Annotated in this window: 49 protein-coding genes (1 of these 49 cut by a window edge); 27 read left to right on the forward strand and 22 right to left on the reverse strand. The window is 74.2% G+C overall.

Annotated features, from left to right (window positions below):
* Positions 1-321 precede the first annotated feature (321 nt).
* Positions 322-1311, forward strand: coding sequence for an alpha/beta hydrolase (locus ABZ318_RS05815; protein ID WP_356901252.1), 990 nt, complete (start codon positions 322-324; stop codon positions 1309-1311).
* Complete coding sequence (locus tag ABZ318_RS05820) at positions 1308-2504, forward strand: acyltransferase (RefSeq protein WP_356901253.1); 1197 nt, start codon at positions 1308-1310, stop codon at positions 2502-2504. Before ABZ318_RS05815 ends, ABZ318_RS05820 begins: the two co-directional genes overlap by 4 nt.
* A 14-nt stretch (positions 2505-2518) precedes the next feature.
* Here the strand turns inward: ABZ318_RS05820 and ABZ318_RS05825 are convergent, their stop codons facing one another.
* Positions 2519-3544, reverse strand: coding sequence for an aldo/keto reductase (locus ABZ318_RS05825; RefSeq protein WP_356901254.1), 1026 nt, complete (start codon positions 3542-3544; stop codon positions 2519-2521).
* Complete coding sequence (locus ABZ318_RS05830; RefSeq protein ID WP_356901255.1) at positions 3541-3960, reverse strand: MerR family transcriptional regulator; 420 nt, start codon at positions 3958-3960, stop codon at positions 3541-3543. The genes ABZ318_RS05825 and ABZ318_RS05830 overlap by 4 nt, the downstream gene beginning before the upstream one ends.
* Before the next feature lie 52 nt (positions 3961-4012).
* Here ABZ318_RS05830 and ABZ318_RS05835 point away from each other — a divergent pair, with 52 nt between their 5' ends.
* Positions 4013-4843: a serine hydrolase domain-containing protein gene (locus tag ABZ318_RS05835; protein ID WP_356901256.1), complete on the forward strand. Its 831-nt coding sequence runs from the start codon at positions 4013-4015 to the stop codon at positions 4841-4843.
* Positions 4844-4853: 10 nt separating this feature from the next.
* On the opposite strand, the gene ABZ318_RS05840 is transcribed toward ABZ318_RS05835, so the two are convergent.
* The 5 genes from ABZ318_RS05840 to ABZ318_RS05860 all read right to left on the reverse strand — a co-directional run bounded on the left by ABZ318_RS05840 (position 4854) and on the right by ABZ318_RS05860 (position 10787).
* Positions 4854-5447 (reverse strand): hypothetical protein, encoded by a 594-nt coding sequence (locus ABZ318_RS05840; RefSeq protein WP_356901257.1) that lies wholly within the window; start codon positions 5445-5447, stop codon positions 4854-4856.
* A 260-nt stretch (positions 5448-5707) separates the two neighbouring features.
* Positions 5708-7201 carry an ATP-binding protein gene (locus tag ABZ318_RS05845; RefSeq protein WP_356901258.1) on the reverse strand — a complete coding sequence of 498 codons (1494 nt, stop codon included), beginning with the start codon at positions 7199-7201 and terminating at the stop codon, positions 5708-5710.
* An 8-nt stretch (positions 7202-7209) separates the two neighbouring features.
* Complete coding sequence (locus ABZ318_RS05850; protein ID WP_356901259.1) at positions 7210-7893, reverse strand: response regulator transcription factor; 684 nt, start codon at positions 7891-7893, stop codon at positions 7210-7212.
* Positions 7894-7992: 99 nt separating this feature from the next.
* Positions 7993-9603, reverse strand: coding sequence for a murein biosynthesis integral membrane protein MurJ (gene murJ, locus ABZ318_RS05855; protein ID WP_356901260.1), 1611 nt, complete (start codon positions 9601-9603; stop codon positions 7993-7995).
* The gene (locus ABZ318_RS05860; RefSeq protein WP_356901261.1) at positions 9600-10787 is read right to left on the reverse strand and encodes a peptidoglycan bridge formation glycyltransferase FemA/FemB family protein; all 1188 of its coding nucleotides are present in this window, start codon (positions 10785-10787) and stop codon (positions 9600-9602) included. Before ABZ318_RS05860 ends, murJ begins: the two co-directional genes overlap by 4 nt.
* A gap of 207 nt (positions 10788-10994) precedes the next feature.
* Here ABZ318_RS05860 and ABZ318_RS05865 point away from each other — a divergent pair, with 207 nt between their 5' ends.
* The gene (locus ABZ318_RS05865) at positions 10995-12173 is read left to right on the forward strand and encodes an Ig-like domain-containing protein (protein ID WP_356901262.1); all 1179 of its coding nucleotides are present in this window, start codon (positions 10995-10997) and stop codon (positions 12171-12173) included.
* A 4-nt stretch (positions 12174-12177) separates the two neighbouring features.
* On the opposite strand, the gene ABZ318_RS05870 is transcribed toward ABZ318_RS05865, so the two are convergent.
* A complete protein-coding gene (locus ABZ318_RS05870) occupies positions 12178-12846 on the reverse strand; it encodes a pirin family protein (protein WP_356901263.1) in 669 nt (222 codons plus the stop codon).
* Positions 12847-12917: 71 nt separating this feature from the next.
* On the opposite strand from ABZ318_RS05870, the gene fasR reads away from it, so the two are divergent.
* The 5 genes from fasR (at position 12918) to fabF (ending at position 17822) form a co-directional block, all read left to right on the forward strand.
* Positions 12918-14099: a fatty acid biosynthesis transcriptional regulator FasR gene (gene fasR, locus ABZ318_RS05875; RefSeq protein ID WP_356901264.1), complete on the forward strand. Its 1182-nt coding sequence runs from the start codon at positions 12918-12920 to the stop codon at positions 14097-14099.
* 89 nt (positions 14100-14188) lie between these two features.
* Entirely contained in the window at positions 14189-15106 is a 918-nt protein-coding gene (locus tag ABZ318_RS05880) for an ACP S-malonyltransferase (RefSeq protein WP_356901265.1), read from the forward strand.
* An 18-nt stretch (positions 15107-15124) separates the two neighbouring features.
* Complete coding sequence (locus tag ABZ318_RS05885; RefSeq protein ID WP_356901266.1) at positions 15125-16156, forward strand: ketoacyl-ACP synthase III; 1032 nt, start codon at positions 15125-15127, stop codon at positions 16154-16156.
* Positions 16157-16216: 60 nt separating this feature from the next.
* Positions 16217-16465: an acyl carrier protein gene (locus ABZ318_RS05890; protein ID WP_356901267.1), complete on the forward strand. Its 249-nt coding sequence runs from the start codon at positions 16217-16219 to the stop codon at positions 16463-16465.
* A gap of 94 nt (positions 16466-16559) precedes the next feature.
* Positions 16560-17822: a beta-ketoacyl-ACP synthase II gene (gene fabF, locus ABZ318_RS05895; RefSeq protein WP_356901268.1), complete on the forward strand. Its 1263-nt coding sequence runs from the start codon at positions 16560-16562 to the stop codon at positions 17820-17822.
* 305 nt (positions 17823-18127) lie between these two features.
* On the opposite strand, the gene ABZ318_RS05900 is transcribed toward fabF, so the two are convergent.
* The gene (locus ABZ318_RS05900; protein WP_356901269.1) at positions 18128-18622 is read right to left on the reverse strand and encodes a DUF3145 domain-containing protein; all 495 of its coding nucleotides are present in this window, start codon (positions 18620-18622) and stop codon (positions 18128-18130) included.
* 258 nt (positions 18623-18880) lie between these two features.
* On the opposite strand from ABZ318_RS05900, the gene ABZ318_RS05905 reads away from it, so the two are divergent.
* Positions 18881-19771 carry an SGNH/GDSL hydrolase family protein gene (locus ABZ318_RS05905; protein ID WP_356901270.1) on the forward strand — a complete coding sequence of 297 codons (891 nt, stop codon included), beginning with the start codon at positions 18881-18883 and terminating at the stop codon, positions 19769-19771.
* Between the two features lie 60 nt (positions 19772-19831).
* On the opposite strand, the gene ABZ318_RS05910 is transcribed toward ABZ318_RS05905, so the two are convergent.
* Positions 19832-22279 carry a glycoside hydrolase family 3 C-terminal domain-containing protein gene (locus ABZ318_RS05910; protein ID WP_356901271.1) on the reverse strand — a complete coding sequence of 816 codons (2448 nt, stop codon included), beginning with the start codon at positions 22277-22279 and terminating at the stop codon, positions 19832-19834.
* Between the two features lie 162 nt (positions 22280-22441).
* Between ABZ318_RS05910 and ABZ318_RS05915 the strand changes: the two genes are divergently transcribed.
* Complete coding sequence (locus tag ABZ318_RS05915) at positions 22442-23017, forward strand: TetR/AcrR family transcriptional regulator (RefSeq protein ID WP_356901272.1); 576 nt, start codon at positions 22442-22444, stop codon at positions 23015-23017.
* Here ABZ318_RS05915 and ABZ318_RS05920 read toward each other — a convergent pair.
* Positions 23014-23811 (reverse strand): NAD(P)-dependent oxidoreductase, encoded by a 798-nt coding sequence (locus ABZ318_RS05920; protein WP_356901273.1) that lies wholly within the window; start codon positions 23809-23811, stop codon positions 23014-23016. The two genes, ABZ318_RS05915 and ABZ318_RS05920, sit on opposite strands and share 4 nt — an antisense overlap.
* Before the next feature lie 58 nt (positions 23812-23869).
* Here ABZ318_RS05920 and ABZ318_RS05925 point away from each other — a divergent pair, with 58 nt between their 5' ends.
* Together ABZ318_RS05925 and ABZ318_RS05930 are read left to right on the forward strand one after the other, a co-directional pair.
* Positions 23870-24778 (forward strand): LysR family transcriptional regulator, encoded by a 909-nt coding sequence (locus tag ABZ318_RS05925; RefSeq protein ID WP_356901274.1) that lies wholly within the window; start codon positions 23870-23872, stop codon positions 24776-24778.
* A gap of 32 nt (positions 24779-24810) precedes the next feature.
* On the forward strand, positions 24811-25524 hold the full coding sequence (locus ABZ318_RS05930) for a carbon-nitrogen hydrolase family protein (protein WP_356901275.1): 714 nt from the start codon (positions 24811-24813) through the stop codon (positions 25522-25524).
* An 82-nt stretch (positions 25525-25606) separates the two neighbouring features.
* Here ABZ318_RS05930 and ABZ318_RS05935 read toward each other — a convergent pair whose 3' ends face one another.
* The gene (locus tag ABZ318_RS05935) at positions 25607-27796 is read right to left on the reverse strand and encodes a M4 family metallopeptidase (RefSeq protein ID WP_356901276.1); all 2190 of its coding nucleotides are present in this window, start codon (positions 27794-27796) and stop codon (positions 25607-25609) included.
* A gap of 137 nt (positions 27797-27933) precedes the next feature.
* On the opposite strand from ABZ318_RS05935, the gene ABZ318_RS05940 reads away from it, so the two are divergent.
* On the forward strand, positions 27934-28896 hold the full coding sequence (locus ABZ318_RS05940; protein WP_356901277.1) for a LysR family transcriptional regulator: 963 nt from the start codon (positions 27934-27936) through the stop codon (positions 28894-28896).
* Between the two features lie 21 nt (positions 28897-28917).
* Here the strand turns inward: ABZ318_RS05940 and ABZ318_RS05945 are convergent, their stop codons facing one another.
* From ABZ318_RS05945 to ABZ318_RS05965, 5 genes are all read right to left on the reverse strand, one after another.
* Entirely contained in the window at positions 28918-29736 is an 819-nt protein-coding gene (locus ABZ318_RS05945) for a pectate lyase (RefSeq protein ID WP_356901278.1), read from the reverse strand.
* An 11-nt stretch (positions 29737-29747) separates the two neighbouring features.
* Positions 29748-30581 (reverse strand): EI24 domain-containing protein, encoded by an 834-nt coding sequence (locus tag ABZ318_RS05950; RefSeq protein WP_356901279.1) that lies wholly within the window; start codon positions 30579-30581, stop codon positions 29748-29750.
* Positions 30582-30623: 42 nt separating this feature from the next.
* Positions 30624-32300 (reverse strand): protein kinase, encoded by a 1677-nt coding sequence (locus tag ABZ318_RS05955; protein WP_356901280.1) that lies wholly within the window; start codon positions 32298-32300, stop codon positions 30624-30626.
* Positions 32301-32409: 109 nt separating this feature from the next.
* Complete coding sequence (locus tag ABZ318_RS05960; RefSeq protein ID WP_086831271.1) at positions 32410-32832, reverse strand: organic hydroperoxide resistance protein; 423 nt, start codon at positions 32830-32832, stop codon at positions 32410-32412.
* 65 nt (positions 32833-32897) lie between these two features.
* Positions 32898-33917 (reverse strand): NADP-dependent oxidoreductase, encoded by a 1020-nt coding sequence (locus tag ABZ318_RS05965; RefSeq protein ID WP_093876255.1) that lies wholly within the window; start codon positions 33915-33917, stop codon positions 32898-32900.
* A gap of 104 nt (positions 33918-34021) precedes the next feature.
* On the opposite strand from ABZ318_RS05965, the gene ABZ318_RS05970 reads away from it, so the two are divergent.
* A complete protein-coding gene (locus ABZ318_RS05970) occupies positions 34022-34456 on the forward strand; it encodes a MarR family transcriptional regulator (RefSeq protein WP_356901281.1) in 435 nt (144 codons plus the stop codon).
* Between the two features lie 65 nt (positions 34457-34521).
* Here ABZ318_RS05970 and ABZ318_RS05975 read toward each other — a convergent pair whose 3' ends face one another.
* Positions 34522-35724, reverse strand: a complete 1203-nt coding sequence (locus tag ABZ318_RS05975; RefSeq protein WP_356901282.1) for a hypothetical protein — start codon at positions 35722-35724, stop codon at positions 34522-34524.
* A gap of 286 nt (positions 35725-36010) precedes the next feature.
* On the opposite strand from ABZ318_RS05975, the gene ABZ318_RS05980 reads away from it, so the two are divergent.
* From ABZ318_RS05980 to ABZ318_RS05995, 4 genes are all read left to right on the forward strand, one after another.
* Positions 36011-37126, forward strand: coding sequence for a rod shape-determining protein (locus ABZ318_RS05980; RefSeq protein ID WP_356901283.1), 1116 nt, complete (start codon positions 36011-36013; stop codon positions 37124-37126).
* 38 nt (positions 37127-37164) lie between these two features.
* The gene (locus tag ABZ318_RS05985; protein WP_356901284.1) at positions 37165-38709 is read left to right on the forward strand and encodes a GAF domain-containing protein; all 1545 of its coding nucleotides are present in this window, start codon (positions 37165-37167) and stop codon (positions 38707-38709) included.
* An 83-nt stretch (positions 38710-38792) separates the two neighbouring features.
* Positions 38793-40028 carry an MFS transporter gene (locus ABZ318_RS05990; RefSeq protein WP_356901285.1) on the forward strand — a complete coding sequence of 412 codons (1236 nt, stop codon included), beginning with the start codon at positions 38793-38795 and terminating at the stop codon, positions 40026-40028.
* Between the two features lie 305 nt (positions 40029-40333).
* Complete coding sequence (locus ABZ318_RS05995) at positions 40334-41788, forward strand: acyl-CoA synthetase (protein WP_356901286.1); 1455 nt, start codon at positions 40334-40336, stop codon at positions 41786-41788.
* 454 nt (positions 41789-42242) lie between these two features.
* Here ABZ318_RS05995 and ABZ318_RS06000 read toward each other — a convergent pair whose 3' ends face one another.
* From ABZ318_RS06000 to ABZ318_RS06010, 3 genes are read right to left on the reverse strand one after another with little or no spacing between them, the layout of a single operon-like run.
* Positions 42243-43508, reverse strand: a complete 1266-nt coding sequence (locus ABZ318_RS06000) for an MFS transporter (protein WP_356901287.1) — start codon at positions 43506-43508, stop codon at positions 42243-42245.
* Positions 43505-43957, reverse strand: coding sequence for a GNAT family N-acetyltransferase (locus ABZ318_RS06005; protein ID WP_356901288.1), 453 nt, complete (start codon positions 43955-43957; stop codon positions 43505-43507). The genes ABZ318_RS06000 and ABZ318_RS06005 overlap by 4 nt, the downstream gene beginning before the upstream one ends.
* A 46-nt stretch (positions 43958-44003) precedes the next feature.
* A complete protein-coding gene (locus ABZ318_RS06010) occupies positions 44004-47330 on the reverse strand; it encodes a BTAD domain-containing putative transcriptional regulator (RefSeq protein WP_356901289.1) in 3327 nt (1108 codons plus the stop codon).
* A 165-nt stretch (positions 47331-47495) separates the two neighbouring features.
* On the opposite strand from ABZ318_RS06010, the gene ABZ318_RS06015 reads away from it, so the two are divergent.
* From ABZ318_RS06015 to ABZ318_RS06025, 3 genes are all read left to right on the forward strand, one after another.
* Entirely contained in the window at positions 47496-48263 is a 768-nt protein-coding gene (locus ABZ318_RS06015) for an SDR family oxidoreductase (RefSeq protein ID WP_356901290.1), read from the forward strand.
* Between the two features lie 108 nt (positions 48264-48371).
* Positions 48372-49073: an NAD(P)H oxidoreductase gene (locus ABZ318_RS06020; protein ID WP_356901291.1), complete on the forward strand. Its 702-nt coding sequence runs from the start codon at positions 48372-48374 to the stop codon at positions 49071-49073.
* Positions 49070-50551 (forward strand): MFS transporter, encoded by a 1482-nt coding sequence (locus ABZ318_RS06025; RefSeq protein WP_356901292.1) that lies wholly within the window; start codon positions 49070-49072, stop codon positions 50549-50551. The genes ABZ318_RS06020 and ABZ318_RS06025 overlap by 4 nt, the downstream gene beginning before the upstream one ends.
* Before the next feature lie 195 nt (positions 50552-50746).
* On the opposite strand, the gene ABZ318_RS06030 is transcribed toward ABZ318_RS06025, so the two are convergent.
* The gene (locus ABZ318_RS06030; protein WP_356901293.1) at positions 50747-52018 is read right to left on the reverse strand and encodes a wax ester/triacylglycerol synthase domain-containing protein; all 1272 of its coding nucleotides are present in this window, start codon (positions 52016-52018) and stop codon (positions 50747-50749) included.
* Between the two features lie 72 nt (positions 52019-52090).
* Here ABZ318_RS06030 and ABZ318_RS06035 point away from each other — a divergent pair, with 72 nt between their 5' ends.
* The 5 genes from ABZ318_RS06035 to ABZ318_RS06055 form a co-directional block, all read left to right on the forward strand.
* Positions 52091-53425 (forward strand): cytochrome P450, encoded by a 1335-nt coding sequence (locus ABZ318_RS06035; RefSeq protein ID WP_356901294.1) that lies wholly within the window; start codon positions 52091-52093, stop codon positions 53423-53425.
* Entirely contained in the window at positions 53422-54057 is a 636-nt protein-coding gene (locus ABZ318_RS06040) for an NUDIX domain-containing protein (RefSeq protein ID WP_356901295.1), read from the forward strand. Before ABZ318_RS06035 ends, ABZ318_RS06040 begins: the two co-directional genes overlap by 4 nt.
* 360 nt (positions 54058-54417) lie before the next feature.
* Positions 54418-56016, forward strand: coding sequence for a prenyltransferase/squalene oxidase repeat-containing protein (locus ABZ318_RS06045; protein ID WP_356901296.1), 1599 nt, complete (start codon positions 54418-54420; stop codon positions 56014-56016).
* An 18-nt stretch (positions 56017-56034) separates the two neighbouring features.
* A complete protein-coding gene (locus ABZ318_RS06050; RefSeq protein WP_356901297.1) occupies positions 56035-56265 on the forward strand; it encodes an acyl carrier protein in 231 nt (76 codons plus the stop codon).
* Positions 56265-56614, forward strand: partial view of a beta-ketoacyl-[acyl-carrier-protein] synthase family protein gene (locus ABZ318_RS06055; protein WP_356901298.1) — the 5' end (the start) only. The gene runs 898 nt beyond the window's last position; the window shows 350 of its 1248 coding nt (coding positions 1-350); it begins with the start codon at positions 56265-56267; the stop codon falls past the right edge of the window. Before ABZ318_RS06050 ends, ABZ318_RS06055 begins: the two co-directional genes overlap by 1 nt.

The raw sequence follows: 56614 nt of genomic DNA on the forward strand, positions 1-56614 counted from the left end.
CGTCTGGTGCCGTGCATCGCAAGGCGGAGGAGGGAGGCAGTGGGGTCTCCCCTGTTCGAGCGAAGCCGAGAACTTGGGGAAGGAGCGTTGTCGACCGACGACAACGCGGCGAGGCGCGGTGCCAGACGTCGCGAGCCCGGCCTGATCGGCAAGACACCCCCTAGCGCCCGGGGGAAAACCCCACCCTCCGCCGGGGGTTCGCCGCTCCTCCGCCCCCTACCCCGGTATCACCGCGGAGTTGGCTCCCCGGTGTGACGTGCCGTCACCCGCCTTCTTCCTACCTTCCTCTCGCCAACGACGAGAGCTAGGGAGGGCGGGCCGATGCGCCGCTTCACGAGGAGCCTGATCACCGCCGCGGTGGTGACCGGCGTGGTCGCCGGGACGGCCGGCTGGGCGTCCGGGAACACCCAGGAGGCCGTGACCGGGGCCCCGGCCGGGGCAGCGGCGTGGCGGGCCGCGGGGCTGCCCGACCCGGAGCGGATGGGCCCGGCCGAGGTCGCGCGGTTCTTCGCCGGGCTGGGTCCCGTACAGGAAGAAGAGCTCGTCCGGACGCACCCGACGGTCGTCGGGAACCTCGACGGGGCACCCCTGGAGCTGCGGTACGAGGCCAACGCCCGCTCCGCGCACGGGGAGTTCGGCGGGGCGCGGATCCTCGCCCACGATCCGCGCGGCCGGGGGCAGGTGGCGCTGGTCTACGGGGACCTGGCGCGGGCCGAGCACGTGGCCGTGATCGTGCCCGGCTCCGACGTCGACGCCGATCACGTGCGGCCGCTCGCGGACATGGCGACGGCCCTGCGCCGGGCGACCGGCGGCCGTACGGCGGTCGTCGCCTGGGCCGGGTACACGACGCCCGTCGGGGTCGGCCTGGACGCGGCCACCGGCCGGCTCGCCGAGGCCGGGGCCGAGCGGCTGACCCGGTTCACGGACGGGCTCGCCGCCGTGAGGCCCGTCGGCGCGGCCGGGCCGTCCGTCTTCTGCCACAGCTACGGCTCCGTGGTCTGCGGTCTCGCCGCGCACGAGCTGAAGGCCAAGGACCTGGTGGTCTTCGGCTCCCCCGGGATGCGCGCCGAGAACGTCTCCGAGCTCGGCACCTCCGCCCGCGTCTGGGCGGCGAAGGATCCCACCGACTGGATCGACCGGGTCCCGAACGTCGAGTTCGCGGGCCTCGGGCACGGCGCCGACCCCACCGACCCGGCCTTCGGGGCGCGCCTGGTCCCGGCCGGGGACGCCGCCGGGCACGGCGGTTACTTCGCGCCCGGCACCGCCTCCCTCCGTGCGTTCGCCGCGATCGCCGAGGGGGACGTCCGATGAAGACCCTGGTTCGCAGGATCGAGGCCTCCACGCCCGCCCACCGCGACCGGGCGGTCGACGGACTGCGCGCCCTCGCGCTGCTCGCCGTGCCGACCGGGCACTGGCTGCTCGGCGGTTTCACGCTCTCCGACGACGGTGCGATCCACAACGCGAGCCCGCTGGGCACCTTCGCCGGTCTGGCGCCCGTCAGCTGGGTCCTGCAGATGCTGGGGATCTTCTTCCTGGTCGGCGGGTACGCGTCGGTGCTGTCGTACCGGCGGCGGAAGGGCTCCACGCGCGCGTGGCTGGGCGGTCGGCTCGCCCGGCTCGGGCGCCCGGTGCTCGGGGTCACCGCCGTGTGGGCGGCGCTGCTTCCGGTGCTGCACTTCGGTCTCGGGGTGCCCGTGGACACGCTGCGGACGGCGTCCACGCTGGTGATCCAGCCGCTGTGGTTCGTCGGGGTGTACACGGTGGTCACCGCGCTGACCCCGCTGTGCGTGCGGGCGGCCCGCCGCCTCGGGGTGTGGGCCGCGGCGCCGCTGCTCGGCTCGGTCGCCGTCGTCGACTTCCTGCGGTACGGGCCGTACGCCGACGCCGTGCCGTCCTGGCTGAGCGTCCTGAACATCCTGCCCGGCTGGCTGTTCGCGTACCAGCTCGGTGTCTCCTGGGGCGAGGGCCGGGTCACCCGGCGCCACGCGTGGGGGCTGCTGCTCGGCGGCGCCGCGCTCTTCGCCGCCCTGCTGCTGGTCTTCGGCTACCCGGCGTCGATGGTCGGCGTCCCGGGCGAGGCCCGCACCAACTCGCACCCGCCATCGCTGCTCGTCCTCGCCCTCGCCGCCGCGCAGAGCGGTGCGGCGGTCCTGCTCCGGGACCGGCTCGGCGCGCTCCTGAGGCGGCCCGCGCTGTGGGCGCCGGTCGTCGTGGTCAACCTGTCCGCGATGACGATCCTGTGCTGGCACCAGACGGCGATGCTCGCCGCCGCGATCCCCGCCTCGTACGCCGGCGAGGTCGCGGGTCTGGTGGGCGCGCCGGACTCGGTGGGCTGGATCCTCGCCCGGCTGGCCTGGATGCCGGTCTTCGCCGGCCTGCTGGTCCTGATCGGCCGGTACGCGCGGGTCTTCGAGGCCCCGTGGGCGAAGACCGGTCCGGCCCGCCGCACCCTGGCGGGGCTGCTTGCGGCGGGCTTCGCGGTCTTCGCCCTGGGGCTCGCGTGAGCGGGCGGCGGGGCTCAGGCCTCCCGGGCCGCCGACGTGGAGCTCATGTCCGGGTAGCGGTCGCCCGCCACCAGGCCGGCGATCGGTTCGAGGTCGGCGAGTTCGGCGGCGGTGAGGACGATGCGGGTGGCGGCCGCGTTCTCCAGGAGGCGGGAGCGCTTGCGGGTGCCGGGGATCGGGACGACCGTGAGGCCGTGCACGGCGGCGCGCTGCTGCACCCAGGCGAGGGCGATCTGGGCCGGCGTCGCGCCGTGGGCGGCGGCGATCTTCCGGACCGGGTCGAGGAGGGCCGCGTTCCGCTCGGCGTTCTCGCCGGTGAACCGGGGCTGGTACCGGCGGAAGTCGCCGCCCGACAGGTCCTTGGTCGCGTCCGCGAACGCGCCGGTCAGGAAGCCGCGGCCGAGCGGCGAGTACGGCACGAAGGTGACGCCGAGCTCGGCGGCGGCGCCGACGGCGCTGCGCTCCACGTCCCGGGAGAAGAGCGACCACTCCGACTGGAGGGCGGCGATCGGGTGCACCGCGTGGGCCTCGCGCAGTTCGGGCCCGGTGACCTCGCTCAGGCCCAGGTGGCGGACCTTGCCCTCCTGGACGAGTTCGGCCATCGCGCCGACGGACTCGGCGAAGGGGACCTGCGGGTCGCGGCGGTGCATGTAGTAGAGGTCGATGGTCTCGACGCCGAGGCGGCGCAGGCTGTCCTCGGCGGCCTTCTTGATGTAGGCGGGGTCGTTGCGGACGGCCCGGTAGGTCGGGTCGTCGGCGCGGCGCTCTATGGCGAACTTGGTGGCGAGGGTGACCTCGTCGCGGTGGGCGGCGAGGAAGGGCGCGAGGAACTCCTCGTTGGCTCCGCTGCCGTAGATGTCGGCGGTGTCGATCAGGGTGACGCCGGCCTCCAGGGCCGCGTCGAGGGTGTCACGGGCGGCCGCCTCGTCGGTGTCGCCGTAGAACTCGCTGATGCCCATGGCGCCGAAGCCCTGGACGCCGATCTCCGGTCCGTCCTGACCGCCGAGACGTACGGTGTCGATCCTGGTCACGCTGGTCATGAAGGTGTTCCTCCGCATGCGGTCCCGTAATGGCTGATCTTGATGTCGAGCACGGCGAGCGTGTCCTGGAGCTCCGTGATCCGGGCGAGGACGTCGCGCCGGGTGGCCTCCAGGAGCTCCCGCCGGTCGTCCCTGGTGTGGTCGCCCTCGCGCATCAGCTCGGCGTACCTGACCATGTCGGCGACCGGCATCCCGGTCAGCCGCAGCTTGCCGACGAAGGTCAGCCAGCCGAGGTCCTGCTCCGTGAAGCGGCGCTGTCCCGTGTGCGAACGGTCGACCTGCGGCAGCAGCCCGATCCGCTCGTACCAGCGCAGGGTGTGGGCGGTGAGCCCGGTCAGGGCGGCCACCTCACTGATGGTGTAACGGTCCTTCCCCGTAAGCCCGGTGCTGCTCGCGATGCTCTCGGTCACGCTCATGGGACCCACGCTAAAACGTTCGAGTGCACTCGAAGCAAGTAGGCTCGGCCCCATGCACAGCAGCTTGCCGAGCCTGGCGTCGATCGAGAACTGGCCCGTCCCCACCGCGGCCGCCGCCGTCGTCCGCGCGGACGGCACCCTGGCCGGGTCCCACGGCCCCACCGGGCAGCGCTTCCCGCTCGCCTCCGTCACCAAGCCGCTCGCGGCGTACGCCGTCCTCGTCGCGTACGAGGAGGGGGCGATCGACCTCGACGAGCCGGCCGGGCCCGAGGGCGCGACCGTCCGCCACCTCCTCGCCCACACCTCGGGGCTCGCCTTCGACGAGAACCGGGTCATGGCCGCGCCGGGCACCCGCCGGATCTACTCCAACACCGGCTTCGAGGCCCTCGGCGACCACGTCGCCAAGGCCACCGACATCCCCTTCTCCGACTACCTGCACCAGGCGGTCCTGGAGCCCCTCGGCATGGCCTCGACGACCCTGGAGGGCTCGCCCGCGAAGGACGGCGTGTCCACCGTGGACGACCTGGTGCGGTTCGCCGCCGAAGTGCAGGCGCCGCGGCTGCTCGACGCCCGGACCGTCCTGGACGCGATGACCGTCACGTACCCCGGCCTGACCGGCATCCTGCCCGGCTACGGGCACCAGAAGCCGAACGACTGGGGGCTCGGCTTCGAGATCCGCGACGGCAAGTCCCCGCACTGGACGGGCGCGAGCTCCTCGCCGCGCACCTTCGGGCACTTCGGGCAGGCCGGCACCTTCCTGTGGATCGACCCGGACGCGAGGGCCGCGTGCGTGGCCCTCACCGACCGGCCCTTCGGGCCGTGGGCGGTCGAGGCGTGGCCGCCGTTCACGGACGCGGTGCTCGCGGACCTGCGCGGGCGCTGACGGGAGCCCCTCAGGGCGCGCAGCGGATCGCCGGGAGCGTGCCGTCGACACCCACCAGGCTCACGTCGACCATGCCCCCGCCGTCCTCGGCGTACGCGGTCGTGCACACCAGCTGCTGGACGGCCGCCTCCGACAGGCCCTTGACGGGGAACGGCGACAGGAGCCGGACGACCCGGCGGCCCTCCGGGGTCGGATGTTCGAGCTCCTCCACGAACGGCGGCTTCGAGGACGCCGGGAGGTCCGTGGTCAGGCCCGCGGCGGCGTCGACACCGGACGGGCCGGCGAGCAGCGCGGCGAGTGCCTGGGCGGCGGCGACCCGGGTGCCGCGCGGGGCGCGCGCCCACCCGGAGTCCGGCTCCCGGGCCTTGCGGTCCTCGGTCGACTCGGAGTCGCCCGAGGAGAACGTCGTCTCGGGGACCGGCGGCCCGAGCTCACGGACCACCGGGACCGGCCGGCCGTCCGGCCCGAGGAAGTAGAGCACCATGCGGAACTCGGGCGCCGGGGCGACCGCGACGGTCGCGGCGCCGCCGGCCTCGACGACGTCGGTCCCCTGGATGCCGCAGGCGGCGAGCGCGACGGTGCCGAGCAGGACCGCGGCGGCCACCCGGCGGGGCGCGGCCGCACGGCGGGGCGCGGCTGTCTGGCGGGGCGCGGCTGTTTGGCCGCCCGCGGCCGTCCGACCACTCGCAGCCGTCTGACCGCCCGCGGCCGTACGGAGCCCCGCGGCTGTTTGGCGGGGCGCGGCTGTCTGACCGCCCGCGGCCGTACGACCGCCCGCAGCCGTACGGAGCCTCGCAGCCGCCCGCAGCCCCGCGGCCGCCCAGAGCCCCGCGGCCGCCCGGCTGCCCAGGGGCGTCCGGCGCCTCACAGTGGCATCCGTACGGTGAAGACCGCCCCGCCCGCCGGATGGTTGGCGGCGTGGACGGTGCCGCCGTGCAGCCGGACGTTCTCCAGGGTGATCGCGAGGCCGAGGCCGCTGCCCGCCGAGCGGGTCCTGGCCTGGTCCGCCTTGTAGAAGCGGTCGAAGACGTGCGGCAGGACGTCCGGGTGGATGCCCGGCCCCTGGTCCGCGACCTCCGTCACCAGCTCGTCCCCCTCCGCGTACAGCCTGACCGTCACCGGCGCGGCCCCGTGCCGCAGCGCGTTGCCGACGAGGTTGGCGACGACGACGTCGAAACGGCGCGGGTCGAGCCGCGCCCTGATCCCCTCCCCAAGGTACGGGACGACCTGCGCCGGATCGGTCCAGTGCCGGTGCTGGAGGGTCTTGCGGACGCAGTCGGCGGCGTCGACCTCGTCGGTGTGGAGCTCGGCCGCCCGCGCGTCGAAGCGGGAGATCTCCATCAGGTCCTCGACGAGCACGGCGAGCTTCCCGGTCTCGGCGCTGATCAGCCGGACGGCGCGGGCGGTGTCGCTGTCGAGGCTGTCGGCGTCCTCGTCGAGGACCTCGGTGACCGCGAGCATGCCGGCCAGCGGGGTGCGCAGTTCGTGCGAGACGTCGGAGGCGAAGCGGCGGGCGCGGGCCTCGGCGCTGCGGAGTTCCGCGACGGAACGTTCCAGCTCGGCGGCGGACTCGTTGAACGTGCGGGCGAGATCGGCGAGTTCGTCGCTGCCCTTCGCGTGGATACGGGTGTCGAGCCGGCCCCGGCCCATGCTGTGGGCCGCGTGCCGCAGCTCCCGTACGGGGCGGAGCACGCCGCGCGAGGCGATGAGCGCGGGGATCAGCGCCACGGCCAGCGCCGGGAGGGCGCCGTCACGGGCCGCGGTCACCATGGCCTCGATGTTCGCCTCCTCCTCGTCGAGCTCCATGACCGCGTAGAAGACGAGGCCGGTCGGCTGGGCCGTCCCCCGGCTCGCGTGCGTCCGGAACACGGCGGGGACGGCCATCGTCAGGTACGGCGTGCCGTTCTTCACCACCCGCTGGAAGCTGCCGTGCGGGGTGGCCGGACGGGCCTGGGCGCGGGCCCGCAGCTCGGGCGTGATGACGGAGGAGGTGGGACGGTCGGTGGAGGAGACGCGGACCGTGCCGTACTCGGCGTAGACCCGCCAGGGGCGGGGCTTGCCCTGGCGGGCGATGGAGAGGACCACGTCCCGCAGGGAGTCCGGGTTGACGGGCAGGCCGATGACCAGCGGGTCGACCTGGTCGCGGAAGGCGGAGACGGCGGTGTCCTGGGTCTGCTCCAGGATGGCGTTGCGGGCGGCGCGGTAGGTGAGCGCGGCGGTGGTGCCGCAGCCGACGGCCGCGACGAGGAGGAAGGCGAGGACGAGCCGGGTACGGAGGCCGAAGGGGTGGAGGCGGGGGCCGCGGGCCCTGCGACGGGCCCGTCCCTCTTGGCGCTCCGTGCTCGGCTCCGGGCTCACGCAGGCCTTCACAGGGGGCCGAAGCGGTAGCCGAAGCCCCGCAGGGTCTGGATGTACCGGGGCTCGCCCGGGGTGTCCTCGATCTTGTTCCGCAGTCGTCGGACGCAGGCGTCCACCAGCCGGGCGTCCCCGTGGTAGCTGTGCTCCCAGACGTGCTCCAGGAGCTGCTGCCGGCTGAAGACCTGCTCGGGGGCGGCCGTGAGGTGCAGCAGCAGCTTCAGTTCGGAGGGGGCGAGGGCGACGCGCTCGCCCGCCTTGGCGACGGTCAGGCCCGCCCGGTCGATCGCCAGCTCCCCGTGGAACTCGACGGCGGACCGGCCGGCGCCGGGCTCCTCGATGCGCCGCAGCACGGCCCGTATCCGGGCCTCGATGACCTCCGTACGGGCGGGCTTGACGATGTAGTCGTCGGCACCGGCCTCCAGGCCCACGACCACGTCGAAGTCGTCCCCCCGGGCGGTGAGCATGATGATCGGCAGCTGGCTGCTCTCACGGACCCGGCGGCAGACCTGGACGCCGTTCATGCCGGGCAGCATCAGGTCGAGGAGCAGCAGGTCCGGCCGGAACTCGCCGAGCGCGGCGAGACCCGCCTCGCCGGTGGGGGCGGTGCGGACCTCGTGCCCGCGGCGACGGAGGCCGAGCTCGACGCCTTCGCGGACGGAGGGGTCGTCTTCTATGAGGAGCACGCGGGGCATGTCGTGGAGTATCCCAAGGTCGGGCGGGCCCCTTCGGCGGGGCCTCGTTGTGGGGCGGTCGTCCCGCCCGTCGGGGAGGGGCGCCGTCCTGTGGGGGCTTCAGGTGCGGCGGAGGCGGGTCGCGGCCGAGTGGAGGAGGGTCTGGAGTTCCGTCAGGCGGAGGGGGCGGGCGAGGAGGGCGAAGACCGCCAGGATCGTCGCCGCTCCCGCCAGGCCCGCCGCCACCGCGCCCGCCGGCTCCACGGCGTCCGCGACGAACAGCCCGTACCCCGCCGCCGGCACCGCGGCCGCGAGGAGCCGCGCCAGCGCGGGGACCGCGTCGCCCGTGCCCTTCCCCAGCCGTCGGCGCAGCGCGTACGCCGTCGCCGCCCAGCCCGCCCAGAGCGCCAGCGAGTACGCCGCCGCCATGCCCGTGACCGCCCAGCGGACGGGGAGGTACGCGTAGGCGGCGAGCGAGAGCCCCGCGTTCAGGCCGGCGATGACGAGGTTCAGCAGGAACGGGGTGCGGGTGTCGCGCAGGGCGTAGAAGGCGCGGGTGCACACGTACTGGCCGGAGAGGGCGACCAGGCCGGGCGCGAAGGCCATCAGGGTCCAGGCCATGGCGCGCACGTCGTCGCCGGTGGTCGCCCCGTACCGGAAGACGACCGTCATCAGCGGGACGGCGAGCGCGAGGAGCGCGCAGGCGGCGGGGACGATCGCCGCCGCGCTGGTCCGCAGCGCGTAGGAGACGTCCCGCCGGACCCCCGCGAGGTCTCCCTCGGCGGCGGTCCCGCTCATCCGGGGCAGCAGCGCGGTGACGAGGGAGACGGTGATGATGCCGTGCGGGACGGTCCACAGGAGGTAGGCGTTGTTGTACGCGGCGAGGCCTCCGCCGCTGACCGTCGGGTCCGTGCCCGCGGAGGTGGCGAGCCAGGTGGTCACCCAGTACGCGCCCTGGTTGGTGAGGACGAGCAGGACGAGCCAGCCCGCCGAGCGGAGCGGGGCGGCGAGGCCGCTGCCGCGCCAGTCGAAGCGGGGCCGCCAGCGGAAGCCGGCGGCGCGCAGCGAGGGCAGCAGGGCGAGGGCCTGGACGGCGATGCCGGCGGTGGTGCCCCAGCCGAGGAGGGCGGTCTCCCCGGGGGTGAGTCCGCCGCCGGCGACGGCGAGGAAGAGGCCGAAGACGGTGACGGCGACGACGTTGTTGAGGACGGGGGTCCACATCATGGCGCCGAACCGGCCCCGGGCGTTGAGGACCTGTCCGAGCAGGGTGAAGAGTCCGAGGAAGAAGATCTGCGGCAGGCACGTGCGCGCGAAGGTGATGGTCATCTCGCGCTGTGCGCCCGCGTAGTCGGTGTACGTGTCGACGATCGTCGGCGCGGCAAGGACCGCGACCGTCGTGAGCGCGGCCAGGGCGAGGACGCACAGGGTGAGGAGCCGGTCGGTGTAGGCGACGCCGCCGTCCTCGTGCTCCTTGGCGGCCTTGACCAGTTCGGGGACGAAGACGGCGTTGAGCGCTCCGCCGAGGAGCAGCATGTAGACGATGGTGGGGACGGAGTTGCCGACGGCGTACCCGTCGGCGACGTAGCCCGCGCCGAGCGCCGCGGCGACGACGGAGGCCCGCACGAAGCCGGTGGCGCGGGAGACGAGCGAGCCGGCGGCCATGAGGGCGCCGCTGCGGAGGGCGGAAGGTTTCCGCCGGGGCTGCGGCGGCGCGGTGAGCGTCGCCGTCATCGGCGGGCCAGATAGGCCTGGAAGGCGCGGTACAGCGCCCCGTTGGTCGTGCCCTGCATCGGAATCTCCCACTCCCCCAGCGTTTCGACGACCTGTCCGCCCGTGCCGAGCTTCCAGCGGAGGAGGCCGTGGGCGCGGTCGTCCGGATCGAGGGTGGAGGGTACCCCGCGGAGGTCGTAGACGGCGGCGCCGAGGGCGTGGGCGTCGAGCAGCATGCGCCACTGGAGGGCGTTGGAGGGGCGGACCTCGCGGCGGTGGTCGGCGGAGGCGCCGGTCTGGTACCAGACGCGGCCGCCCACCGCGAGCATGGTGTGCGCGGCGAGGACCTCGCCCTCGTGGCGGGCGAGGTAGAGCTTCATGCGGCCCGGCTGCTCGGCGTTGAGGACGGCGTACTGGCGCTCGTAGTACGCGAGGGAGCGGCCGAGCCGGAAGCCGTCGCGTTCCTCCGTGATGCGCAGGAGCCGGTAGAACTCGGGCAGGTCGGCGGCGGAGCCGACGACGACCTCGACGCCGGACTTCCGCGCCTTGCGGACGTTGCGCCGCCACTCCTGGTTGAGGCCGTTCCACAGGTCGTCGGTGGAGCGGCCGGCGAGCGGGACCTGGAAGACGTGCCGGGGCTGGGCGTCGGCGCCGTCCTCGGAGTCGCCGCCGCACTTGCGCCAGCCGCGGGCGCGCAGCCGTTCGGCGACGGCGGTGCCCAGCGGGTCGACCTCGTCGGCGAGGACGTCGGAGAGCCGGCGGCCGGGTCCGGTGGCGGCCTTGACGGTGGCGGCGGTCCACCGGCGGTAGGCGGGCCCGGGTCCCATGCGGACGGCGAAGGCGCCCAGGGAGCGCAGATGGCCGAGGAGCGGGGCGAGCCAGCCGTCCAGGTCGGGGTCGGCCCAGTCGGCGACGGGCCCTTCGGGGAGGTAGGCGAAGTACTTCCGGGTGCCGGGGAAGGGCCGGAGGAGGACGAGCGCGACGCCGGAGAGCTCCGCGCCCTCCCGCCCCCATCCGACGAGCTGGTGGCTCCAGCCCTCCTTCACCTGGGCCCAGGAGGGGAGTTGGAGGAAGCTGGGCCCGTCCGCACCGGAGCGGGAGCCGAGGAAGGCGCGGTACGCCTCGGGGGTCACGGGCCCGAGCCTGACCGGTCCTGCGGGGGCGCGGCGGTCGGTGGGTGCGGCCGTCACGAGCAGCGCTGACACAACGGGAGCCTCCTTGTTCCGCCCCTCGGTGGTCGGGGCGCACAGCAGGCTCACAGCCGAATTCGACGGGTGCGCGCGGTGATTGTGACCGGACGATGACCGTTGTGCCGCAGCCCCGGTCACAGAGGCCTCCGGCGCCCCGGGGAGGTTCGGGAGCGCCCTACAGTCCAGGACATCCCACCCTTTCCTCACCCGCGGAGGTCTTCCGTGCTGCCGATACGCACATCCCGTCCCGCCCTGGCGGCCGTCGCGCTCGTCGTCTCCCTCACCGCCTGCACGGCCCAGGCGGCGGACGGGGGCCCGTCGGGGGCGGGGGCGGGGGCCGGGTCCTCGCAGGCGCCGCCGGCGAAGGTGAAGGTCGTGAAGAAGGAGGCCGGCAGCCCGGTGACCGTGACCGCGACCGGCGGCACGCTCACGGCGGTGAAGGTCGTGGACGCGGAGGGCGGCGGCCTCACGGGGCGTACGGACGCGGGCGGTACGAGCTGGGTGTCGGACCGCAAGGCGGCGCCCGGCACCTCGTACACGGTCGAGGTGACGTCCCGCACGGCCGACGGCAAGGAGTCGACCAGCCGGTCGTCCTTCACCACCCCGGAGCCCGGGAAGGTCAACAAGGTGACCCTGGCGCCCGGCAAGAACACCACGGTCGGCATCGGGCATCCGCTCTCCATCGTCTTCGACCTGCCGGTGACGCGGAAGGCGGACGTGGAGCGGCAGCTGAAGGTCACCACCTCGAACGGCACCGAGGGGTCCTGGGGCTGGGTCAAGGACTACTCGGGCCGGGACCGGGTCGACTGGCGTCCCCGGGAGTACTGGAAGCCCGGCACCAAGGTCACCCTCGAAGCGGACCTCGACGGCACGGACTCGGGCGGCGGCTGGTTCGTACGGGACTACCGCACCGGCTTCACCGTCGGCGCCGCGCAGGTGGTGAAGGTCGACCTCGACACCCACCGGCTGGCCCTGGAGCGGGACGGGCGGACGGTCCGCACGATCCCCGTCTCCGGCGGCACCCCCGGCGGCGACAAGCGGTCCTGGCGGGGCACGGCCGTCCTGATGGCGAAGGAGGGCACCATCAATATGAACTCCGAGACGGTGGGGCTCGGCGACGCGTACAACAAGGACGTCGACTACTCGATGCGGCTGACGTGGTCGGGCATGTACGCGCACGCGGCGCCGTGGAACGCGGCGTACTTCGGGCGCGCGAACCACAGCTCGGGGTGCATCGGGATGAGCGACGCGAACGCGGCCTCGTTCTACGCGTCGGTGAACGTGGGCGATCCCTTCGAGATCAAGGGGCGCGAGACGAAGGGGACGGTGGCGGAGGGCAACGGCTACGGGGCGTGGAACCTGAGCTGGGAGCAGTGGAAGGCGAAGAGCGCGCTCGGCTGAAGGGTCAGCCCGGGGCCTTGCGCCAGTCCCGCATCTCCCAGATCAGGAGCTCCGCGTCGGCCGTGGCGGTCAGGGCGAGCTCACCGGTGTCGGTGAGGCGGGCCGCGTCGCCGGGGGCGAGTTCCTCGTCGCCGAGCGACACCTCGCCCCGCACCACGTGCACGTACGTGAAGTCGGCGGGCGGGAGGGCGAGGCGCGAGCCCGCGCGCGGGCGGTGGACGTGGAGGGTCGCGCCCGCCGCCGGGAGGGCGTAGCCGTCGCCGAGGTCCCGCACCACCTCGTACGTCGGCTCCCCGCCCGGCTCCAGCGGGGCTAGCCACATCTGGATGAAGGTGAGGGGGACGGCGCCGTCGTTGCGTTCCACGTGCCGGACGCCGGCCGCCGAGCCGAGGTGCTGGAGGTCCCCCCGCCGGACGACCGTCGTGTGGCCGGTCGAGTCGTGGTGGGTGAGCTCGCCCTCCACCACCCACGTCACGATCTCGGTGTGGGAGTGGGGGTGCTCGTCGAAGCCGGAGCCGGGCGCGAGCCGCTCCTCGTTGACGGCGAGGAGCGCGCCGAAGCGGAGGTTGTCGGGGTCGTAGTACGGGCCGAAGGAGAGGGCGTGCCGGGTCTCGATCCCGGCCGCCGGGTCGCCCCCGGGGTACCGCTCGGCCGCGCGCTGGATGCGTATCACGGACGTACCGTAGCCCGGCGAAGCGGCCCCGACCCCGCATGCCGGCGTCCCGATAAGGCAGTCTTGTCCCCGTGCCTGAACCCGTGAACGCCTCCCATCCGCACGCCGCGACCCTGAAGCGCCTCGAACAGTCGTCCGGGCGGCTCGCCGCCGGCGCCATCGCCCGCATGGACGAGACGCTGCCGTGGTACCGCGCGATGCCGCCCGAGAACCGGTCGTGGATCGGTCTGGTCGCCCAGGCCGGCATCGCCGCGTTCACCGAGTGGTTCCGGCACCCGGAGACCCCGCAGGCCATCTCCACCGACGTCTTCGGCACGGCGCCCCGGGAGCTGACCCGCGCGATCACCCTGCGGCAGACCGTGGAGATGGTCCGCACCACGATCGAGGTCATGGAGTCGGCGATCGAGGAGGTCGCCGCCCCCGGGGACGAGAGCGTGCTCCGGGAGGCGCTGCTCGTCTACGCGCGCGAGATCGCGTTCGCGACCGCCCAGGTGTACGCGCAGGCCGCCGAGGCCCGGGGCGCCTGGGACGCCCGGCTCGAATCGCTCGTCGTCAACGCGGTGCTCTCCGGCGAGGCGGACGAAGGGGCCGTGTCCCGGGCCGCCGCCCTCGGCTGGAACTCGCCCGACCACGTGTGCGTCGTCCTCGGCACCGCCCCCGACGGGGACAGCGAGCTCACCGTCGAGGCGATCCGCCGGGCCGCCCGGCACGCCAAGCTCCAGGTCCTCACCGGCGTCCTCGGCGACCGGCTCGTCGTCATCGCGGGCGGCAACGACAACCCCCTGGCCGTCGCCAAGGCGCTGATCGGGCCGTACGCGGCGGGGCCGGTCGTCGCCGGTCCCGTGGTCCCCGACCTGCTGGCCGCGACCCGCTCCGCGCAGGCGGCGGCGGCCGGTCTCAAGGCCTGCTCGGCGTGGCAGGACGCGCCCCGGCCGGTCCTGGCGGACGATCTCCTTCCGGAGCGCGCCATCGCTTCCGACCCTTCGGCACGCGAGCAGTTGGTGGAGGAGATCTACAGACCGCTGGAGGAAGCGGGGTCGGCGCTGCTCGAAACCCTCAGTGTCTATCTGGAGCAGGCAAGCAGTCTGGAGGGCGCGGCCCGGATGCTCTTCGTCCACCCGAACACCGTGCGCTACCGGCTTCGACGTGTGACCGACGTCACCGGCTGGTCACCCTCCGATGTTCGTTCCGCGTTCACGCTGCGGATCGCCCTGATCCTGGGACGCTTGGCCGACGGAGATCCGCAGTCCTAGACTTTTGTCGAACACCAACAATTCCCCCGACGGTTCTTCGTCCTTGTCCTCACGGGCGCTCGAAGCCGTCCCCAAGAGAGAGTGTGAGGGTGCTCGTACTCGTCGCTCCCGGCCAAGGCGCCCAGACGCCCGGCTTCCTGACCCCCTGGCTCGAACTCCCCGGCGCCGCCGACCGCATCGCGGCCTGGTCCGACGCGATCGGGCTCGACCTCGCCCACTACGGCACGAAGGCGGACGCGGACGAGATCCGTGACACCGCCGTGGCCCAGCCCCTCCTCGTCGCCGCCGGCCTGCTGTCCGCGGCCGCGCTCGGTGACGTCTCTCCGGGCGTCGTCGCCGGTCACAGCGTCGGCGAGTTCACCGCCGCCGCGTTCGCGGGCGTCCTCGACGACACCGCCGCGCTCCGCCTCGTCCGCACCCGTGGTCTCGCGATGGCCGAGGCCGCCGCGATCACCGCGACGGGCATGTCGGCGCTGCTCGGCGGCGATCCCGAGGTGACCGTCCCGCACCTGGAGAAGCTCGGCCTGACCGCCGCCAACGTGAACGGCGCCGGCCAGATCGTGGCCGCCGGCACCCTGGAGCAGCTGGCCGCCCTGGAGGCGGACAAGCCCGAGGGCGTCCGCCGGGTCGTCGCGCTCAAGGTCGCGGGCGCCTTCCACACGCACCACATGGCCCCGGCCGTGGCGACCCTGGAGGAGGCGGCGAAGGAGCTGTCGCCCGCCGCTCCGGTCACCCGCTACGTCTCCAACAAGGACGGACAGGTCGTCACCGACGGCGCCGAGGTCGTGGCCCGTCTGGTCGGCCAGGTCGCGAACCCGGTCCGCTGGGACCTGTGCATGGAGACCTTCCAGGAGCTCGGCGCGACCGCGCTGATCGAGGTGTGCCCCGGCGGCACCCTGACCGGAATCGCCAAGCGCGCCCTGCCGGGGGTGGCCACGGTCGCCCTCAAGACTCCCGACGACCTGGACGCGGCCCGTACGCTCATCGCCGAGCACGCGGCCGTCTGACAAGGAGTGTCGAGGAACATGTCGAAGATCAAGCCCAGCAAGGGCGCCCCGTACGCACGGATCCTCGGTGTCGGCGGTTACCGTCCCACCCGGGTCGTGCCGAACGAGGTGATCCTCGAGAAGATCGACTCGTCCGACGAGTGGATCCGCTCGCGCTCCGGCATCGCCACCCGCCACTGGGCCTCTCCGGAGGAGACGGTCGCCGCCATGTCGGTGGAGGCCTCGGGCAAGGCCATCGCCGACGCCGGGATCACCCCCGAGCAGATCGGCGCCGTGATCGTCTCCACGGTCTCGCACTTCAAGCAGACCCCTGCCGTCGCCACCGAGATCGCCGACAAGATCGGCGCCGGGAAGCCGGCCGCGTTCGACATCTCCGCCGGCTGCGCGGGCTTCGGCTACGGCCTGACGCTCGCCAAGGGCATGATCGTCGAGGGTTCGGCGGAGTACGTCCTGGTCATCGGTGTCGAGCGGCTCAGCGACCTGACGGATCTGGAGGACCGCGCGACGGCCTTCCTGTTCGGCGACGGCGCCGGCGCCGTGGTCGTCGGCCCCTCCGAGGAGCCGCACATCGGCCCCACGGTCTGGGGTTCCGAGGGCGACAAGTCCGAGACGATCAAGCAGACCGTGCCCTGGAACGAGTTCCAGGTCGGCGACGTCTCGAACCTGCCGCTCAACCAGCAGGGCGAGATCAAGTTCCCCGCCATCACGCAGGAGGGCCAGGCGGTGTTCCGCTGGGCCGTCTTCGAGATGGCGAAGGTCGCCCAGCAGGCCCTGGACGCCGCCGGCATCACGGCGGACGACCTGGACGTCTTCATCCCGCACCAGGCGAACATGCGGATCATCGACTCGATGGTGAAGACCCTGAAGCTGCCGGAGCACGTCACGGTCGCCCGTGACGTGGAGACCACCGGCAACACCTCGGCCGCCTCGATCCCGCTCGCCATGGAGCGGCTCCTGGCGACCGGGAAGGCGAAGAGCGGCGACACCGCGCTCGTCATCGGCTTCGGGGCGGGTCTCGTCTACGCCGCGACGGTCGTTACCCTCCCCTAGGCACACCGGATCTCCCGGAAGCCCCCTTTTACCGAAGTAACCGCAAGAAGGAGCGCCACTATGGCTCACACCCAGGACGAGATCCTCAAGGGCCTCGCCGAGATCGTCAACGAGATCGCCGGTATCCCGGTCGAGGACGTCCAGCTGGACAAGTCCTTCACCGACGACCTGGACGTCGACTCGCTGTCCATGGTCGAGGTCGTCGTCGCCGCCGAAGAGCGCTTCGAGGTGAAGATCCCGGACGAGGACGTCAAGAACCTCAAGACGGTCGGCGACGCCACCGACTACATCCTGAAGCACCAGGCCTGATTCGGCCCCTGCCGACTCGGTCCACGCTGACTCGGTCCGCCACCCGGCGGTGGCGCCGTATTCCGACCATCACACACATGGAGAACGAATTCCTGTGAGCTCGACCAATCGCACCGTGGTCGTCACCGGTATCGGCGCAACCACACCGCTGGGTGGCGACTCCGCGTCGACCTGGGAAGGTCTTCTCGCGGGGCGCTCCGGCGTCAAGCCCCTGGAGGGCGAGCGCTTCGCCGAACTGCCCGTCCAGATCGCGGCGCTCGCCGCGGTCGACCCCGGCGACGTGCTGCCCCGCCCGCTGGCCCGCAAGCTGGACCGCTCGGCGCAGTTCGCGCTGATCGCGGCCCGTGAGGCCTGGGCCGACGCGGGCTACACCGCGCCCGCCGGCGAGGACGGGACGGTCGTGCCCGAGCGGCTCGGCTCCGTCATCGCCTCCGGAATCGGCGGTGTCACCACCCTGCTCGACCAGTACGACGTGCTGAAGGAGAAGGGCGTCCGCCGCGTCTCCCCGCACACCGTGCCCATGCTCATGCCCAACAGCCCCTCCGCGAACGTGGGTCTGGAGGTGAACGCCCGGGCGGGCGTCCACACCCCCGTCTCCGCGTGCGCGTCGGGTGCCGAGGCGATCGGCTACGCCGTCGAGATGATCCGTACCGGCCGTGCCGACGTGGTCGTCGCCGGTGGTACCGAGGCCGCGATCCACCCGCTGCCGATCGCCGCCTTCGCCAACATGATGGCGATGTCCAAGAACAACGACGAGCCGACGAAGGCCTCGCGCCCCTACGACACCGGCCGCGACGGCTTCGTGCTCGGCGAGGGCGCCGGCGTCGTGATCCTCGAGTCCGAGGAGCACGCGAAGGCCCGCGGCGCCCGCATCTACTGCGAGGTGCTCGGCCAGGGCCTGTCGGCCGACAGCCACCACATCGCGCAGCCCGAGCCGACCGGCCGGGGCATCGCCGCCGCGATGCAGAACCTGCTGGACTCCACGGACCTCAAGCCGTCCGAGGTCGTCCACCTCAACGCACACGCCACGTCGACGCCGCAGGGCGACGTCGCCGAGATCAAGGCGCTGCGGAAGGTCCTGGGCGACGACCTGGACCACGTCGCGATCTCCGCGACGAAGTCGATGACCGGTCACCTCCTCGGTGGCGCGGGCGGCATCGAGACCGTCGCGACGGTCCTGGCGCTCCACCACCGCCTGGCCCCGCCGACGATCAACGTCGACGACCTGGACCCGGAGGTCGAGGCCGACATCGTCCGCGGCGAGCCGCGCGAGCTGCCGCAGGGCACGATCGCCGCGATCAACAACAGCTTCGGCTTCGGCGGCCACAACGTGGTCCTGGCGTTCCGGACTGTCTGATCCAGCTCATGACCGAGGCCCACCCCGTGTGCGGGGTGGGCCTCGGTCGTCCGGCACCAGTGCCTCCCGCTCGGCGAGCCTGACCAGGAAGGCCGTCGCCGTCGCCGACGGGCGCGGAGAGGACCCCTTCGGGGCCGTCGCACGTCAGGGCGCACACCAGCGCCGCCGGGCCCGTCGGCCGGGCACGGCCCGCGATCCCCGCTCCCAGGAGGACCGCCGCCGCGCCGAACGCGGCGCCCGGCACACCGCCGCGTCTCTCCCGCCCGGCGCGCCCCCTGCGTGCCCGAGCGGGATCCACCCGCGCGTCAGACGACCTGGTGCAGCCAGCGGACGGGGGCGCCCTCGCCCGCGTACCGGAAGGGTTCCAGCTCGTCGTCCCAGGGCTTTCCGAGCAGCTTGGCGATCTCCGTCTCCAGCTGGGTCTCGCCCTGCACGGAGCGGGCGAGGGCGGCCCGCAGCCGGTCCTCGGGGATCAGGATGTCGCCGTGCATGCCGGTGACGGCGTGGAAGATGCCCAGGTCGGGGGTGGCGCTGTAGCGCTCGCCCTCGGCGGTGGGGCAGGGTTCCGCGGTGACCTCGAAGCGGAGCATCTGCCAGCCGCGGAGCGCGGAGGCGAGTTTGGAGGCGGTGCCGGTCTGGCCCTGCCAGGAGAACTCGGCTCTCCAGGTGCCGGGGGACGCCGGCTGGCGGATCCAGTCGAGCTGGACCCTCGCACCGAGGACACCCGCGACCGCCCATTCGACGTGCGGGCACATCGCGCGCGGTGCGGAGTGAACGTACAGGACTCCACGTGTCGTCACCGGGACCTCCAGTGTGGGACGAGGTTCGCCTTCCCAGCGGCCTCAGTAAACAGCATCAGGAGCAGGACATCGCAAACCATCATAAAAGGGACAGCATGTGACGTGATGTAATTTACCGGAGCCGGTCGGCAAAGGCGCCTCTGGTTCGACGGGGGAAAAGCTACCGTGCCGCACCGTCATCGGTGTGACGTACGGTCGGTCCGGGGGCGGGTGAACACGAAGCTTTCACCCGCCAGGACGCCGAAGGAGGGGCCGGGGATGCGCGGCCGACGCCGATTCCGTACCGCTGTCGCCGCCGCGACGGCCGCGCTGCTGTGCGGCGGGGCGCTCTCCGGCTGCACGGCCGGGGAGCCGGAGAAGGCCCCGGTCAAGGCGTCCGCCCCGAAGCCGAAACCGAGACCGGCGCCCTCGTGGGACGTCTCCCCCGCCTCCGTCGCTGCCGTCGGCGACTCCATGACCCGCGCCTTCGACGCGTGCTCCCTCCTCGCGGACTGCCCCGAGGCGTCCTGGGCGACCGGGACGGACACCGCCGTCAACAGTCTGGCGCTGCGGCTGCTCGGCCCGGAGAAGGTGGCCACCCGCAGCTGGAACCTGGCCAGGACGGGTGCGCGGATGGCGGAGCTCCCCGCGCAGATGGCGGGGGCGGCCGCCGAGAAGCCCGAGTTGGTGACGGTGATGATGGGGGCGAACGACGCCTGCCGGGCCACCCCGGACCTCATGACCCCGGTCGCCGATTTCCGCGCCTCCTTCGAGGCGGCCCTCGCCCGGCTGCGGGCGGGCGCTCCGAAGGCGCAGGTGTACGTGGCGAGCGTGCCGGACCTGAAGCACCTGTGGTCGACGGGGCGGGTGAGCCCGATGGGGCTCCGGGTGTGGAAGATGGGGATCTGCGGCGCGATGCTGGCGAACGCGGAGGACCTGGGTCCGGTGGCCGAGCGGCGGCGGGCGGCGGTGCGGGACCGGGTGGTGGCGTACAACGGGGTCCTGGAGGAGGTCTGCGCGAAGGACGCGCGCTGCCGGTACGACGGCGGGGCGGTCTTCGGGTTCCGCTTCGACGGCGGGCAGTTGAGCCCCTGGGACTGGTTCCATCCGAGCAGGGACGGGCAGGCGCGGCTCGCGGAGCTGGCGTACCGGCGGATCACGAAGGAGTGAGGGGCCCCGGGGCGGTTGTCAGGTGCCGCCCCGGGGCCGGTCGTGGGGTTGCCGGGCGGGTCAGACCTCCAGGGTGGCGGTCAGGCGGCCGTCCGTGAGGGAGTGGGCCGCGACGACCTCGTACGTCCCGGTGACGAGGGTCCAGTCGTGCTTGTCCTCGTCCCAGATCTCGAAGGCGCGGCGGGGCAGCGCGATCCCGGTCTCGACGGTCTCGCCGGGCGCGGCCTCGACGCTCGCGAAGCCGGCGAGCCAGCGGGCGGGGCGTTCCACGGTGTCCGAGGTCGGCGCCAGGTAGATCTGGACGGTCTCGCGGCCCGGCCGGTCGCCGGTGTTGGTGATCCGGACGGTGACCGCCTCGGGGGTCGCGACCAGGGAGTCGTACGACCAGGTGGTGTAGCCGAGGCCGTGGCCGAAGGGGTACGCGGGGGCGGCGCCGGCCTTGTCCCAGGCGCGGTATCCGATGAAGACGCCCTCGGCGTAGTGCAGTTCGCCGTCCGTCGGGGTGACCTCGGTGACGGGGGCGTCGGCGAGGGTGACGGGCCAGGTGGTGGGGAGGCGGCCGCCGGGCTCCTCGGCGCCGGTGAGGACGTCGGCGAGGGCGGCGCCGCCCTCCTGGCCGGGGAACCAGCCGAGCAGGATCGCGGCCACGTCCTCGCGCCAGGGCAGCTCGACCGGGGAGCCGGCGTTGACGACGACGACGGTGTTCGGGTTGGCGGCGGCCACGGCCCGTACGAGGTCGTCCTGGCGGCCGGGGAGAGCGAGGTCCTTGCGGTCGAAGCCCTCGGACTCGACGCGCTCGGTGGTGGCGACGACCACGACGGCGGTGTCGGCGGCGCGGGCGGCCTCGACGGCCTCGGCGATCAGTTCGTCGGGGTCACGGCGGGGACCGAGGTGGACGAAGGAGAACATGACGGCCGGGAGCGGGGCCGCGAACTCCTTGTCGAGGGTGTGCAGCAGGGAGACCTCGACGGTCTCGCCGGCGGTGAGCGCGACCTTGCCGCGCTCGACCGGGGAGCCGAAGAAGGCCTCGAAGGGGTCGGTCTCGGGGCCCATGACCTGGGTGCCGTCGAAGACGGTCTCCCCGGCGACGGTGAGGGTGAAGGCGCCGAGGCCGCGGGTGCCGAAGGCGTGCTCGCCGGACTCGCGCGGGGTGAAGGTGCCGACGACCTCGATGGAGGCGAGGGCCTCGTGGGTGACGCCCTCGGGGAGGTCGTCGCCGATCCACTGCACCTGGCCGTTGGGCAGGGAGCCCTCGCCGATGACGTTCCCGGCGGCGTCGCGGCAGCGGGCGCGGAGGGTGAACCCCGGCGAGACGGAGCCGGCGGGGGCGAGTTCCTCGCTGGGGTCGGCGCCGACGCAGAAGGTCAGGGCGCCTTCGGGGAGGGCGGCGGCGAGGCCGTCGAGCGGGGAGACGACGTGGTCGGGGAAGACCTGGGCGGAGCCGCCGCCGAGGACCCGGGCGTCGCGGGCGGCGGCGCCGGAGAGGGCGACGGTGCGGCCGGGCGCGAGGGGCAGGGCGCCGTTCTCGTTCCGTACGAGGACGAAGCCGCGGCGGGCGATCTCGCGGGCCAGGGCGTCGCCGTCGATGGGGGCGGGGTGTTCGGTGACGACCGGCGGGGCGCCTTCGAGGGCGCCGACGCGGGCGGCGAGCCGCAGGACGTTGCGTACGGCGGTGTCGACGGCGGACTCCTCGACCTCGCCGGCGCGGACGGCGGCGGCGAGGGCCGGGCCGTAGACGGTGTCGGGCCCGGGCATGGCGACGTCGAGGCCGCCGCGGATGTCGCCGGTGGTGGAGCGGGCGGCCATCCAGTCGGAGACGTTGTAGCCGTCGAAGCCCCACTCGCCGCGCAGGACCTCGTTCACGAGCTGGTGGTGCTCGGTCATCGTGACGCCGTTGACCTGGTTGTAGGCGGTCATGATGCCCCAGGGGCGGGCGTTCCTGACGATGGCCTCGAAGGGGGCGAGGTAGAGCTCGCGGAGGGGGCGCGGGGCGATCCTGTTGTCGACGGTGAAGCGGTCGGTCTCGGCGTCGTTGGCGACGAAGTGCTTGACGGTGGTGCCGACGCCGCCGTCCTGGACGCCCTGGACGTAACCGGTGCCGATGGCGCCGGTGAGGTACGGGTCCTCGCTGTAGGCCTCGAAGTGGCGGCCGCCGAGCGGGGTGCGGTGCAGGTTGACCGTGGGCGCGAGGAGGACGTGGACGCCCTTGCGGCGGGCCTCCTGGGCGAGGAGCCGGCCGGCCCGGCGGGCGAGGGCGGGGTCCCAGGCGGCGGCGAGCGCGGTCGGGGACGGGAGCGCGACGGACGGGTCGTCGGCGGTCCAGCGGACGCCGCGGACGCCGATGGGGCCGTCGGACATGACCAGGGACTTCAGACCGATCTCCGGCAGGGCGGGCAGGGACCACATGTCCTGGCCGGCGAGTAGCCGGGTCTTGGCGTCCAGGTCGAGCTTGCCGAGCGCCGCCTCGACGACCGCGTTCCTCACGGTCTCCGCGGTGTTCTCCGCCATGGCCGTACCTCCTCGTTGACGTACCGATGACCCCGATGCCGCTCATCGTGCACCCACCTACCTGTAGATCGGTAGGTTACGTTACCCTTTCGTTACTCATGGGGTGGGGCGAGCGGGTACGGTCCTGTCGGACGGACGAACCTGCGGAAGGGGGCCACGGCGATGGTGCGGGCCAGGAGCGAGGAGCGGCGCGCGGACATCCTGCGCGCCGCCCTCGAAGTGATCGCCGAGCGCGGCTACCGGGGCGCCACCCTCGGCTCCGTCGCCGAGCGCGTCGGGCTGACCCAGCAGGGGCTGCTGCACTACTACCCGACGAAGGAGGCGCTGCTCGTCGCGGTCCTGGAGGAGCGGGACCGCTGGGACACGAGCGGGGGCCGGGACCGCGAGGGCTGGCGGCTGGACCTCCTGGAGTCGCTCGTCGAGTACAACGCGATGCGGCCGGGGATCGTGCAGACCTTCTCCGCGCTGCTCGGCGAGAGCGTCACGGACGGGCATCCGGCCCGGGAGTTCTTCACCGAGCGGTACGCGCAGGTGCGGGCCAACATGGCGGACGTCCTGCGCCTGGAGTTCGGCGAGCGGCTGCCCGGCGGCCTCACCCCGGAGCGGGCCGCGCCCCTGCTCACGGCGGTGATGGACGGCCTCCAGTACCAGTGGCTCCTGGACCCGGCGGCGGTCGACATGCCGGGCGCCTTCCGGGACTTCCTGCGGCTGCTGTACGGCTCCGGGAGCCGCGGTTAGCGGGTGAGCGCCGCCAGGTCCTCGCCGAGCAGGGCCGGGTCCCGGACGAGGAGGTTGTGGACGGCCTCCAGGACGGGCAGCTTCGCCGTGGCCGTCGCCAGGGCGACGTCCTTCGCGGCCAGCGCGACCGGGAAGTGCGAGCCGGTGGCGGTGGCCCGGCCGACGGCGCCGGAGAGGGGGCCCGCGCCGAGGGTGCGCAGCGCGAGGTCGCGGGGCAGGCCGAGGGAGTCGGCCAGCGTGAGGGCCTCGGCGACGAGGGCGACCCCGCCGATGACGGCGTTGATGAGGACGAGCTTGAGGGCGGCGCCCGCGCCGGGGCCACCGCACGGGGTGACCTCCCCGAGCAGCGCCAGGACTCCGGCGACGGGCGCGGTGTCGCCGCCCGCGAGGATCAGCAGTTCGCCGGCGGCCGCCCGGTCGACGCTGCCCATGACGGGCGCGTCGAGGAGGGTGACCCCGGCGGGGAGCCGGGCGGCGAGGGCGGCGACGGTGTCCGGGCCGACGGTCGAGGTGTCGATCCAGTGGGTGCCGGGGCGCAGCGCCGGGATCAGCTCGTCCGCGACGGCGAGGGCGGCGGCCGGGTCCGCGAGCATCGTGACGACGACGTCGGCGTCCCGGACGGCCTCGGCGGGACTCGGGGCGCGGACGGCGCCGTCGGCGACGAGGGCGTCGGCCTTGGCGGCGGTGCGGTTCCAGACGGTCAGGGGGTGTCCGGCGTCGAGGAGGCGGCGGGCCATGGGCAGGCCCATGGAGCCGAGGCCGAGGAAGGCGATCTTCTGGGGCGTGGTGTCCATGCCGTCGACGCTAGGCCCGCCCCCGTCATGCCACAAGCGAATGTCTAGCATGGTCTCCATGCCTGTCTCGCATGGCTTGTACGAGGCCTTCCTCGCGGTCGCCCGCGCGGGTTCCTTCACCGCCGCCGCCCACGTCCTCGGCTACACGCAGTCCGCGGTCTCCCGCCAAGTGCAGTCCCTGGAGGAGGAGATGGGCGCGGAGCTGTTCGAGCGCCTGCCGCGCGGGGTGCGGCTCACCGAGGCGGGCCGGGTGCTGCTGCCTCACGCCGAGGCGGTACGGGACCGGCTGGCCGCGGCCCGGGCCGAACTGGCCTCGCTGCGCACGCTCGACGGCGGGCTGCTGCGGCTCGGGGCCTTCTCCAGCGCCACCGCCTCCCTCGTGCCGCGCGCACAGGCCGCCTTCCGGGAGCGCCACCCGGGGGTCGTGGTCACGCGCGTCGAGGGGCCGTCGGTCAAGCACCTCGGCCTCGTGGTCGCCGGGGAGGAGGACCTGGCGGTGGTCAGCCCGGCAGCCGGCGCTCCCCCGCCGCCCGGAGTGACGCTGCACCGCCTGCTCGACGAGCCGATGCTGGTGGCCCTGGAGCGGGGGCATCCGTACGCGGGGCGGCGGGCCGTGCGGCTCGCGGAGCTGGCCGACGAGGAGTGGATCGTCGGCCACGAGCGCCTGGAGGACACCCTGTTCCGGCCGGCCGTCGCCGCCGGGTTCCGGCCGCGCACGGGGCTGCTCGCGCACGACTGGATCGCCAAGCTGGGGGCGGTGGCGGCGGGCCTCGGCGTCACGCTCGTGCCCGCGCTCGCGGCTGCTTCGGTGCGCCGGGACGTCGCTCTCGTCACGATCCACCCGGAGGACGTCCCGTACCGCCGGATCTGCGCGGCCGCGCCCGCGACCCCGACGGTCGCGGCGACCGCGTTCCTGGGCCTGCTCCGCGAGACGGCGGAGCAGCTAATACCCCCTGACCGCTCTTGATCCTTACAGCCGGGCGCGGGATGATGGCCGTCATGATCGTCGCAGCCACCCAGTTCACCCCGGTCGCCGGGGACATCGACGCCAACGTCCGCACGATCGCCGATCTGGTCCGGGCGGCCGGGGCGGAGGGGGCCCGCGTGGTCGTCTTCGCCGAGCTCTGCCTGACCGGGTACGAGCCCTCGCTGATCCGGGACACCCCCGGTCTGGTCCTCGCCGAGGACGACCCCCGCCTGGAACCCGTACGGGAGGCCTGCCGGGCGGCCGGGGCGGCGGCCGTGGTCAACGGGCCGGTGAGGACGGGCGGTTCGCGGTCCGGGATCACCACGCTGGTGATCGGCCCGGACGGTGGGCTTCTCGCCCGCTACGACAAGCAGCACCTGTACGGGGTCGAGGCGGAGGCCTTCGAACCGGGCGCCGCCGACGGGCGGTTCGCGCTCGACGGGCTCCGCTTCGCCCTGGCCACCTGCTACGACAACCGCTTCCCCGAACTGGCCGAGCGGGCCGCCGCCGACGGCTGCGCGGTGTACCTGGCGAGTTCGGTGCTCTCCGCCGACAACAACTCCTTCGAGGAGGTGTATCCGGTGCGGGCCCGGGACTTCGGTCTGCACGTGGTGCTCGGCAACGTCCTGGGGCCCAACGAGGACGGGGTCGGCGCGGGCGGGGCCGGCGCCTGGGGCCCGGACGGCGAGCGGATCGCCGACGCGGGCGGGGAGAAGCCGGGCTTCGTCCTCGCCGAGGTCGGCTGACCCCGACAGGACGTACGGGCGCCGTCACGGAACCCCCGGTCCGCGACGGCGCCCCACCCCCGTCAGGGGGCCCTGTGGACCCTTACGGGGCGCTCAGGCCCAGCGTGTACGCGCCGGAGCCGCTGTACGCGTGCACCACGTACCGGTAGTAGCCCGCGGTGCCGTAGTAGCTGGTGTCCTCGTCCGAGGTCGCCGTGCCGCCGACGGCCACGTCCGCCCACGCCGACCCGTTCCACTTCTGCAGGTACAGGTCGAAGTCGGTGCCGGCCGGACCGCGCAGGCAGCCCACGTGGGTGCCGGAGGTCGCCGAGTAGTAGTACGAGCCGTCGGGCTGGGCCTCGGCCTGACCGGAGGCCAGGGTGCCCTGGTAGGTGTACTCGGTGCTGTCGCAGCCGGTGGGCGGGGTCGTGGTGCCGACCGACAGCTGGTAGGTGACCGTGTGCGTGGCGGAGCCCGTACCGGTGACGGTGATCGGGTACGTGCCGTTGGCGGTGCCCGCCGCGACCTGCACGGTCATCGTGGACGAGGAGCCGGAGGTCACCGAGGAGGGGCTGAAGGAGACGGTGACGCCGCTCGGGGCGCCGCTCGCGGAGAGCCGCACGGTCTGCGCGCCGCCGCCGGTGGTGGAGGTGTTCACCGTGGAGGTGACGGAGGCGCCCGGCTGGACCGAGCCCGAGGACGGGTTCAGGGCGAGCGAGAAGTCCGGGGTGGTGGTGCCGCCGCAGTCGGTCTCACCGGACTGGGCCGGCACGCCGACCGCGTTCCAGGCCGCCTTCACGGCGTTGCACTCGGCGCTGCCGTAGGTGTTCTTGGCGCTGGTCAGGGTCGCCTTGCGGGCGGCGGGGTGGTTCCAGGAGGAGGTCTTCATGAGCAGGGCGCCCATGAAGACCTTGCCGGCCTTCTGGATGCCGATGCCGGTCACGGAGGAGGGCCCGCCGGAACATATCGGGCTGCCGGGCTTGCCGCCGCCCGGGTTGGAGCCCTCGGCGAGCAGGTAGAACCAGTGGTTCTGCGGGCCGGCCGCCGCGTGCACCTCGGTGCCCGAGGTCAGCTGCGGGTAGCAGTTGGGGGCGTTGTCGGCGAGCGAGGGGTTGTACATGTAGCGGATCGGCTTGTTGTCGCCGAGGAAGTTCAGCTTCTCGCCGACCGTGTAGTCCGGGGTGTCGTTCGGGTTGTTGGCGTAGTGCTCGGTGAGCGCGCCGAAGATGTCGCCCGTCGACTCGTTCATGCCGCCGTTCTCGTTGGACGAGCCCGAGCTGCCCGGTGTCCGGTCGAAGATCTCGTGGCCGTACTCGTGCGCCACGACGTCGATGCCGGTGAGCTGCATGGTGCCGTTCTGGTTGCGGCCGTACGTGGTCTTCGTACCGTCGTAGTACGCGTTGACCTCGCCGAGGCCGGCGCGGGCCGGGACCATGCCGCCCTGGCCGTTCTGGCCGTTGTAGCCGAACCACTCCTTGAGCATGGAGTGTTCCTTCTGCGCCGCGTACATGATGTCGACGCAGGCGGTCACCAGGTCGTTGGCGGTGCCGTTGCCCCACGGCGGGGAGCCGGTGTAGGCGCTGCCGTTCTGCCCGCCGCACTTGAAGCCGCCGCGGGTGGTGTCGGTCATGGAGGTCGCGGCGGTGTCGATGGTGACGTTGCCGTTGTGGTAGCCGCGGCCGTCGGCGTGCAGGATCTTGTCGGTGGCGCGGGCGACGGAGCCGGTGCGCGCGTCGACGTACGTGTCGAGGGAGCTCGGGGCGTCCTCGGCGGTCCGGCCGACGACCAGGGTGTGCCAGGTGAGGACGGCCTTGCCGCCCTTGAGGAGCACGGTCAGCTCCGGGGCGCTCGCGCTCTCCACCGAGGCCAGCTGCTTCCGGGCGGTGGCGAGGGCCGCCTCGGCCGTCACCTTCGCCTTCGTGGAGAGCCTGATGGCGGGGGCGGGGGCGCCGGTGACCTCGCGGACCTTGCCGGAGCTGTCGGAGACGACGACCGCGTCGCCGCCGACGACCGGCAGACCGCGGTAGGTGCGCTCGTACGAGGCGTAGTACAGGCCGTTCGTCCAGGGGGTGACGGACGTCCGGACGAGGTCCTCGTCGGCGCCGTGCCGCAGCTCGTCGAGGCCGCTGCTCGCGGCCTCGTCCGCGGCGGCGAGGGCGAGCGCCCTGCCGTGGCCCGGGGGTACGGGCTGGGCCTTCGGGGTCGCCGCGGTCGCCGGTCCGGCGAGGGCGGTCGCGAGGCTCGCCGAGAGCGCCAGGGCGGCCACGGCCGCCGTGAGTCTGGTCGGGTGCAACGTCGTGCTCCGTTCAAGGGTGGGGGAGACGGATCATCGCGCCGAGTATGGGCGTGGACATGGCCGGTTCGGGACATCTCATCCGGCATAAGACGCGGGTTATGGTGCGGCCGCGCACCGCTGCGTACGCTGCTGAAATGCAGCTGGAGTTGAGGCATCTCGAAGCCGTCTGCCGGATAGCGGAAGCGGGCAGTCTGGGGCGGGCCGCCGGGCGGCTCGGGGTCTCGCAGCCGGCCCTCTCGGCGCAGCTGCGGCGGATCGAGCGGGTCGCCGGCGGCGAGCTCTTCCTGCGCGGCCGGCACGGTGTGGAGCCCACCCCGCTGGGCGAGTTCGTGCTGGCCAAGGCGCGGCTCGTGCTCGGCGAGATGGACGCGCTGGTCGCCGGGGCCCGGGCCGTCGCCCCGCACACCCCGCTGCGGCTCGGCTGCATCCTGCTCGTCCTCGTCGACCGGCTGCTCGGGGAACTGGAACAGGTCGTGGCGGGGCGGGACATCACGGTCACCGTGGAGCACTCGGCGACGACGCTGACCCGGCAGCTCGGCGCGGGACGGTACGACGCCGTCCTGTACGGGGAGGTCAACGACCACGAGGTGCCGCTGCCCGAGGGGACGACGGCCCGCACCCTCGTCCCCAAGGAGCCCTTCTGCGTGCGCCTTTCGGCGGCGCACCCGCTGGCCGGCCGGGAGCGGATCGCGCTCGCCGAGCTCGCGGGCGAGTCCTGGATGACGCTGGTGGAGGACGACGACGGCGGCCCCGAGGCGCTGGTCGCGGCCTGCGGGAAGGCCGGGTTCGCCCCCTCGCTGCGGCACCGGGTCGCCGACCGCAAGATGCACTACGACCTGATCGCGTCCGGCCGGGCGATCTCGATGAGCCAGCCGACGGCTCCGGCGGCGGAGGGCACGGTCCTTCGCCCCCTGGAGGGCGACCCGGTGACGGGGCGGATCCGGCTCGCCTGGAACCGGGCCGCCGTACCGGCCCCGCAGGCGGAGCTGCTGTACCGGGCGGCGGCCCGCGCGTACCTGGCGAACGTCGACAACAACGCCTTCCACCGGGCCTGGTGGGACGCGCGCCCGGAGCTGCACCCGGTCCTCGACGACTGAGGGCCGGGCGCTCTTCCGGGATCAGTCGTACGAGAGGTCCCCGGCCGAGTAGCGGCAGGTGGTGCCGTCCGGGCCGGTGCCGATCTCCTTGGGCTCCTTGCCGGTGTTGTTCCCGGTGAAGCGGGTGCACGGCTTGGTCTTCCGCTTGGCGTCGCCGTGGATCCGGATGTTCCGCAGGGTCGCCGTGTCGCCGTAGTTGGCGTTGACGCCGACGATCGACTTGCCGGGCGCGGTGACGTCCACGTCGTTGATCAGGATCGTCCGCGCGTACTGCTTCCTGCAGTTGCCGCAGGAGCGGACGAGCTTGCCGAAGTCGGAGACCTGGAACCTGGTCACGACCAGCTTGCCCGCGCCGTTGAACTGGAAGACCTTGTCGGAGGCGCTCTTCGCACCGCCGCCGTACACCGCGTACACCGACGAGGCGGAGGTGCCCTTGAAGGTGGCGGCGTCCTCGCCGACATTCTCCCACCAGACGTTCTGGAGGGTGCAGCTGCCGAGGCAGTGGACGCCGTCGGCGGCCGGCGTCCCGAGGATCACGTTCTTGAGGACGGCACCGTCCTTGAGGACGAAGACCGGCTTCTGGCTCTCGTCCTGGCCGTCCGAGCCGAGCTCGCCGGTGCCGTGGAAGCGCTTGAGCTTGCCGTCGTAGGTGCCGGAGACCTCGATGGTCGTGGCGACCGGCTTGTCGCCCTTCGCCTCCGGCCAGGCCGCGACGGCGCCCGCCGCGCCCGCCGGGGCGAGCAGACCGCCGGCGACGACGGCCGCGCCGGTGATGGCGAGGGCGCTGAGGCCGCCGATGACCGCGCGCCGGCGGCCCGTCTTCCGCTTGTGTGACGTCATGTGTTCCTTCTTCAGTGGGGGAGGTGGTGCACCCCCTGGTCGCCACCGGAGGAAGGAAGGTTGCCGCCTTCTTGATCGTCCTCTTCGGGGTCGTCGTCCCCGTCGGCGTTCTCGCCGCGCAGGTCGCGGGCCATCAGGGTGGCTCCGGCGACCGCTCCCGGCATGAGGAAGACGGCGACGAACGGCACGAGGAAGGCGAGCGTCAGGGGGACGCCGAAGCCCAGGGCGGCCATCCGGCGCCCGCGGAGCAGCCGCAGCCGCTCCTTGAACTCGACGCCCCGGCGCTGGAGCGCGACGGCCGTCAGCTCCTCTGTGAGGAAGAAGCCGGAGACGCAGAAGCCGACGGCGGGGACGACGGTCTGGCCGACGACGGGGATGAACCCGCAGGCGAAGAGCAGGATGCCGTAGAACGCGACCCGCACCAGGACCCGCAGACTGTCCCGGGCCGAGATCCACAGCTCGCGCCAGAGCGGCAGGCCCGACTCGGGGACCTCGCCGCCCTCGCTGCGGTCGACCTCCTCGGAGAGCGACTCGTAGAAGGGCTGGCCGACGAGGAGGGTGACGGCGGTGAAGGTGATCACCGCGAGGAAGAGCCCGAAGGCGAAGACGAGCCCCGTCAGGGCACCGCGGAGAACCCCCTGCCAGGACGAGGACCAGTCGTCGGCGAACGGCGTCGCCCACGCGGCCAGGTCGTCGGCGCCGTAGCCGAGGCCGACGAGCGCGCCGGCGTAGAGGACGAGCGTCACGAGGCCGGGCAGCAGCCCGAAGCCGAGCCAGCGCCCGTGCCCGCCGACCCACTTCTGGCCCCGCAACAAGTACTTGAAACCCGCCCCGAAATCACGCATGGGGGTCACCCTATCGGTGCCTCCGGGGGCCTCCGGGGCAGGTCAGCCGCCGGTCGTACGGAAGGAATCGAGGGCCGTGTCGAGGGCCCGCCCGGACTCGTCGGCGCGGCCCACCGGTGCGGACGCCCACAGGTCGTACAGGATGCTGCCCCGCTCCCAGCAGACGTCGACGGTGTGACGGGCGCCCTCGGCCGGGGTGAATCCGCTCCACGTGAACTCCCAGCGCGCAGCCGGCAGTCCCTTGTGCGTGGTCTCCTCGACCGTGGCGTCGCGGTACCCCGGGTAGTCCTTCGGGCCGCTCTCGTCGGAGGACCGCATCACGCCGATCGCGCCGCCGGGCGGCAGCGGCCTGATCCTGATCCCGACCCGTACGGCTCCGTCCCCCGTCGTGTAGAACACCCGCTCGCCGTCGGTGGAGCGGAGCGCGCCGTACGGGACGCTCACGGTGAACCCGTCGGCGTCGGTGACCTCCTGGTACGCGGGCGTCCCGGGATCGGACCCGGCGGTGCCGGGGGCCCGGGTCGGCGTGGTCGCGGCGGAGGGCGGCGTGGTCGCGGGGGCGGACGTCGCCGAGGGGCTCCGCGAGCCGGACGGCGACGCCTCCGTCGCCGGGTCGCCCTGGACGGCGCGCAGCACCATCACGGTCGCCGCCGCGACGCAGAGCGCGACGGCGGTGGCCACGAGCGGCACGGTCCTGCCGCGCCGTCCGGTTCCCCGGGTCCCGGCGGCCAGGCCCCCACCGGCCGTGACCGGCACCGGCACCGGCACCGGCACGGCGGACGGACCAGGAACGGCGGACGGCACCGGCGCGGCGGGCGGTCCAGGGGCGGCGGGCGGTCCCGGGACGGCGGGCGGAGCGGTCTCGCGGGCGGTGGGGGCGTACGCGGCCGGCCGCGGCTCCTCCCCCGCCGCGCACGCGGCCAGCATCCGGCGGGCCTCGGCGGCGCCCAGGCGCCGGTCCGGGTCCCGTTCGAGGAGGCCCCGGACGACGGGGACGAGCGGTCCCATCCGCTCGGACGGCCGGATCTCCTCGTACACGATCGCGTGCAGGACGGCGCCGATCGAGTCCCGGCGGAACGGTGAGGTGCCCGTGGCCGCCGCGCACAGCAGCGCGCCGAGCGACCACAGGTCGGAGGCGGGTCCGGCGTCGCCGCCCTGCATCCGCTCCGGCGCCGTGTACTCCGGGGTGCCGATGAAGACCCCGGTCCGGCTGAGGGTCGTCGTCCCGGGGAGGCTGGCGATGCCGAAGTCGGTCAGGACCGCCCTGCCGGTGTCCTTCTCCAGGAGGACGTTGGCGGGCTTCACGTCCCGGTGCAGCACGTCGCGGGCGTGCGCGGCGGACAGCGCGTCGAGCAGGTCGAGCCCGAGCCGGGCGGCCTCCCGCGGGGTCAGCACCTCGCCCGCCGCCAGCCGGTCGGCGAGCGAGCCGCCGTCGACCAGCTCCATCACCAGGGCGGGCAGGCCGTCGTGCTCGACGACGTCGTGGACGACGATCACATGGGGGTGGCGGATCTGGGCGACGACCCGGGCCTCCCGCAGGGCGCCCGCCGGATCGGCGCCGGAGTCGAGCGCGAGGGTCTTGACGGCGACCGGGCGGCCGAGCAGTTCGTCGGTGGCCCGCCGGACCACGCCCATGCCGCCCTGGCCGAGCCGCTCGCCCAGGCGGTAGCGCCCGCCGATCAGCTCGTGCCCGGCCTGTTCCGACCCGTTGTTCGACATCACTCGGTTCTCCCCCGTCCGCAGGACACGGACATGATGCCGCAGCCGTCAGCCCGTACGCGGCGAGGGCCGCACCCCGGCGGGGTGCGGCCCTCGTGCGCGTCCTGGATCAGACGGCGAGCTCGACCGTGATGTTGCCGCGGGTCGCCTTGGAGTACGGGCAGACCTGGTGGGCCTTCTCGATCAGGCTCTTGGCGGTCTCGGCGTCCACGTTCGGGATGGTCGCCGAGATCTTGACGATGATGCCGAAGCCGTCGTCGTTCTTGCCGATGCCGACCTCGGCGGTGACCGTCGAGCCGGAGACGTCGGCGTTCTCGTTGCGGGCGACGACGCCGAGCGCGCCCTGGAAGCAGGCGCTGTAGCCGGCCGCGAAGAGCTGCTCGGGGTTGGTGCCCGCGCCGGATCCGCCCATGGCCTTGGGCGGGTTCACGACGACGTCGAGCTGACCGTCGTCGGTGGCGACGCGGCCGTCACGGCCGTTCTCGGCGGTGGCGACGGCGGTGTAGAGGACGTCCGACTGCTGGATGGACATGCTGGTGTCTTCCTTGTTCGTTCCGCCGACGACTCGCGCCCACGATCGCGACGGCTGAGGGAAGACTAGCGGGTCGCCGAGACGATCATCTTTCCGGTGTTGTCGCCGCGGAGCAGGCCGAGGAAGGCGTCCACGCCGTTCTCGATGCCCTCGACGAAGGTCTCGCGGTGCTTCAGCTCGCCCGAGGCGAGCCAGCCGCCGACCTCCTGGACGAACTGGTTCTGCAGGCCGTAGTGGTCGCCGACGAGGACGCCCTGGAGCCGCAGCCGCTTGCCGATGATCATCGCCATGTTGCGCGGGCCGGGGACCGGCTCGGTGTCGTTGTACTGGGCGATCATGCCGCAGATGGTGGCGCGGCCGTGCACGTTGAGCGAGGAGATCGCGGCTTCGAGGTGGTCCCCGCCGACGTTGTCGAAATAGACGTCGATGCCGTCCGGGGCGGCCTCGCGGAGCTGGTCCTTGACCGGGCCGTTCTTGTAGTTGAAGGCCGCGTCGAAGCCGAGCTCCTCGACGAGGAACTTGACCTTCTCGTCGGAGCCGGCGGAGCCGATGACCCGGGAGGCGCCCTTGAGCCTCGCCATCTGGCCGACCTGGCTGCCGACGGCGCCGGCCGCGCCGGAGACGAAGACGGCGTCGCCCTCCTTGAAGGAGGCGACCTCGAAGAGGCCGGCGTAGGCCGTGAGGCCGGTCATGCCGAGCACGCCGAGGTAGGCGGAGAGAGGGGCGAGCGCCGGGTCGACCTTGGTGGCGTGCTGGGCCGGGACGTCGGCGTACTCGCGCCAGCCGAGGCCGTGCAGGACGTGGTCGCCGACGGCGAAGCCCTCGGCGTTGGACGCCACGACCTCGCCGACCGCGCCGCCGTCCATCGGGTGGTCGAGCTTGAAGGGCGGGATGTACGACTTCACGTCGTTCATCCGGCCGCGCATGTACGGGTCGACGGAGAAGTGCAGGTTGCGCACGAGGATGCGGCCCTCGGCGGGCTCGGTGACCGGGGTCTCGCGCAGGGCGAAGTCCGCCGGCACGGGCCAGCCGTGCGGACGGGCGACGAGGTGCCACTCACGGCTGGACGCGGGAAGAACGGACATGAGCACGGCCTCCAGAAAAGATTGAGATCACAAAAGGTTCACTACCTCAAACAACCATGCTCCTCGATATTTCATGTTGTCAAGCATCTGAGTAGACTCGTCCCATGTCCACCTCACGCACGGACCCCCTGACCCTCGAAGTCGTCGAGCTGATCGGCACGGTCGTGGCGCGCTACTACGAGGAGTACGAGCAGGCGGCCGCGCAGCACGCGCTGACCGGCGCCCAGGCCCGCGTCCTCGGCCTGCTCTCGCTCGACCCGCTGCCGATGCGCCGCATCGCCCAGAAGCTCAAGTGCGAGCCGTCCAACATCACCGGGATCGTCGACCGCCTGGAGGCCCGCGGCCTGGTCGAGCGCCGGCCGGACCCGGCGGACCGCCGCGTCAAACTGGCCGCCCCCACGGACGAGGGCCTGGACACCGCCCGCCGGCTGCGCGAGTCCCTCGACTTCGCCCGCGAACCCCTCGGCGAACTGACCGAGACCGAGCGGACCCTGCTCCGGGACCTGCTGAAGCGGATGCTGGGCGCGGACGTGGCGTAGCCCCGGAGCCGGGGGCCTGGAGCCGGGGGGCGGACGCACCGCCGGTCTCAGACGCACCACCAGTCTCAGACGCACCACCAGAGGAAGCGGGTGCACGTCGGCGTGGGGCTGGGCGTCGGGGTCCGGCTCGGCGCGGGGCCGGTGGTCGAGGGCGTGGGGCCGCCGGGCGTCCCCGAGCCGGTCGGCGTCGGGCCGCTCGCCGTCGCGGACGAGGTCGCGGTGGGCGGGGCGGAGGGGGAGGCCGGGCCGGTGGTCGTCGGCGCGGAGGTCGGGGCGCCGCCACTCCCCTGGCCGGTGCCGGTGCCTGTACCGGTGCCGGTGCCGCTCCCCTGGCCGGTACCGGATCCCGTGCCCGTGCCCGTACCGGAACCCGATCCCGGGTTCGAGCCGGATCCCGAGCCCGAGCCCGTGCTCACCTGGCGGGGACGCGCGGGGACGGAGCTCGGCGCGTCCGTCGCCGGAGCCGGGCCGGAGCCGTCCGGCGGCTCGGTGGTCTCCACGGGGGACGGCGACAGCGGGGTCTCGGTGACCTCCAGCTCCTCCACGGCGGTGGCGGCACCGTCCTGCGGCGGCTCCTCCAGGGCGAGCTTCGCCAGGGTCAGCGTCCCGGCGGCGAGGACCAGGCCCACCGTCCCCACCAGGACCGTACGGCCCCCGCGCGAGCGCGACTTCCTCCCCCGCCGCGCGGCGGAGCGGTCCCGGGCGGCGGCGCGGCGGCCGCCGGGGGCCGGGCGCGGCGGTTCGAGGACGTCCAGCTCGTAGACGTGCTCGGGCGCGGGCCGGTCCGGGTCGTCCCCGTCGGCGCCGCCGTCCGGGGACGGTTCGTCGTAGGCGGGCGGGCCCGGGTCGCCGTAGGCGGCGGGGTCACCGTGGTCGCCGTAGGAGGCGGGGCCACCAGGGGCGCCGTAGGAGGCGGGCCTGCTCTGGTCACCGTAGGCGGCGGGGTCGCCGTGGGCCGCGGGGCCGCCAGGAGCGCCGTAGGCGGCGGTCTGGGACGGGGAGCCGTAGGCCGCGGTCCGGCCGTCTGTGCCGTAGGTCCCGGGGGCGCCGTACGTCGCGGACCCGTCCGGGTCGCTGTAGATCGCGGGCCGGGTCGGGGCGCCGTAACCGTGGTCCGGGGTGTGGACCGGTGCGGGGGCCGGGGCGTGGACCGGGGTGGGGTCCGCTCTGTGGGGGGTCTCGTACCGCAGTTCCTCGACGGGAGTCCCGCACCCGGCGCAGGCGAGGGCCCCGTTGAGATGCCGCCGGCACGCGTGGCAGTAGTCCATGGGGCCCGCAGGCTATGCGGCCCGGTGCGGCGTCAGGTAGGCGCGGACGTGAGGATCCTGTGTGGAAACCGCAGGTCGGCGGCGGTGCGCCGTGATTCTCCCGCTTCGGGAAGGATCGCCTCCGGACCCTCCTCACCGGGAGTGAAAAGTCCGGCACAGCCCGCACGCGGGGCCCCGGGCGGCGCAGCCCAGCGCGCGCCGCGCCCCGGAGGGCCGGACGATGCGAACAGGACCGCGAATCGCGACCCCCTCGCCCGTGCCAGCACCGCACTCCGGAGGATCCGCCGTGACCGTCAGCCTTGATCAGCTGCGTCGTTGCCATGTCGCCGTCGACCTGGGTGCCGCCCGCACCCGGGTCTTCGTCAAGGGCGCCGGGCTCGTCGTCGACGAGCCCAGCGTCGCCGCCGTCAACACCCGTACGGGAGCGCTGATCGCCGTCGGCGCGCTCGCCGAGAAGATGACCGGCCGCACCCCCGACTACATCCGGGTCGTGCGCCCGGTCTCGGGCGGCACGGTCGTCGACATCGAGATGGCGCAGCGGATGCTCCGTCACCTCCTCGGCGAGAAGCTGCGCCGGCAGCTGCGCCGCAAGCCCCGGTTGCGCGCGGCCGCCTGCACCCCGCACGACAGCGATCCGCTCGCGCAGCGCGCCGCCGTGGAGACCCTCGTCGGTCTCGGGGCGCGCCGGGTCGAGCTGGTCGACACCCTGATCGCGGCGGCCGTGGGCTGCGGGCTTCCCGTCGAGCAGCCGACCGCGACCATGATCCTGGTCTGCGGGGCGGCGACCACGCAGGTCGCGGTGCTCTCGCTCGGCGCGATCGTCACGGCGGAGCGGATGCCCGTCGGCGGCGACGCCATCGACCACGCCGTCATCCAGCACCTGCGCCACCACCACGAGCTGATGCTGCCGAGCCAGTCGGTGCGCCCGCTGCAACTGGCCCTCAGCGGCAACGGCCTGACGGCCCAGGGGCCCGCCTGGACGGAGATCCACGGCCGGGACGTCGCCACGGGCCTGGCGCGTTCGGTGACCGTCGACACCGCCGCCGTACGGGACGCGATCCACACCCCGCTGACGGCGGTCCTCGACGGCATCGGGAAGGTGCTGCGGGAGTGCCCGCCGGACCTGGTGGCCGACCTCGCGGACCGCGGGATCATGATGGTGGGCGGCAGCGCCCTGCTGCCGGGCCTCGACCAGATGCTGCGGGAGGCGACCGGGATGCCGGTGCACATCGCCGAACGGCCGGACGTGTGCGCGGTCCTGGGGCTGGGCGCGATGCTGGAGGGCAAGGTCCAGCCGATGGTCCTGGACCCGCTGGCGGAGCGGGACCCCCTGGCGGAGCGGGAAGCCCTGGCGGAGCGGGAGGCCCTGGCGGAGCGGGACCCGTTCGCCGACAAGGACTGAATCATCCGGAACCGGGCGATTCGTACGACAATGAGACCATGACGATCATGGATGAAGGCGCCGGGGCCACGGACACGGACGAGGCCTCCCCCCGCCTGCCCATGCTGCTCGAAGCGGTCCTCGGCGTCGGCACGGACCTCGAACTCCGCACCACCCTCCAGCACGTCGTGGACTCCGCGACCGAGCTGACCGGGGCCCGCTACGGGGCGCTCGGGGTCGTCGACCCCGAGCGCCACCGCCTCACCGAGCTCTTCACCTCCGGCATGACCGACGAGGAGCGGCAGCGGATCGGGCGCCTCCCCGACGGCCGCACCGGACTGCTCGGCGTCCTCGTCCAGGACCCGCGGCCGCTGCGGCTCGACGACCTGACGACCGACCCGCGTTCCTCCGGCGTCCCCGAGGGCCACCCGGAGATGCACGGTTTCCTCGGCGTCCCGATCCGGGTCCACACCGAGGTCTTCGGCAATCTGTACCTCACCGACAAGCGGACGGGTCCCTTCACCGAGGAGGACCTCGCCCTGCTGCGGGTCCTCGCCTCCCAGGCGGGGATCGCCATCGGCAACGCCCGGCTGTACGAGACGGCCCGGCAGCGGGAGCGCTGGATCGAGGGCGCGGCCGCGGTGACCACGGCCCTGCTCACCGGCGCCACCGCCGAGAACGCCCTGACGACCGTCGCCGAGCAGGCCCGCGTCCTCGCCGACGCCTCGGCCGGCGTGGTCCTCCAGCCCACCGAGGAGGGCGGGATGGAGATCGTCGCCGCCTCCACCAGGGACGACCCGGGCGACCTGGTCGGCACGACGATCGCGCCCGGCTCCCCGGTGCTGACCCAACTCCTCGGTGGAGAGCCGGTGTTCGTAGAGGACTCGGCGACCGACCCACGGATGACCACCCATGTACGGTCCCGCTTCGGGCCTTCGATGATGCTGCCGCTGCAGAGCGGCGGGAGGCTCATCGGCACCCTCGCCCTGCCCCGGCGGCGCGGCGGTCGGCCGTACTCGGCGGTGGACCGGCTGCTCGCCTCGCAGTTCGCCTCGCAGGCGGCGCTCGCGCTGGTCCTCGCGGACGCGCGGCACGACCGGGAGCGGCTCGCCGTCTTCGAGGACCGCGACCGGATCGCGCGGGACCTGCACGACCTGGTGGTGCAGCGGCTGTTCGCCACCGAGATGATGCTGGAGTCGACGCGGCGGCGGGCCGCCGGCTCCTCCGACGAGAGCGAACTGCTCGGCCGGGCCGTGGACGAACTGGACTCGACGATCCAGGAGGTCCGGACGACCATCTTCGCCCTCCAGCAGCCGCCGGCGGACGCGCCGGCCTCCTTCCGGGGGCGGGTGCTGCGCGAGACCGGCGGGGCCGCGGTCCCGCTCGGCTTCCAGCCGTCCGTGCACTTCTCCGGCGCGGTCGACACGCTCGTCGACGAGGAGACGGCGGACGGGCTCCTCGCCGCGCTGCGCGGGGCGCTCGCCGCGGCACACCGGCGGCCGGACGTCGGCGCGATCACGGTCGAGGTGTCGGCCGGGAACGACGGCGCCCGACTGCGCGTCGAGGACGACGGCACGCCGCCGACCACGGTGACCTGGCCCTGACCCGGCCCTGACCCGGCCCTGGAAGACCCTCGTACGGACCAGTCCGGCGCGCCGAGCCCCTCCCCCGGATCTTGACTGGAGGGGTGACCACCGAGACCAAGCCCCCCACAGCGGCGGCCTACCGCAACCTGGTGACGGCCACCATCGGCTTCACGCTCACCTTCTGGGCGTGGGACCTGATCGCACCGATCGCGAGCTGGTACGGCGACCGGCTCGACCTCAGCTCCTTCCAGCAGTCCCTGCTCGTCGCGGTGCCCGTCCTGGTCGGCTCGGTCGGCCGCATCCCGGCCGGGGCGCTGACCGACAAGTACGGGGCGAAGCTGATGTTCCCGCTGGTCTCGGCGCTGACGATCGTTCCGGTGCTGCTCCTGATCGTCGTCAAGGACAGCTACGGCCTGCTGCTGGTCGTCGGCTTTCTCCTCGGCCTCGGCGGCACGACGTTCGCCATCGGCATCCCGCTCGTCAACTCCTGGTTTCCGCCCGCCAAGCGCGGACTCGCGCTCGGGGTGTTCGGCATGGGTATGGGCGGAGTCGCGCTCTCCGGCTACTTCACGCCCCGGATCGCCGAGCACGGCGAGAACCTGCCGTTCATCGTGGTCGCGATCGCGCTGGCGGCGTACGCGGTGCTCGCGGCGCTCCTCATCACGGACCGCCCCGACCGCCCGGTGCCGACGGCCTCCCTGGCTACCCGCCTCGGCTCGGCGGCCCGGCTGCGCGTCACATGGGAACTGTCGGCGCTGTACGCGATCGGGTTCGGCGGCATCGTCGCGTTCGGTGTCTACCTGCCGACGTACCTGAAGACCTGGTACGAGCTCGACCCGACGGACGCGGGCACCAAGGCGGCCGGGTTCGCCCTGGTGACGGTCGTCTTCCGCCCCATCGGCGGCTGGCTCTCGGACCGGATCCACCCGGCGCTCGTGACGGCCGTCGCGCTCGGGACCGTCGCCCTGCTCGCCGTCGTCCAGGCCTTCGACCCGGCGCTGAACCCCGGCGGCACCATCGCCCTGCTCGTCATGGCCGCCGGACTCGGCACGGCGAGCGGCTCCGTCTTCGCCCTGGTCTCCCAGGTCACCCCACAGGCCAAGGTCGGCAGCGTGACCGGCATCGTCGGCGCGATGGGCGGGCTCGGCGGGTTCCTGCCGCCGCTGGTGATGGGCGCGATCTACAGCGCGAAGGGCTCGTACTCGATCGGCTTCATGCTGCTGTCGGACCTGGCGCTGGCGGGGTGTGTGTACGCGTACGGTCGGATGCGGGGGATCCGGCCGGGGGGCGAGACGCGGGACCCCGAACCGACGAAGGTGTCGGCCACGAGCCCTTGAGGCCGCCCGTGCTGGGCGGCGCCCCCGCCCCCGTGTGGGCAATCGTCCCGCAGGGCGGGACGGGTGGGCACACGGGACGGCGCCTTCAGCGGCGCCTCCGCGTTCCGCGCCTGAACCCGCACCACGTGTGCGGCGCGCAATGTGGTGCGGGTTCAGGCTCGGGAGCCTCTGGCGCCGGCAAGGGGCGCCGTCCGTTGTGCCCACCCGTTCCGCCCCAGCGGAACGATTGCCCACAACGGGGGTGGCGCCGCGCGGCAGAATGCGCAGGTGACCCCTCGCCCTCGACCACCCGAGGAGTACGACCGGTGAGTGCGCTCTTCCCCGAACTCGAACTGTCGGTTCCGTCCGACGACCGCCCCGCCCTGCGCGTCGGCCCCGACACCCTGACGTACGCCGAGCTGGCCCGCGCCGCCGGCGCCCTCGCCGCCCGCGTCGGCGCCGCGCGGCGGGTCGCCGTCTGGGCGACGCCCACCGCCCGCACGGCCGTCGCCGTGGTCGCCGCCCTGCTCGCCGGCGTGCCGGCCGTACCGCTCAATCCGCGCACCGGCGAGCGGGAGTTGGCGCACATCCTCGGCGACAGCACGCCCGACCTGGTGCTCGCGGGCCCGGGGGACGAGCTGCCGGCGGGGCTCGCGGCGCTCCCCCGGGTCGACGTGGAGCTCACCGGGCCAAAGGCTCCGCCCAGGACCGCGCCCGTCGATCCCGAGGCGACCGCGCTCGTCGTCTACACCTCCGGCACGACCGGCCCCCCGAAGGGCGTCCTCCTCTCGCGCCGCGCGGTCGCCGCCTCCCTGGACGCGCTGGCCGAGGCCTGGTCGTGGACGGCGGACGACGTCCTGGTGCACGCGCTGCCGCTGTTCCACGTGCACGGGCTGGTCCTCGGGATCCTGGGCCCGTTGCGGCGCGGCGGCGAGGTCCGGCACCTGGGGGCCTTCTCCGTGGAGGGCGTCGGTCGGGAGCTGGGCGACGGCGGGACCATGCTCTTCGGCGTGCCGACGATGTACCACCGGATCGCGGACGCCCTCGACGAGGACGCGCGCCTCGCCGCCGCACTGGCCCGCGCCCGGCTCCTCGTCTCGGGTTCGGCGGCGCTGCCGGTGCACGACCACGAGCGGATCGCGGCGGCGACGGGCCGGACGGTCGTGGAGCGGTACGGGATGAGCGAGACGCTCATGAACACCAGCGTGCGCCCGGGCGGCGAGCCCCGGCCGGGGACGGTCGGGACGCCGCTCGCGGGGGTGGACCTGCGGCTCGTGGACGAGGACGGCTCCGTCCTGGAGGAGCTCGACGGGGAGACGGTCGGCGAGGTGCAGGTGCGCGGTCCGAACCTCTTCTCCGGCTATCTGAACCGGCCGGACGCGACGGCGGCGGCCTTCGACGGCGACTGGTTCCGCACCGGCGACATGGCGGTCCGCGAGGCGGACGGCGGGGTGCGTCTGGTGGGCCGGAAGGCGACGGACCTGATCAAGAGCGGCGGCTACAAGATCGGGGCGGGTGAGATCGAGAACGCGCTCCTCGACCACCCCGGCGTCCGGGAGGCGGCCGTCACGGGCGAGCCGGATCCCGATCTGGGCGAGCGGATCGTGGCCTGGGTGGTGGCGCAGGACGGGGAGAAGCCCCCGAGCGACAAGGAGCTCGCCGACCACGTGGCGGGGCTGCTCGCGCCGCACAAGCGCCCCCGGGTGGTGCGCTACCTCGACGCGCTGCCCCGCAACGACATGGGCAAGGTCCTCAAGAAGGCGCTGCCGGCGTCCGGTTGAGCGGACGGTGGTCGGGCCCCTCCCGGGAGGAGCCCGACCGGGCCGCTACTCGACTCCTGTCGCGCGGGTCAGCTCCTGGCTCACCGACCCGCCCCGGTCGTCGCTCGCCCCGGCCCGCAGCGAGACGGAGCCCGCGCCGGACGGGACGCGGAGTTCGCCGGTCCGGGCGGTGCCGCCGACGGTGGAGGTGACGTGGGTGCCGTGGCCGGCGCGGTCGGCGACCTCCTGGACCTCGATGAAGGACCTGGTCTCGGCGATCCGGCCCGCGGGGTCGGGGGCGTGTTCCGGGTCCGTGAGGCGTCCTGGCCCATGGGGCGGGAGTCGGCCCCTGTCGCTCCTGTCGGTTGTGTGCCGTGGCGGCCGACCGCCGGGGCGGCAGGGGCTGTTCGAGGGGGTGTCTTGCCGGTCAGGCGGCGCGAGCCCGGCCTGATCGGCAAGACGCCCCCTAGGAGGGTCAGGGAGTCGGGTCGTGGGCGTCGTAGCGGCGGAATCCGCGCCCGTACAGGGCGAGGAGTCCGATCGCGACGACACAGGCGATCCCGCCGCCGGTGATGGCGACCGCCGGCGAGGTGAGGTCCGCGACGGAGCCCGCGAGGAAGTCGCCGAGGCGGGGCCCGCCCGCGACGACCACGATGAAGACGCCCTGGAGCCGGCCGCGCATCTCGTCCGGGGCGGCGACCTGCATCATCGTGTTCCGGAAGATCATCGAGACGGTGTCGGAGTAGCCGGCGAGGGCGAGCAGGAGGAGCCCGAGCCAGAGGTTCCGGGTCAGCCCGAAGACGGCGACGGCGGTGCCCCAGGAGGCGACGGCGAGCAGGATCGCCTGCCCGTGGTGGCGGATGCGGCCCTGCCAGCCGGACAGCACCCCGCCGAGGAGCGCCCCGAACGCGGGCGCGGCCACGAGGAGTCCGGTGGTCTTGGCGTCGCCGCCGTACCAGAGGACGGCGACGGCCGGGAACAGGGCGCGGGGGTGGGCGAGGATCATCGCGCAGAAGTCCGAGAAGAACGTCATGCGCAGGTTGGGGCGGGTGGCGAGGAAGCGGAGCCCGTCGAGGACCGAGGCCCTCTTGCTCCCCGTGCGTTCGGGAAGCATGGACGGCAGCCGCCACATCGCGTACAGGCTCGCGGTGAAGGCGACGGCGTCCACGAGGTACGCGGTCTGGTAGCCGGCGAAGCCGACGATCAGGCCGCCGAGGCTGGGTCCGACGAGGGTGCCGAAGGTGGTGACCATCGAGTTGAGCGCGTTGGCGGCGCGCAGCTGCTCGGGCGGCAGGAGCCGGGGGATCATCGAAGAGCGGGCGGGTGCGTTGAGCGCGGCGCACACGGCCTGGAGGGCGACGATCCCGTACAGGAACCAGACGTGGTGGAAGCCGGCGAACGCGGCGGCGGCCAGGGCGACGGACAGCACGGCGGAGCCGCTCGCGCTGGCGAGGCCGAGCCTGCGCCGGTCGACGGTGTCGGCGATGGCGCCGCCGTACAGGCCGAAGACGATCAGCGGGACGAGGGCGAAGAGGCCGACGAGCCCGACGGAGAAGGGCGAGCGGGTGATGTCGTACACCTGGAGGGAGACGGCGAGGGCCGTCATGCCCTGTCCGACCCAGGAGACGGTGCTCCCGAACCAGAGGCGGCGGTAGTGCGCGGAGGTGCGCAGCGGGGTGAGGTCGGCGAAGACCTTGCGGCGGTCCCGCTCCCGCTCCCGGGTGTCCTGGGCGGCGGTCACGCGACGTCGTACCGCAGCTCGGGGCGCTCCCAGTGGATGCGGCCGGTGGGCGGCACGGTGCCGGTGCGGACGGCGCCGGTCCGCAGGTAGAACTCCTCGGCCGGCGGATGCGCGACGACCCGCACGGAGTCGAGGCCGGCGGCCCTGGCCTGCTCGGTCATGTGCTCCATGAGGAGCCGGCCTATGCCGAGCCCCTGGGCCGCGTCGACGACGAACGCGAGGTCGAGTTCGGCCTCGTCGACGAGGAGGGCGTAGAAGCCGAGCACCCGGCCGCCGTCACCGTCGTCGACGGCGACGAAGACGGGATGGTGCTCGATGTACGGACCGCCGACCTGGTACCCCTCCACCATGGCGGCGTAGTCGCCCCGGTAGGCCCGGGAGCTCCTGACCAGCCGGGTGAGCCGCTTGGAGTCGTCGGCGACGGCACGCCGGATGGTGAACTCGAACATGGGGCGAGTATAGGGGCTGATGGGGCAGTCGATCCTTACTTTTTGGTCAAGGGGCGTCGGCGGGCAGCCCCGCCTCCGTCACCGCCTGCTCGTGGGGCAGGGTCGTGCCGTGGGCGAAGGTCTCGGTGAAGGCCTCGGGGCCCAGGGCCGTGCGGGCCGTCGTCTCCGTGGCGTCGACGTCCGATCGTTCCGCCGGGGGCAGCGGTGCGCCCGTCGAGGAGCGGAGGGCCGACGCCGTGCCGAGGAGGAGGGCGGCCCCCTTCGCCCGGCCCGCGCCCGCGTGGGCCGAGGCCAGGCCCTCCAGGGCGAGTGCGACCGCGCGCGGGTCGCCGGAGGTCAGGGCGGTGCCGTAACCCTCCTCCTGGAGTCTCAGCGCGCCCGCCGCGTCGCCGCGCGCCAGTGCCGAGAAGCCCAGCTCGGCCAGGATCAGCGCGTTGGCCGAGTCGAGGCCGACCGCCCGGTGCCAGTCGAGGACCTCCCTCATGTGCGCCTCGGCCTCGTCGACCAGGCCCTCGCGTCTGGCGCCCAGGCCGAGGCCGAGGACCGCGTTGATCTCACCCGCCCGGAACCCGACCTCGACCGCTCGCTCCCGCGCCGCCTCGTGGTACGCCCGCGCCCCGGCCAGATCGCCCCTCAGCAGGGCCGTACGGCCGATCCCGGCCAGCAGGTCCGGCACCTCGGTCGTCAGGCCGAGGCCCTCCGCAGCCGCCAGGCCCGCCCGCTTGAGCCGGTCCGCGCGCTCGTACTCCCCGTGGATCTCGGCGACCGTCGCCAGCGGGTACACCGACCACAGCCGGCAGCAGGCGTCGCCGACCTCCGCGAACAATGCGTCCGACCGGGCCGCGTCCTCCTCCGCGCCCGCCACGTCACCGCCGAGCAGCCGCTGCACCGAGCGGTCCGCGAGCGCCGCCGCCTCGACCCAGCGGTCCCCGTGGGCCCGGGCCCCGTCGAGCGCCTCCCCCGTCAGCCGGCCGCCCTCGCTCTGGCTGCCCGTCCCGCAGAGCGCGTGCGCGAGGAACCAGCGCGCCCACGCGTGGTCCGAGGGGCGGAGCGGTCCGGCCTCGTCGTAGGCCGCTAGGGCGCCCGCGATCCGCTGCCGCCGGTCCGTGCCGTCGCCGCCCATGATCGCCAGGCCCGTGCGCCAGACCTCCACACGGGCGCGGAGCGCGGCCCGTTCGGGCCGCGCCCGGCCCTCCGGGTCCTCCGGGAGGCCTGCCCGCAGCGCCGCCGTCGCCGAGCGGAGCGCCTCACCGAGGCGGCCCCGCATGACCCAGTACCAGGCGAGCGCGTCGACGAGCCGGAGCGCCGCCTCGGCGTTCCGCCCGGTGTCGGGTGCGGCGAGCGCCCGGTCCAAGGCGGACCGCAGGTTCGGCGTCTCGGCGTCGAGGCGGGCGAGCCGGCGGCGCTGGTCGGGGCCACGCAGGGCGGGCTCGGCGTCCTCGGCCAGCCGCAGGTAGTGGGTCAGGTGCCGTTCCCGTACCGCCTCCGTCTCGCCCGCCTCCCCAAGGCGTTCGAGGCAGTACGCGGCGACGGACTCCAGGAGCCGGTAGCGCGGCCCGTCCGGGCCGTCGACCGCCACGACGAGCGAGCGGTCGACGAGGCGGGCGAGCAGGCCGAGGACGTCCCCGGCGGACACCCCTTCGCCACCTCCGGATTCCGCGCCTCCGGACGTCCCCCCGTCCGCGCACACCTCCTCCGCCGCCCCCATCGAGCACCCCTCCGCGTGAACGGCCAGGCGCCGCAGCACCGTTCGCTCCTGCTCGCCGAGCAGCTCCCAGCTCCAGTCGATGACCGCCCGCAGCGTCTGCTGTCGGGCCGGTGCCCCGCGCAGCCCCGCGTCGAGCAGGCGGAAGCGGTCGTCGAGCCGTGCCAGGAGCCCGTGCACGCCGAGGGCCCGGACGCGGGTCGCGGCCAGTTCCAGGGCGAGCGGGATGCCGTCGAGGCGGCGGCAGACGGCCCGCACCGCCTCCTGGGTGGCGGGATCGAGCGCCGCGCCGGACCCGAACCCGGGCGCCGAGGCCGCCGCCCGCGCCGTGAACAGTTCCACCGCGCCGTCCCCGTCGAGCGGCTCCACCGCCCACAGCGTCTCGCCCGCGAGGGCGAGCGGCTCCTGGCTGGTCGTCAGGACGACCAGACCGGGAGCCGTGCGCAGCAGCAGCTCGGCGAGCGAGGCCGCCTCGTCGACGACGTGTTCGCAGTTGTCGAGGACGAGCAGCGTGCGCTTGCCGCGCAGGGCCTCGGCCAGCCGTTCCGCCGTGGTGAGCGCCCTCTCCCCCTCGGGCCGCAGCCCCCACGCCCCGTCGTCGCGGAGTTCGAGCGCGGCGGCGACGACTTCGGCGAGTTCCCCGCGTGCGCCGGCGAACTCGACGAGCCACACCCCGTCCGCGAACTCCTCGCGCGCCTGCCCGGCCGCCTCCACGGCGAGCCGGGTCTTCCCGACCCCGCCGGGCCCGGTGAGCGTGACGAGCCGCCGCTCGGTGAGCAGGCCCCGTACCTCGGCGACGGCCGCGTCGCGCCCGACGATCCCGGTGAGCGGCGTGAACAGATTGCCCCGCACGTGGCCACCGCTCGCGGTCGGCCGGGGCGTCGCACGGACCGCGGCGGGAGGCGCGGCCGCCGGCGCCGAGAGCGAGGCGTCCTGTCGGAGCATCGCCGCGTGGAGCGCGGCCAGTTCGGGGCTCGGGTCGAGGCCCAGCTCGTCGGCGAGGAGGGTGCGCAGCTCCTCGTACCCGGCGAGCGCCTCGCTCTGCCGCCCCGCCCGGTAGAGGGCCCGCAGCTGCACCGCCCGTAGCCGTTCGCGCAGCGGATGCAGCGCTACGAGCTCCGCCAACTCCCCTGCGAGTACGTCCTGTTCGCCGTACTCCAGGCGCGCTTCGGCCAGTGTCTCGCGGACGACGAGGCGTTCCTCCTCCAGCCGGTCCGCCGCCGCCCGCGCGAACGGCTCCTCCGCGAAGCCGGCGAACGCCGGGCCCCGCCACAGGTCGAGCGCCTCGCGGAGCAGTACGGCCCTGGCGCGCGGGTCCGCCGTCTCCCGCGCCCGGGTGGCGAGCCGTGTGAACTCGTGTGCGTCCAGGGTCCCTTCGGGTACGGCGAGGAGGTAGCCGGGCGCCTGCGTGACGACGAGGTCGCGCCCGCCGGGCTCGGCCTCCTCCAGGGCGCGGCGCAGCTGGGAGACCTTGGCCTGGAGGGCCCGCAGCGGGTTGCCGGGCGGCTCGTCGCCCCAGAGGTCGTCGACGAGGCGGAACGCGGCGACCGGCCGACCCGCGTCGACGAGCAGGGCGGCGAGCAGGGCCCGCACCTTGAGCTCCGGGACCCGGACGGGCGTGCCGTCCTCGGTCCGCACGGCCGTCTCCCCCAGCACCGCGAATCGCATGCGGCCACCGTAACCCGGCTTCGACCACCCGCCGGAGCCGGCCCGAACAGGCCCCTTCCGCGCCCGAACCCGGCCCGAACAGAACCCGAACCGTTCCCGAACAGCCGGCCGTCAGAGTCGCCCCTGTCAGCAGGAAGCGACACACGGAACACCAAGGAGCAGGACATGAGCAGCGACAAGCCCCTCGCCGGCAAGACCGCCCTCGTCACCGGCGGCAGCCGCGGCATCGGCCGGGCGATCGCCCTCCGCCTCGGCGCGGACGGCGCCCGGGTCGGCGTCCACTACGCAAGCAACGAGACGGCCGCGAAGGAGACGGTCGCCGCGATCGAGGCGGCCGGCGGCTCCGCCTTCGCCGTCCGCACCGAACTGGGCGTCCCCGGCGACGCCGACGCCCTCTGGGCGGCCTTCGACGCGCAGACCGCGGGCGACCACGGCCTCGACATCCTGGTCAACAACGCCGGGATCGCCGGTCCCGGCCTGATCCACGAGGTCGAGGAGGCCGACTACGACCGGGTGTTCGCGGTCAACGCCAAGGCGCCGTTCTTCATCATCCAGAAGGGCCTCGACCGGCTCCGCGACGGCGGCAGGATCATCAACATCTCCTCCGGAGTCACCAAGGTCGCCTTCCCGGGCATGACCTCGTACGCCGCCGCCAAGGGCGCCGTCGAAGTGCTGACCCTGACCCTCGCCCAGACCCTCGGCTCCCGGGACATCACGGTCAACGCGGTCTCGCCGGGCACGATCGAGACCGACATCCACCCGTGGATGGCCGACCCCGCCGCCAAGGCGCACGCCGCCGGGTTCTCGGTCTTCAACCGGGTGGGACAGCCGGGTGACGTGGCCGATGTCGTCGGCTTCCTCGCCTCCGACGACGCCCGCTGGGTCACCGGCCAGAACATCGACGCGAGCGGCGGCTCCGGCCTCGGCCTCTGACGGCCCCGGTGCCGGCCGCCCGAGGGCGGGCCCGCGACCACCCCGGGCCCGCCCCGCCCCCCGAACGCACCCACGCCCCTCCCCACCCACGCGAAGGAACCCCAGGTCATGGCAGCGCACACGCTCCTCGTCCTCGCCCACCCCCGTACCGACTCCCTCACCGCCCAGGTCGCCGCCCGGCTGCACGCCCGTCTCAAGGACGAGGGCGGCACCGTCGACGTACTCGACCTGTACGCCGAGGGGTTCGACCCGGCCCTCCGCCCGGAGGACGAGCCGGACTGGGAGAACCGCGAGAAGGTCTACTCCCCCGAGGTCCACGCCCACATGGACCGCATCCTGGCCGCCGACGACATCGTGGTCGTCTTCCCGGTGTGGTGGTTCACCCCGCCGGCCATCCTCAAGGGCTGGATCGACCGGGTCTGGAACTACGGCTTCGCGTACGGCCGGAGCCGCCCCCGGCTGGCGGGGAAGCGGCTGCTCTGGCTGGCCCTGATGGGCGGGACGCCCGAGGAGATCGCGCGGCTCGGCATGACCGACGTCCTCGGTCTGACGCTGGTGACCGGCGTTTCCGAGTTCTGCGGACTTCCGGACGCCGGTCTCCGCGTCCTGCACGGCACCGAACTCTCCGGCGTGCCGGTGGAGTTGCGCGCCGACCGGGTCGCCGCGCTGCTCGACGAGGCCGAGCGGGCCCTGGAGGAGGAACTCCTCGGCGCGGCCACCACCACGACGACGGCCACCACCGCGGCCGCCGCTGCCACCACCACCACCACCACCACCGAGAACACCGTGAACGAGGAGCCGGCACGATGACCACGACCCTCGCGGAGGACACCGCGACACCGCCCCGGGCCGGAGCCCGCCAGTGGTTCGGCCTCGCCGTCCTCCTCCTCCCCGTCACCCTGATGACCGCCGACCTCGGTGTGCTGTGGCTCGCCACCCCGTACCTCTCGGCAGACCTCCGGCCCAGCGGCGCCCAGTTGCTCTGGATCACCGACATCTACGGCTTCCTCACCGCCGCCACCCTCGTGATCATGGGCACGCTCGGTGACCGGCTCGGCCGCCGCAAGCTCCTGATGGCCGGTTCGGCCGGCTTCCTGCTCGCCTCCGTCCTCGCCGCGTACGCCCCGAACGCCGGGACGCTGATCGCGGCCCGCGCCCTCCTCGGCATCGCCGGGGCGGCGGTCCTGCCCTCCACGCTCGCCCTGATCAGCCACATGTTCGCGGACGCCCGGCAGCGGGCCACGGCCATCGCGATGTGGGTGACCGCCCTCTCGGTCGGGCTCGCGATCGGACCGGTGATCGGCGGCGTGCTGCTCGCCTCCTGGTGGTGGGGGTCGGTCTTCCTGATGGGCCTGCCGGTCATGCTGATCGCGCTGGTCACGGCGCCGCTGCTGCTCCCCGAGTACCGCGACCCGAACCCCGGGCGACTCGACCCGGCCAGCGTGCTGCTCTTCCTCCTCGCGGTCCTGCCTCTGGTGTACGGCGTCAAGTCCCTCGCCGCGCACGGCCCGACGGCCGAGGCGGGGATCGCCTTCGCCCTGGGGCTGACGTTCACGGCCCTCTTCGTCCGGCGCCAGAACCGTCTGGAGTCCCCCCTCCTCGACCTGCGGCTCTTCAGGAACCGGGCCTTCACCGGCGCCCTGCTCACCCTGCTCCTGGGCATGACCGCGCTCAACGGCGTCGAGTACCTGGTCCCGCAGTACCTCCAGGCGGTCGCCGGACTGCCGCCGCTCGACGCCGGACTGTGGCTGCTGCCGGGAGCGGCGGGTCTGATCGCCGGTTCGCAGCTGACCCCCTTCGTGGCGCGGAAGATCCGCCCGGCGTACGTCCTCGCCGGCGGGCTCCTGGTCTCGCTGGCCGGGTACGCGGGGATCGCGCTGGCCGAAGGGGTGACCGTGGCCGCCCTCGGCCTCGCGGTCATCATGTTCGGCGCGGCCCCGATCAGCGTCCTGGGGACGGCCCTCGCGGTCGGCTCCGCCCCGGCCGAGAAGGCGGGCGCGGCGGCCGCGACCGGCCAGACGGCCTACGACCTGGGGCTCGCCCTGGGCATCGCGGTCACCGGCAGCGTGGCGGTCGCCGTCTACCGGGGCGGCATCCCGGCAGACGCGCCGGCCGCGGCCCACGAGAGTGTGGGCGCGGCGCTGGCCCTGCCGGGCGAGGGGCTGCGGGAGCAGGCCCGGGAGGCCTTCACGACGGCCCTCCACTCGGCCTCGGCCCTGAGCGCGGTCTTCGCCCTGGTGACGGCGGCCGTGGTCCTGACCCTGCTCCGCAAGGTGCCCCGTACCTGATCCCCGGCAACAGCAGCCGCCCGCCGCGCTCACCGCGCGGCGGGCGGTAAGCATGGGGCCCGGGGGAGCACGAGGCGCGGGACCGGGCGTGACGGGCGCGGGGAGACCGGGTCGCCGGATACGGCGGATGCCCGGGCAACGGCCAGGTCCCGGCCGCCCGTCCGCGCCGGGGCGGGGGCATCGGCTCCCGCCCGCTCACGACGCCCCCGCCCCGCCGGGCGTCCGTGCGAACACGCCTTCCTCCGCCTGCCGTTCGTGCTCCACGAGGGCCGACTCCCATGCCCCCGGCAGCCGTTCGGCGCCGACGAGGGCGCGGTCGGTGAGGAAGGTGACGTGGAGGCGGCGGCGGTGCGTGACCCAGGCGACGAAGAGCGGCTGGCCCGGCACCATGACCGGCAGGGCGTACACCCCCACCGCGGGGGTTCCGGCGAAGCCGAGCGGCTGCCGGATCCGGAGGTCGGCGACGCTGAGCGGGGTGTACCGGGCGTCGACGCTGCGGGTGAGCGCCAGGCGGCCGATCCGGTACGGGAGTGTGCGCAGGACGACCCGGTGGGCGTCGGCGAGCCGGGCGAGCCGGCTGTGGCCGAGGGCGCGTCCGAGGCGTTCGAGCCGCCGGGCCGGGTCGGGTTCGCCGCAGGGGAGGTCGACCCCGGCGACGGCGACCCGGTTGCCGAGCAGGGGGAGGGGGTCGTCGGGGTCCCGGACGCCGATCCCGAGGTTGGCGCGCAGCCCCCGGCCGTGCCCGGGGCCGCCCGGCCCCCAGCCTTCGGGGTGCCAGGCGCGCAGCGCCCCGGTGGTCAGGGCCAGGCAGAGCTGCGGGACGGTGGCCCCGGTCAGACGGCCGAGCGCGTGCAGCCGGGCGGTGTCGACGTCGGCGAACGCGGCGGCGTAGGACCGGGCGGGCGGGGTGTCGAGGGCCGGCCACCAGGTGACGCGGCGCGGGGGCCGGAACTCGGGGAGGACGGCGGCCCAGGGCACGGGCCGGGGCGGCCGGAAGGTGAGGGCCCTGGGGCGCGGCGCCCCCTCGGGGCCGAGCAGCCGCTCCAGGGTGGCGACGGCGGCGGCACCGTCCTGGAAGGCGTGGTGGGCCCGGTAGCAGAGCCCCCATCGCCCGCCGCCGGCCCGGCGGACGAGCCAGATCCCCCACAACGGCCGGTCGCGCGGCAGGGGTTGCCGCAGCAGCTCGGCGACGACCGTCAACGGGTCGACGCCTCCGGGTAGCTCGTACAGGTGACGGTCGGGGTCGAAGCCGGGGTCGGGCTCCCAGTGGGGACGCCCCGCCTCGCCCGCGAGCCGGTGGGCGAGCTCGGGGAGCGCGCCGACGCGGCGCCTCAGATGGTCCAACACCCTTGCCCGGGAAGGCGGTTCCCCCTCGAAGACGATCAACCCGCCGAGGTGCAGGGCGGAGTCCGTCGCGTGCAGTGCCGCCACGTCGAGGGAGAGCCGGTCGAGCACCCCGAGCGGCACCGCCGCGGAAGATCGAACTGGATCTGAAGATCGCACGGACCGCTACGATACGTCATCATGCAATCGCAATGCGTGACGGATGGCATGCTTCCCGACTTCCTCGACGACGACGCCGTGACGGCCTGGACCGCCTCCGGAGCACCCCTCGTCGACCTCCTCCGCCAGGCGCACACGCCGGGCCGGCTGACCGGGTTCCGCCGTGGCGGCCGGGCGGCGGTCCTGGTCACGGAACCCCGGCACGTGCACCAGGTGCTCGGCGTCGGCGGCGACCGGTACGTGAAGCGGTCGCACCGGGCCAGACCCCTCCTCGGGGACGGCATGCTGACCGCCACGGGCGAGGCCTGGCGGTCCCAGCGGAAGCTGCTCCAGGCGATGTTCACGGGCCGGGGCATCCAGCGCTGGGAGCACCACATCGCGGGGGCGGCGGCGTGCGTCGTCGACCGCTGGGCGGAGCGGGCGCGCCGGGGCGCGCCGACCGACATCGCCGAGGACGTGCAGTTCTTCACGGTCGACACGATCTGGCGCTCGCTCACGGACCGGCCCCTGGACCGGGAGACGTACGTCGACCTGGCGGCCGTGCAGGACATCGTCGCCGCGCTCCCCGCCGACGTGGGCGGCTCGGCCGCGCTGCCGCCGGAGGTCGAGTCGGCGATCGCCGCGCTCGACGAGCGGATCCTCCGGGCGCTCGCCGACGCCCGCGTCCGCCACCGGAAGGACGGCGCCGGGGCAGGGTCCCGCGAGCCGGGCGTGATCCGCACGGCGGGCGTGGGCCGCGAGCCGGGCGTGGGCCGCGAGCCGGGTCCCAGCGTCCTGGACCGGCTGCTCGACGCGGCCGCGACGGATCCGGCGTACACGGACCGGCTGATCCGCGACGAGCTCGTCACCCTGCTCGTCGCCGGGTACGAGAGCAGCGCCCGCACGCTGACCTGGGCTTTCGTCCTGCTCGACGCCCACCCGGAGGTCATGGAGCGGGCGTCGGGGGACGCCTCGGCCGTCGAGGCGGTGCTCTCCGAGACGCTGCGGCTCTACCCGACGGGCTGGCTCCTGCCCCGGCACAGCCCGGCGGACGAGACACTGGACGGCTGGGCGATCCCGGCCGGTACGGACCTCCTCGTCTGCCCCTACCTGACCCACCGCGACCCGGAGGTCTGGCCGGAGCCCGAGGCCTTCGACCCCGGCCGCTTCCCGGCCCGGTCGCCGCTGCCGCCCGGCGCGTACCTCCCCTTCGGCATCGGCCCGCGGGCCTGTCTCGGGACGCGGTTCGCGATGCGGGAGATGGAGGTGCTGCTCGGCGCGCTCCTCTCCCGGTTCACGGTCGAGACGACCGGGCCGGTGGGCGAGCCCGTGTTCGGCATCAACCTGCGCCCGGCCGGCCCGCTGCACGCGCGCGTCCGCGAGCGGACGTGAACGCGCCCGCACCGGACAGGCGCCCGTCCGACGCCTTCCCGCCCGAGGTGTTCCCTCCCGACGGGCGCGGCTCCGAGACTCGCGCCGCCGGGAGATACGCCTCTGGGAGGCACGCACCCGAGAGGTACGCCTCCGAGGGGTGCGTCTCCGAGCGCGTCGACTACGTCGATCCCCGGGACCGGGTGGTCGCCCAGGGCGGACGGGCCGCCGGGCCGCCCGCCGGACTGCTCCGCCGGTACGCGGCGACCGTCTGCACCGACCACGCCGGCCGGGTCCTCCTCTACCGGCGGACCGCCTCGGCACCGGCCTACCCGGACCACTACGACGTCCTGATCGGCGGGGCGGTCCGCAGCGGCGAGGAGTACCGGGCGGCCGCGCTCCGGGAGCTCCGGGAGGAGCTGGGCTGGGACCAGGCGCCCGGCCTGACGGAGGCGTACCGGCTCCGCGTCGACGATCCGCACGGCGCCTGCTTCCTGACGGTCCACCGCTGGGTGGCGGACCGCGCGCCCCGGCCGGATCCGAGCGAGATCGCCTGGTGCGGTTTCGTCGCACCGCTCGCGGTCCTGACCGGTGGCTACACCCCGCTGGTCCCGGCCGGCGCGGAGGCGGTACGGCGCCTCTTCCCCGGCTGACCGCCCGGGGCGCGCAGCCCGTACGGCGTCCCTCGCCCCGCCGACCCGACGGGCGCGGAGCCCGTACGACACCTCCCGCACGGCACCTCCCGCCCCGCGAAGCCCGTACCCCGCGGAGCCCGTACGGCACGGGCGCCATGCAGCACGGGCACCGTGCAGCACGACGGTCTCACGGCGCGACGGCCGTGCGGCGCGCCGGCGCGCGCGGCTCGGAGGGTGCGCACAGTGCCTTCCCACCGCCCGAAGCCTCCTGACCACCCCTGCCCCCTGACCACCCACCGGCCACCCCTGGCCGCCCCCACCGCCCGTCCCCGGTCGGGACCCCACCTCTCGTACGACAGCACCGAAGGACACCTCCCCATGACGTACTGCGCGCTGCCCTTACCCGGCGCCTCCCTCGCCGTCCCCGGTCCCCGGCCGGAACCCCTCCCGGGGGCCGGGCCGCTCGACCGCGCCCGGGCGCGGCTCGCCACCCGTCTGGTGGCGGCCGCCGGGCCGGGGGGACTGCTCCGGGCGCCGTGCGACAGCCGGATCCTGGAATCCGCCCTGGCCCTGCGGCTGCTCACGGTGACGGGCGTGGACCCGGACGCCCAGGAGCGGCTGACGCGCCGCCTGAAGACGGCCGTGGACGAGGGCGCCCCCGACCCCGTGCAGGAGGCCGCCGCCCGCGCGGCCCTCGGCGAGTACGTGGACGGGCGGGGCGCGCTCGCCCGGCTGCTCGGCGGCTTCGACCACTTCACGGCCGGACGGAAGCGGCTGATGTTCCAGACGCTCCTGGCCGAGCTGGGCGCCCACCCCTTCCCCGAACTCCCCTCCCCCGAGGCGCTCTTCGAGGCCCGCGGCCAACAGCGGTGGCTGATCACGGAGATGGCCGCCCTCAAGGCCCTGTACGCCTTCGGGACGGGTGCGCCGCGGCTCGTCACGGACGAGGACTGGCGGGCGCTCGAACCCTGTGCGCTGCCCGGCCCGCCCCCGTACGGCAACCACCTCGCCCGGGTCCTCGCGCTGCTCGCGTTGCGGCTGCGCCCCCGGTACGCGAAGGCGGTGCGGGCGCGGGCGCGGGAGCTGCGCGGTTGGCTCCGCGAGGACGGCGGGCTGCCGTTCATCACGGGGATGGACGTGTTCGCGACGGCGACCGGCGGGCTCGCGCTGGCCGGGGCGGGAGCCCCGGCGCACACCCTGCGGGCCCTGGCGGCGGCCCTGGTGGAGCACCGGAACGCCGACGGCGGCTGGGGGTTCGACCGGGGTGTCGGGCAGAGCGACGTGGACGACACCTCGTACTGCGTGGAGTTCCTGCGGGCGACGGGCGCGGTGCTGTTCGGCGCGGAGGTGGCGGCCGGCGAGCGGTACCTGCTGGCCCGGCAGGGCGCGGACGGCGGCTTCCCGACCTTCGAGCACGGCACCGCCTCCGAGGTGGCGATAACGGCGGCGGCCGTGAACGCGCTGGCCCCCGAGCCCGCGCACCGGCCGGCGGTGGAGGCCGCCGTCCGGTTCGTCGTGGCCCGGCAGGAGGCCGCGGGCCCCTTCGAGCGCAGCTGGAGCCTGAACGAGAGCAACGCCCTGTTCCGTACCGTCCTCGCCCACGATTCCTTCCTGGCCGTGGCGCCGGGGCATCCGGCCCGGGCGGAGGTGGCGCGGGCCCGGGCGCGGGCCGTGTCCCGGCTGCTCGACACGCAGAACGCGGACGGCGGCTGGGGGCACGTGCCGTCCGATCCGAGCGACCCGATCAGCACGGCGTACGCGCTGATCGCGGTGGCCCGGACACCGACCGTGCCGTCCGCCCGGGGTGCGACCGGGCGGGCGGTACGCCACCTGCTTGAGCGGCAGCGGCCGGACGGCGGCTTCGTCTCCCGTCCGGACCAGGCGGGGCCCCGGCCGCTCGCGTACCACGTGCCGCTCCTGACGGACGTGTGCGTGCTGCTCGGCCTGAACCACGCGCGCGCGTGCGCCGCGCGCTGAACCTTCGTAAGGAATGCCATGACCTTCGACGAACTGAAGACCCTGCTCGTCTCGCTCGGTCTCGACCCGGCCGACATCGCCCCGGAGTCCACCCGCGAGGAGGCCGGGCTCGACTCGCTCCTCCTCACCGAGCTCGCCCTCGTGCTCCGCAGGGAACGGGGCGTCCCGGTCCCTGAGGAGGAGCTGTACGCGGCGCCCACGGTCGCGGCGATCGAGGGCCTCGTCCGCCGGTACGCGGGGGTGGCCTGATGCCGGGCCCGACGCCGACGGGGGCGGCGGGCACGGGCCGCGGCACCGGGGCCGCCGTCACCGGCATCGGTCTCTTCACCCCGGCCGGCGCGGACGCCGCGACGACCTGGGAGACCGTCCGTGCCGGGAAGGCCACCGCCGCCCTCGAAGAGCGGGACGGCCTGCGTCATCTCGCCTGCCGCGCGCCCGCCCTGCCCGGGGACCTGGGCAGGGCGGTGACGGTGCGGCGGCCCGACCGGAGCGCGCTGCTCGCGCTGGTCGCGGCGCGGGAGGCGCTCGCCGACGCCGGCCTGGACCCCGCCGGCTGGGACGGGGCGCGGGTCGGCGTGGTCGCCGGGATCGGGGCGGG

It is taken from the genome of Streptomyces sp. NPDC006197 (genome assembly GCF_040613865.1).
In the GTDB taxonomy this organism is placed as follows: domain Bacteria; phylum Actinomycetota; class Actinomycetes; order Streptomycetales; family Streptomycetaceae; genus Streptomyces.

Excerpts from the sequence above, each read along its gene's own strand:
- ABZ318_RS05815 (WP_356901252.1), top strand. The coding sequence starts at position 322 with ATGCGCCGCTTCACGAGGAGCCTGATCACCGCCGCGGTGGTGACCGGC.
- ABZ318_RS05820 (WP_356901253.1), top strand. The coding sequence starts at position 1,308 with ATGAAGACCCTGGTTCGCAGGATCGAGGCCTCCACGCCCGCCCACCGC.
- ABZ318_RS05825 (WP_356901254.1), bottom strand. The coding sequence starts at position 3,544 with ATGACCAGCGTGACCAGGATCGACACCGTACGTCTCGGCGGTCAGGAC.
- ABZ318_RS05830 (WP_356901255.1), bottom strand. The coding sequence starts at position 3,960 with ATGAGCGTGACCGAGAGCATCGCGAGCAGCACCGGGCTTACGGGGAAG.
- ABZ318_RS05835 (WP_356901256.1), top strand. The coding sequence starts at position 4,013 with ATGCACAGCAGCTTGCCGAGCCTGGCGTCGATCGAGAACTGGCCCGTC.
- ABZ318_RS05850 (WP_356901259.1), bottom strand. The coding sequence starts at position 7,893 with ATGCCCCGCGTGCTCCTCATAGAAGACGACCCCTCCGTCCGCGAAGGC.
- murJ (WP_356901260.1), bottom strand. The coding sequence starts at position 9,603 with ATGACGGCGACGCTCACCGCGCCGCCGCAGCCCCGGCGGAAACCTTCC.
- ABZ318_RS05885 (WP_356901266.1), top strand. The coding sequence starts at position 15,125 with ATGTCGAAGATCAAGCCCAGCAAGGGCGCCCCGTACGCACGGATCCTC.
- ABZ318_RS05890 (WP_356901267.1), top strand. The coding sequence starts at position 16,217 with ATGGCTCACACCCAGGACGAGATCCTCAAGGGCCTCGCCGAGATCGTC.
- ABZ318_RS05905 (WP_356901270.1), top strand. The coding sequence starts at position 18,881 with ATGCGCGGCCGACGCCGATTCCGTACCGCTGTCGCCGCCGCGACGGCC.
- ABZ318_RS05910 (WP_356901271.1), bottom strand. The coding sequence starts at position 22,279 with ATGGCGGAGAACACCGCGGAGACCGTGAGGAACGCGGTCGTCGAGGCG.
- ABZ318_RS05915 (WP_356901272.1), top strand. The coding sequence starts at position 22,442 with ATGGTGCGGGCCAGGAGCGAGGAGCGGCGCGCGGACATCCTGCGCGCC.
- ABZ318_RS05920 (WP_356901273.1), bottom strand. The coding sequence starts at position 23,811 with ATGGACACCACGCCCCAGAAGATCGCCTTCCTCGGCCTCGGCTCCATG.
- ABZ318_RS05925 (WP_356901274.1), top strand. The coding sequence starts at position 23,870 with ATGCCTGTCTCGCATGGCTTGTACGAGGCCTTCCTCGCGGTCGCCCGC.
- ABZ318_RS05930 (WP_356901275.1), top strand. The coding sequence starts at position 24,811 with ATGATCGTCGCAGCCACCCAGTTCACCCCGGTCGCCGGGGACATCGAC.
- ABZ318_RS05940 (WP_356901277.1), top strand. The coding sequence starts at position 27,934 with ATGCAGCTGGAGTTGAGGCATCTCGAAGCCGTCTGCCGGATAGCGGAA.
- ABZ318_RS05945 (WP_356901278.1), bottom strand. The coding sequence starts at position 29,736 with ATGACGTCACACAAGCGGAAGACGGGCCGCCGGCGCGCGGTCATCGGC.
- ABZ318_RS05950 (WP_356901279.1), bottom strand. The coding sequence starts at position 30,581 with ATGCGTGATTTCGGGGCGGGTTTCAAGTACTTGTTGCGGGGCCAGAAG.
- ABZ318_RS05955 (WP_356901280.1), bottom strand. The coding sequence starts at position 32,300 with ATGTCGAACAACGGGTCGGAACAGGCCGGGCACGAGCTGATCGGCGGG.
- ABZ318_RS05960 (WP_086831271.1), bottom strand. The coding sequence starts at position 32,832 with ATGTCCATCCAGCAGTCGGACGTCCTCTACACCGCCGTCGCCACCGCC.
- ABZ318_RS05965 (WP_093876255.1), bottom strand. The coding sequence starts at position 33,917 with ATGTCCGTTCTTCCCGCGTCCAGCCGTGAGTGGCACCTCGTCGCCCGT.
- ABZ318_RS05970 (WP_356901281.1), top strand. The coding sequence starts at position 34,022 with ATGTCCACCTCACGCACGGACCCCCTGACCCTCGAAGTCGTCGAGCTG.
- ABZ318_RS05975 (WP_356901282.1), bottom strand. The coding sequence starts at position 35,724 with ATGGACTACTGCCACGCGTGCCGGCGGCATCTCAACGGGGCCCTCGCC.
- ABZ318_RS05985 (WP_356901284.1), top strand. The coding sequence starts at position 37,165 with ATGACGATCATGGATGAAGGCGCCGGGGCCACGGACACGGACGAGGCC.
- ABZ318_RS06005 (WP_356901288.1), bottom strand. The coding sequence starts at position 43,957 with ATGTTCGAGTTCACCATCCGGCGTGCCGTCGCCGACGACTCCAAGCGG.
- ABZ318_RS06010 (WP_356901289.1), bottom strand. The coding sequence starts at position 47,330 with ATGCGATTCGCGGTGCTGGGGGAGACGGCCGTGCGGACCGAGGACGGC.
- ABZ318_RS06015 (WP_356901290.1), top strand. The coding sequence starts at position 47,496 with ATGAGCAGCGACAAGCCCCTCGCCGGCAAGACCGCCCTCGTCACCGGC.
- ABZ318_RS06020 (WP_356901291.1), top strand. The coding sequence starts at position 48,372 with ATGGCAGCGCACACGCTCCTCGTCCTCGCCCACCCCCGTACCGACTCC.
- ABZ318_RS06025 (WP_356901292.1), top strand. The coding sequence starts at position 49,070 with ATGACCACGACCCTCGCGGAGGACACCGCGACACCGCCCCGGGCCGGA.
- ABZ318_RS06045 (WP_356901296.1), top strand. The coding sequence starts at position 54,418 with ATGACGTACTGCGCGCTGCCCTTACCCGGCGCCTCCCTCGCCGTCCCC.
- ABZ318_RS06050 (WP_356901297.1), top strand. The coding sequence starts at position 56,035 with ATGACCTTCGACGAACTGAAGACCCTGCTCGTCTCGCTCGGTCTCGAC.